The following is a 52,450-nucleotide window of genomic DNA, read 5'->3' on the forward strand; positions in this document are numbered from 1 at the left end:
TTGTTACTCCTGTTTATATGTTTTTTGTGTTTTCGTACAAAACATGATCAAGTCACAAATATTTGTTTTGGGGAGGATCTTGCAATATTTACTAACAACGCACTGTAAAGCCGATGGTTTCTGGCTTCAACGTGGTTATCCACTTTTTCTGTGGATAACTCTGTGGGGACTTTTATTAAAACTGCCTGTAAGCCTGATTATCACTTAGTTTGTTTCATATTGTTGTAAAAATAAGCAAAACACAAACACCATTAAAAACAGTGTGTTAGCAATGTCAAGAGTGTTTGTTTAGGTTTTATTTGATTATTTTTTTTGAATATTTATTTATTTGGAAGTCAACTATTTTCTGTGAATTATTTAAATTTAAATTTCAATAAATTAATTGACAATTGAAAAATAAGTGAGGTTTTTATTGTTCGTTTTATAAACGTCAGATAAACGCTGTTTTTAATAAAAGATTCTTATGAGCATTATAAAACCTTGTTTGATCTTATTACATCCGAGAATGAAAGTAGAAAAAAGGGCCTGTTATTCACTTGTTAAGTTGTTAAAAGGCGCTACTGATGTAAATATTCATATTAAACCTCTATTTCCAGCTGATTTCTTTTTGTGGAAAGAAACAGGGCAAAGTAAATGGTCGTGGCTATAAGATCTTTAGTGTTAAACTGCCAGCTATAAACAAAATTATTGTCGATTTTACCCGTTAGATATTCAACTTCATGCCTAGAATCTGCTCACCTCCCGACTTGCTGATTTTTGCGTAATGATTGCTAATGGGTGTAAGTATTGAGGTTATTATGAAAAAACAGTTTCAATTATCATCGCCATTTTTACCTGCGGGCGATCAACCGCAAGCTATTGAAAAATTAGTTGATGGTATTGAATCCGGGCTGGCTTTTCAAACTTTGTTGGGGGTCACCGGCTCTGGTAAAACCTTCACCCTGGCAAATACTATTGCTCAGTTAAACCGTCCTACACTCATTCTTGCGCCCAATAAAACATTAGCCGCACAACTGTATGGTGAAATGAAAGAATTTTTTCCTAATAATGCCGTTGAATACTTTGTTTCCTATTATGATTATTATCAGCCGGAAGCGTATGTGCCAAGTTCCGATTCGTTTATAGAAAAAGATGCCGCAGTGAATGCGCATATTGAACAGATGCGTCTGTCAGCTACCAAAGCACTACTGGAGCGTGAAGATGTAGTATTAGTGGCATCTGTGTCTGCTATATACGGCTTAGGTGATCCTGATGCCTATTTAAAGATGATGTTACACCTAACGGTCGGGGAGATAATTTCCAGTCGGGAAATTCTGCAACGTTTGGTGGATCTGCAATATAGCCGTAATGAAACCGAGCTGAGCCGGGGCACTTTTAGGGTGCGCGGTGAAGTGATTGATATATTTCCCGCCGATTCTGAAAAAGAAGCACTGCGCATTGAGCTGTTTGACGATGAAGTGGAAAAGATCTCTGTTTTTGATCCCTTAACGGGTCAGCAGCTTGATAAACTTACCCGAGTCACTGTCTACCCAAAAACCCACTATGTCACGCCACGAGAGCAAATTTTAAAAGCGGTCGATGCTATTAAAGAAGAGCTTAATGAGCGAAAAAAAGAGTTTCTAGCCGAAAATAAATTAATTGAAGAGCAACGTATTTCGCAGCGCACCCTATACGATATAGAGATGATGAATGAGTTGGGCTATTGCTCGGGTATTGAAAACTACTCGCGTTATCTTTCTGGGCGTGGGCAAGGTGATGCACCACCTACCCTGTTTGATTATCTGCCTAAAAATGGTCTGCTGATAATTGATGAAAGCCACGTGACCGTGCCGCAAATTGGCGCGATGTATAAGGGGGATCGGTCACGTAAAGAAAATCTGGTGAATTATGGTTTTCGTTTGCCATCAGCTTTAGATAATCGTCCTTTAAAATTTGCAGAGTTTGAGGCACTTGCGCCACAAACGATTTATACATCAGCAACACCAAGTGATTATGAAATTGAAAAATCACAAGGTGAAATTGTCCGCCAGGTGATTCGTCCAACGGGGTTGCTGGATCCTGAAATAGAAGTACGACCTGTTAATACGCAGGTTGACGATCTGCTTTCTGAAATTAATTTACGCATTCCGCTTAAAGAACGTGTTTTGGTAACAACTTTAACCAAAAGAATGGCGGAAGATCTCACTGATTACCTTAATGATCATGGCATTAAAGTGCGTTATTTACACTCCGATGTGGATACGGTTGAACGTGTCGAAATTATACGCGATCTGCGTTTGGGTATCTTTGATGTGTTAATTGGCATCAACTTACTACGTGAGGGCTTGGATATTCCAGAAGTCTCACTAGTGGCAATATTAGATGCCGATAAAGAGGGCTTTTTACGCTCGGAGCGTTCACTTATTCAAACCATGGGCCGCGCTGCGCGTAATTTAAAAGGTAAAGCGATTTTATATGCGGGCAGGATCACAGCTTCGATGCAAAAGGCGATCAAAGTGACAGAAGATCGGCGTATTTTGCAGGATCAATTCAATAAAGAAAATGGCATTATCCCGCAAGGGCTAAGCAAGCAAGTTAGTGATGTGATGCAACTCGGTCAACGTAACCTTAAAAAAGGCAATTTAAAACAAGATAAGGTCGCCGAATATAAAGCCAATTATCATGCTTCCAGCGAACAAGAGATACTTAAACAGATAGCTAAATTGGAAAAGCAGATGTTTGCTTTTGCTAAAGATTTAGAGTTTGAAAAAGCCGCACAGCTCAGAGATGAAGTATCAAACTTACATGAGCAGCTGGTGACTATGGGGTAGTTGAATAAAAATGCGAGCAGACTATTTGCTCGCATAATGCTCCCTCGCCATTTAAAGAGAACGATTTCGCTATCAAATAACCTGAAAACTCTCTGCTTCCAGCATTTTAATCAAAGAGATTAACGGTAACCCAATCAAACTATTAGGATCTTTTCCCTCTAATTGCTCAAATAAACTGATACCGTAACCTTCACTTTTAAAGCTTCCGGCGCAATTGTAAGGTTGCTCTTTGTGTAAATAATGAGTGATCATTTGCTCAGAAAGTTCACGGAAGTGAACAACATAGGGTTCAACTAAGGAGTGTATAGCGCCTGTTTTGCTGTTAACTAAGGCTAACCCTGTATAAAAGGTAATCCTTTTACCACTGGCGGCCTTTAGCTGTTTAAATGCATTTTCAAAATCCCCTGGTTTACCAAGGATTTCACCGTTATTGACACACACCTGATCAGAGCCAATAATCAACGCATTATCGTATGACGGACAAATTGCCTGCGCTTTCGTGATTGCTAAACGTTCGACCAATTCAATAGCGGTTTCATCTTTAAATGGCGTTTCATCTACGTTTGGTTTCTCGGTAAAAAACTGTAGATGCAGCTTCTCTAATAGCTGTTTTCGAAAAGGAGATGTGGATGCTAAAACAAGCTGTTGTGACATAATTGGCTCTGTGATTATTGAATAATTACCTTATTTTATGGTCTGAAAAATAATAAAGCGATAACTTAATAAAAAAAGTCGGTTTTTTATTTAACGTTTTTTTGAATATAGCAGCTAACGGCTCCCTGTTTTCTGCTTGGAAAAATAAGAAAACGTTTATTTAATAAAAAAGTCGTTATTTCTTTGACTATGTTGACAGCTATCTATATTATTCGCGCCCATGCAAAAGGTTAAATTACCGATTAGCGTTGATCCTGTTCGCGCTGCGCAAAAGCGATTGGAGCTAGAAGCCCTAATTCCAAAAGAGCTTTTGAGTAGGTTAGCAGAGTCAACAATCAGCATTCAGTCTGATATCAACACTGTTTTTTCATTCGATATAGATCGGCAAAAGCTGAGAATATTTCATGGTAAAGCAAATGTTGCAGTAGAGCTTATTTGTCAACGGTGCAATGAGCCTATGCTTTATCAGTGTGAAGCTGAATTTACGTATTGTCCTGTTCATAACCAAGAGCAGGAAAATAAATTACCAGACGCCTATGAACCCATTTACTATGATGAAAATGGAGAGGTAAATCTTCATCAGGTTGTTGAAGACGAACTGATATTGACACTTCCGCAGATTGCAAAACATGCAATTGAAGATTGTCAACAAAGTGAGTACGAAGTTACCTTTGGTGAAATTGATGAAGAAGAACAGCGTCCCAACCCATTTGATGCTCTAGCCAAACTAAAGCACAAGTAACTAGCAGGAATTTTTAACATGGCTGTACAAAAAAGTCGTAAAACTCGTTCAAAACGCGGCATGCGTCGTTCACATGATGCACTAACTGCTCCAGCTCAGCTTACTGTTGATGCTACTTCTGGTGAAACTCATCGTCGTCATCATATGACTGCTGATGGTTTTTACAAGGGCAAAAAAGTAATCGAACTATAAGATTACCTTGCGTAAACTTACGATTGCGCTTGATGCCATGGGGGGCGATCTCGGCCCCCATATTTCCCTTTTAGCCGCTGCCAAATCACTACAGTTATACCCGGAATTATCACTTATTATTGTTGGTGATCGGACTCAACTACTCCCTTTATTGAAAAAACATCAGCTTTTGGATCATGCTCGTTTGAGTTTTATTCATGCGGATAATTTCATTTCCATGGAAGATAATCCTATTCATGCCTTACGTCATGTTTCCGGTTCATCCATGCATATCGCTTTAGATCTTGTTGCTCAAGGACAAGCAGATGCTTGTGTTAGCGCCGGTAATACGGGTGCTTTGATGTTACTTGCAAAACAGGCACTTAAAATGCTCCCTGGGATTTCACGTCCCGCACTGGTATCTGGTCTGCCAAATAATTGTTCTGGTCATACTTACCTTCTTGATTTAGGTGCAAATTTACAGTGTGACAGTGATACTTTGTTTAACTTTGCCATTATGGGCAGTGTACTTTGTGAAAAAGTAGAGCAATTAAAAAGCCCTATAGTTGCGTTACTTAACGTCGGTAAAGAAAATAATAAAGGCAACGATATTATTAAACGTTGTGCGGATCTGCTAAAACAGACAAAACATATAAATTATATTGGTTTTATCGAAGCTAATGAGCTTTTTTCATGCAAGGCCGATGTGATTGTGACCGATGGTTTTAGCGGCAATGTTGCATTAAAAAGTTATGAAGGAATGGGGCGAGTATTTTTAGAGCAATTAGATAAAGCGCTTAACTCAACCCTATATAGCAAATTACTCGGCAAATTATTAAAACCAATTTTACAAAAGCAGCTAAAACATTTGCATCCGGATATGTATAATGGCGCCAGTTTAATTGGTTTACGCGGTATTGTTGTTAAAAGCCATGGGAGTGCAAATGAAGTTGCATTTACCTATGCTATCGAACAAGCAATAAAAGAGATTCAGTGGCAGATTCCGGCAAGCATAGCAAAAAAGTTAGAAACTGTTTTATCAGAGCGAGATTGTTTATCACATGAATAGCAAAATTACAGGTACTGGTAGTTATCTACCTGAAACAGTACGTACAAACGACGATTTAGAAAAAATGGTTGATACCAGTGACGAATGGATCACTACGCGTACAGGTATTAAAGAGCGTCGTATTGCTAATAAGCAAGATACTATTGCCTTTATGGGTAAGGAAGCTGCTTTAAAAGCATTGCAGGCAGCTAATTTAACAGCTGAAGATTTAGATCTAATTATTGTGGCAACAACAAGTAACCACAATGCATTCCCTTCGGCCGCTTGTGAAGTACAAAATTTATTGGGCATTTACAATATTCCAGCATTTGATGTTTCGGCCGCTTGTGCAGGTTTCACCTATGCGTTAAGTGTTGCTGACAATTTTATCAAAGCGGGTAGTGCAAAAAATATCCTGGTTATTGGTGCTGATAGTTTAGCAAATACCTGTGATCCTGCGGATCGTTCAACTATTATCATATTTGGTGATGGTGCAGGCGCTGTTATTGTTAGTGCAACTGAAGAGGAAGGTATTTTATCGACGCATATTAATGCCGATGGCCGCTTTGGTGAGTTACTTAAACTGCCATATGCTGAACGTGGTAATGAGCAGTCTGTCAATAATTCATATTTATCAATGGCAGGTAACGACGTTTTTAAAGTAGCAGTTAAAAAATTAAGCCAGGTTGTAGTTGATACACTGGCAGCAAACAATATAGATAAAGAGCAACTTGATTGGTTAGTACCGCATCAGGCAAATAAACGAATTATTAGCGCAACTGCTAAAAAGCTTGGTATGTCGATGGATCAAGTGATTCTGACACTGGAAAAACATGGTAATACATCAGCAGCTTCTGTACCACTTGCTTTTGATGAAGGTGTTCGCAGCGGCAAAATTAAAGCTGGACAACTGGTCTTATTAGAAGCATTTGGTGGTGGATTTACTTGGGGCAGTGCCCTGGTTCGTATGTAAGTAATTAAAAGATTTATAAATATTAGGAATTAAAAATATGACAAACTTTACTTTTGCCTTTCCAGGGCAAGGCTCGCAAAGTGTAGCTATGTTAGCTGAACTTGCTGAAGCATTTCCGGTTGTTGTAGACACTTATAAAGAAGCAAGTGAAGCATTAGGTTATGATTTATGGGAACTTGTTCAACAAGGTCCAAGCGACGCTTTAAACCAAACAGATAAAACGCAACCTGCTTTATTAACAGCATCTGTTGCTATCTGGCGCGTTTGGGCACAGCAGGGCGGTGAAAAACCGTCTGTGATCGCAGGTCATAGTTTAGGTGAGTACTCTGCATTAGTTTGTGCGGGTGTAATTGATTTTAAAGATGCGCTAAAACTCGTTGAGTTGCGCGGTCAGTTAATGCAGCAAGCCGTTCCTGCGGGTACTGGTGCAATGTCTGCAATTATCGGTTTAGATAACGATAAAATTGCGCAGTGTTGTTTACAAGCTGAACAAGGACAAGTTGTTTCTCCTGTTAACTTTAACTCTCCTGGTCAAGTTGTTATAGCAGGTAATAAAGAAGCTGTAGAGCGTGCTGGTGTTTTACTGAAAGAAGCGGGTGCTAAACGTGTATTACCGTTACCAGTAAGCGTTCCTTCTCATTGTGCATTAATGAAACCTGCAGCTGAAAAATTAGCGATTGCATTACAAGATATCGAATTTAAAACACCTGAAATTGCAGTGATTAATAATGTTGATGTAATTGCTGAAACAGACGTAGATAAAATTAAAGATGCGCTTGTACGTCAACTATTTTGTCCTGTTCGCTGGACGGAGATTGTTGAAAAGATGGCAGCAGACGGTATCACATTACAAGTTGAAGCTGGCCCAGGTAAAGTATTAAGTGGTTTAGTTCGTCGTATCGATAAAAGCTTCACTGCACATTTTATTAATGACAGTGCCAGCTTAGAAAATTCATTAATTGCAGTTAAAGGGGAATAATCATGAGCATGCAAGATAAAGTAGTATTAATAACTGGTGCAAGCCGTGGTATTGGTCGTGCAATTGCAGAAAACTTTGTTGCATTAGGCGCAACCGTTTTAGGAACAGCGACAAGTGAAAACGGCGCAAATGCGATCAGTGAGTACCTTGGTGATGCCGGTAAAGGTTTTGTTTTAAACGTAACTGAAACAGATTCAATCACAAAACTTTTTGCCGATATTAAAGCACAATACGGTGTGGTAGATGTATTAGTAAATAACGCCGGTATTACACGCGATAACTTATTAATGCGTATGAAGGATGATGAGTGGAATGACATCATTGATACTAACCTGACGCCAATTTTCAAAATGAGTAAAGCAGCGCTTCGTCCTATGATGAAAAAACGTGCAGGTCGTATTATAAACGTTGGTTCAGTTGTAGGGACTATGGGTAATGCGGGTCAAACTAACTACGCAGCAGCAAAAGCGGGCGTAATTGGTTTTACTAAATCATTAGCACGTGAAGTTGCAAGCCGTGGTATTACGGTTAATACTGTAGCACCTGGTTTTATTGAAACTGATATGACTAAAGCATTAACTGATGAGCAGCGTGCATCTACATTGTCTGCAGTTCCAGCCGGTCGTTTAGGGGATCCTAAAGAGATTGCTGCAACAGTTGCATTTTTAGCCTCAGAAGGCGCAGCTTACATTAATGGTGAGACTATTCACGTTAATGGTGGCATGTACATGGTCTAAGTTAGGCTGTTGTAAAAAAGAAAAAATAGTTGGAATTTAATGTTTTATTGATTAAAATCCCAATGTAACTGGTCTAACCAGTGATAGAATACTTGAATATTAAGCGCGATAGAATAAACTACCGCCATTAATTAACGCAAAAGCGTATCCACAAAGGAAAACAAAAATGAGCAATATCGAAGAACGCGTAAAAAACATCATCGTTGAGCAACTTGGTGTTCAACTAGACGAAGTTGTAAACAAAGCTTCTTTCGTTGACGATCTAGGTGCTGATTCTTTAGATACAGTTGAACTTGTAATGGCTCTTGAAGAAGAGTTCGATACAGAAATCCCTGATGAAGAAGCAGAGAAAATTACTACTGTTCAATCAGCGATCGATTACGTTGTAAACAACGGTTAATCATTCATTTTTGAATGATAAATAAATTTTAAAGGCGGTCTTCTGACCGCCTTTTGTGTTTTATGAAATAAGATAATGAGTAGATTAACTTAATCCCCACTGAGTTATAAAAGATCTATTAATAGCCAAGCAGTTTGGCTGTGCTGGTGAGTATTTATTTAATCTAATTAGGTAGTTAGGAGAAGTTATAGTGTCAAAGCGTAGAGTTGTAATCACTGGTTTAGGTATGTTATCACCAGTAGGTAATTCAGTTGAAGAATCGTGGAAAGCGGTTCAAGCCGGTCAAAGTGGTATCTCCAATATTGAACATTTTGATACTGAAAAATTTGCTTGTAAATTTGCTGGTTTAGTAAAAGATTTTAATGTTGAAGATTACATGCCTAAAAAAGAGGCGCGTAAAATGGACGTATTTATTCAATATGGAGTTGCAGCTGCAGAACAAGCTTTCCAAGATTCAGGTTTAGTGGTGACAGATGAAAATGCAGAGCGTATCGGTGTTGCAATTGGATCTGGTATTGGTGGTATTACCACGATTGAAACGAATGTACGTAACTTTGAAAAAAGTGGACCGCGTAAAATTAGTCCCTTCTTTGTACCTGCAACTATTATCAATATGATCTCTGGTCATGTATCAATTAATAAAGGCCTAAAAGGTCCAAATATTGCGATCACTACAGCATGTACAACAGGTACGCACAGCATAGGTATGGCTGCTCGTATGATTCAATACGGTGATGCAGATGTCATGTTTGCCGGTGGTGCTGAAAAAGCATCAAGTGAACTGAGCATGGGCGGATTTGCTTCAGCACGTGCACTGTCTACACGTAATGACTCTCCACAAACAGCAAGCCGTCCTTGGGATGAATCTCGTGACGGTTTTGTGCTTGGTGACGGCTCTGGTGTGGTCGTGCTTGAAGAGTATGAACATGCTAAAGCACGTGGCGCAAAAATCTATGCTGAATTTGTCGGTTTTGGTATGAGCGGTGATGCCTACCATATGACGTCACCACCAGAAAGCGGTGCTGGCGCAGCATTATCAATGAAAAATGCCATTAAAGATGCAAAAATTGATGCGGCTGATATTCAATATATTAACGCCCATGGTACATCAACACCTGCTGGTGATATTGCTGAAACACAAGCTGTAAAAGGAATTTGGGCGGATGCGGCAAAAGATGTGATGATGAGCTCTACTAAGTCAATGACAGGTCACCTGTTAGGTGCGGCCGGCGCAATTGAAGCTATTTTCAGTGTATTAGCACTGCGCGATCAAGTGGCTCCACCGACAATTAATTTAGAAAACCCAAGTGAAGGTTGTGATTTAGATTACGTTACAGATGGCAAAGCCCGTCCTGCTAATATCGAATACGCACTGTCTAACTCATTTGGTTTTGGCGGTACAAACGGTACATTAATCTTTAAACGTATCTAGTTTTTTAAAATCAAGTTAGAATAAAAACCCGATTATCAGATCGGGTTTTTTTATGGCTTAAAGAAAATTAAATATGCTAATTAATGGAATAAAATCAACAACAATTGCAGCGACCGATCGTGGTTTAGCTTATGGAGATGGCCTGTTTTCAACCGTAAAAATTGAACATGGTATGGTGCAGTTATGGGACTATCACCTGCAACGACTACAACTCGGTGCACAAAGCTTGTTTTTTCCCGATATTGATTGGCTATTATTAACAAATGAAGTTGAATCATTAGCACAGAGTTTAGTAAAAGAGCCAGAAGCTGTGATCAAAATTATTTTAACGCGTGGCACTGGCGGTCGCGGATACAGCATAAAAGAGTGTGATTCCCCGTTACGAATTTTATCAACTTATGCTTTCCCGAGTTTTTATAAACAGTGGCAAAACGAGGGAATTAAAGTGGTTTTGTGCCAGCAGAGGCTGGCTATTAATCCGCAATTAGCGGGGTTAAAAACATTAAACCGTTTGGAACAAGTTTTAATAAAGCATGAGTTAGAAAACAAGCAAGCAGTTGAAGGTATTGTTTGTGATAATAACGGTTATGTTATTGAAGCGTGCAGTGCAAATATTTTTATCTACTTAGATAATCACTGGCTGACACCTAAACTTGATGGTTGTGGTGTGGCGGGGGTAAAACGCAGGCAAGTGATGGAATTAGCAGAAAAAGCTGGAATAGCAATCACTGAAGTTAGGATAAAAGCTGATGATCTGTTCAATGCACAAGCTGTTTGCTTAACTAATGCATTGATGGGCTTAGTACCAGTAAAACAATTTCAGTCGCATATTTATCCAATATCCAGTTTTTCTTTTATTCACACATTACAATCACTATTACAAGAAGGGGAGCTGTAAAATGGCGATTAAAAAAATCACGATGGCGATACTGTTTGTATTAACTTTGCTATTTACTGGCATTTTTATCGCACAGCAAAAAATAGAAAATTATTTAACTATCCCGCGCATTGATAAAACCATGTTATTTACACTAAATGCCGGCAGTAATTTTTCTCGCTTAGGTAATCAACTTGTTGAGCTGTCAATTGTCAATGATCTCACTTGGTGGAAAGCGGTTGCAAAACTGCATCCTGAATTAACTAAAATAAAATCAGGCACTTACCAGTTTCAAGAAGGTTCTAATCTGCAGGATATTTTAACGATTTTAAATAAAGGTATTGAACATCAGTTTAAGGTGACCTTTATTGAAGGCAGCACATTTAAAGAGTGGTTAACTATATTAAGTGATGCGCAAGCACTTGCACCTTTACAGAAAAGCGAAAAAGAGATCTTGCAGCAGCTTGGCAGTCAGCATAATAAACTAGAAGGTTTGTTATTTCCTGAAACTTATTATTACCATGCGCAGATGAGTGCATTTAAGCTTATTGAGAAAGCTTATTTACATCAGTTACAAGTGTTGGATAAATTATGGGCGGAACGTGATAAAAATCTGCCATTAAAAACGCCATATGAAGCGTTAATTTTGGCTTCAATTATCGAAAAAGAGAGTGGCTTATCTGCCGATCGTGACAAAATATCTTCTGTATTTGTTAATCGTTTACGAAGAGGAATGCGTTTGCAAACCGACCCAACTGTTATTTATGGAATGGGTGAACGTTATAACGGGCGTATTCGCAGTAAGGACCTTCGCGAGAAAACAGCTTACAATACTTACCAAATTAATGGCCTGCCGCCAACGCCTATTGCCATGCCAAGTGAGGCCGCGTTGTATGCAAGCCTGCATCCAGCAAAAAGTAAATATTTATATTTTGTCAGTAAAGGTGATGGTACCTCTTATTTCTCTAAGAGCTTAAAGGAGCACAATCGCGCGGTTCAAAAATATATTTTAGGAAAGTAACAAGTGTACTATTCAGTAACGTTACATTAAAAAGTCAGTGCGACTGACTTTTTAATGAACGGTGACGTTATCGAATTAAATGGGTAAATTGTGGCATTAACTCAATGTTTTCTTGTACCATCTCTTGTAATGCCTGATCGAGAATTGAACCTGTAATGACCAGTGGATTTAAAATAAGCGCACGCTTCGCTTTATTAAGATCCCCGCTAACCGCCGCCTCCACGGTCAGTGTTTCAAACTCTTTCATCAGCTGCAGCAGACGCAGTGTATCAGAGGGGAATGGTGCCACATTCAGCGGCAGCGGGCCGCTCTTAGTGATTATTGAACTCACTTCAACTACACAGTCATCAGGCAGGCCGTTAATGGTGCCGTTGTTGCGTGTATTAACATGCATAATGGTACGTTTGTCATTATAAATTGAACTCATTAATTCACAGGCCGCTTCCGAGTAATACTGGCCGCCGCGTTTTTCTAACTCTTTAGGTTTAGTATTGAGCTGCGGATCACTATAAATATCAAACAGGCGTTTCTCCATTGCTTTTACTACTTCACCGCGTGTGCCTTCGCCGTTTGCCTCAAAGACTTCCTGGTCCATAATATCCTGGCTCATGTAGTAGTAACGTAAATAAGCACAGGGGATCATACCCATGTTTTTTAATAACTCAGCAGGCCAGGCAAAAGCAGGGATGTTTTTCGGCACCAGCGTATCATTACCGGCAAGAATCTGTTCAACAATTTCATCAAGCTGGTTTTTGCCGTTATGCAGAATTTGACGGGCCCAGATAAAGTGATTGATACCGGCAACCTGCATAATAATATCTTTCTCCCTGCAGTTAAGCATCTCAGCAATCCCTTTCTGCATAATAACCGGAACATTACATAACCCAACCGCTTTAACCTTAGTATGCTTTAACACCGCTTCGGTCACCATTCCTGATGGATTGGTGAAATTAAGCAGCCATGCATCCGGGCATAATTCTTCGATCTCTTTACAGATTTCAAGTGTGATCGGAATTGTGCGGCATGCATTGGCAAAACCACCCAGGCCGTTTGTCTCCTGCCCGATCATGCCGTATTTAAGCGAGATACGTTCATCGCTGATACGTGCATCAAGGCAGCCGGCACGGAACTGCGAACAGACAAAGTCGGCACCTTTTAATGCCGGGCGACGATCTAAAGTGACCTCTACCTGTATATCCAGACCTTCCTTTTTAATCATGCGTCGGGCTAATGCTGCAATGATATTAACTTTTTCTTTACCCTCTTCGATATCAACCAGCCATAACTGCTCAATAGGCAGCTGTTCCTTTCTTTTTAACAGTCCTTCAATCAGCTCCGGGGTATAGCTGGAGCCTGCACCAATAACTGTAATTTTTAAGCCGTTTTTCATTATAATCTCCTGATTGTTTAAAATATATTTAGGCCTATTAAATGCTCAATAAAGTTGACAGACAAACGAAATAAAAAATACTATCTATTAAAAATTTTAATGTATAAGAAGTCTATTCTTCTTAGAGGCAGAGATTCCTGCATTTTCAATAATCATGGCTATAACGGAGGCGGTATGGATAATAAACAGGCATTACTCGCTAATATGCATACATTCAGTGTGGTGGCGCGCTTTCTTAGTTTTACTAAAGCGGGGGAAGAGTTGTGCTTAACGCAGGGGGCGGTGAGTCATCGCATTAAAAACTTGGAGAAACAACTTGGATTTTCACTGTTTGTGCGCCTCACTCGTCGTTTAGAGTTGACCTCGGAAGGTGAGCGTTTATTAGCTACATTAAATCACTCGTTCGCAGAAATTTTTTCTGAGCTGGAAGATATACGTTTTAATGAGCTACGTGGTGAATTATATATCGGGGCTTCACCGACTTTTGCATTAGCCTGGTTGATGCCTAGATTGCCAAGTTTTCAAAAACTGTACCCGAACTTGAATGTTAAAATCAGGATAAAAGCGAGCAAGCTCGATTTCAAGCATGAACCTGTCGATTTGGCGATCTATTATGGTAATGAAGAGCACCCTGATTTACATTGTCAGCGCTTGTTTTCTGAAAGATTAGTACCCGTTTGTACGTCTGAATACGCTATGCAGTTTGCATTAGCGGATGATATTAAAAAATTAAAGGATGTGACATTTATCCACTGTATTGAATCACTTGAAACTATCTCTCCGACTCATGAATGGTCTACTTGGCTAAAAGCAAATTCAGTCGATTTAGATAGCGAGCATAGACAATATCAGTTTAATCATTGTGAAATGGCAATAGTAGCTGCCAGGCAGGGAATGGGAGTTGCCATGGGACGTGCTGAGCTTATTCAGACGCATATTGATTCAGGAGAATTAATTACTCCTTTTGCCTCTGTTGATGCGGGTCTTGGTTATGATCTTATCTGTTCTAAAGGACAAGAGATCAGGCCGAAATATCAGGCATTTTTAAATTGGATTTCAGAGCAGAATAAATAGCGGCAGAGCATAAGGCTTGCATTAGTTAATATGATTGTTATTCTCCCCGGTAATTTAAAATAGTATAATCGCGCCGTTCAAAATATTTTAGGAAAGTAACTATATGTCGGTTTCAAAAGAGTCTGCTTCGCAAAAGTTATCTAACAAATTTATTGTTATCGAAGGCCTGGAAGGGGCTGGTAAAAGTACCGCTATCTCTTATATCGGTGAATGGTTGGCACTAATGAATATGCCTGCTGAAAATATTGTTTATACACGTGAACCTGGTGGCACAGAGCTTGCTGAAAAAATGCGCGATATTGTCAAAATGGAAGTGCAGGGCGAAACGCTGGAAGATAAAGCTGAACTGTTATTGTTGTATGCCGCGCGCGTGCAGTTGGTCGAACATAAAATTAAACCTGCTTTAGCAAATGACTGTATTGTTGTTGGTGATCGTCATAACTACTCATCTCTGGCGTATCAAGGCGGCGGCCGTGGCATTGATCTGCAACTGATTGAAGATATTAAACAGCTTGCATTAGGGGACTTTAAGGCCGATTTAACACTGTATTTAGATGTTGAACCTGAGCTTGGTTTAAGCCGTGCAAGAGGCCGGGGAGAACTTGATCGTATTGAGCGCCAAGCTATCGATTTTTTCCAGCGTACACGCAGTGTTTTTCTTTCATTGGTTGAAGACGATAAAAACGCTTTCACCATTGATGCCGGTCAAACACCTGAGTTAGTTAAAAAAGCTATTTTTATACAATTAGATAAATGGTTAGCGAGTCTTACTTGATATGAGTTTAGATGCAACGAATCAATTTGAATCTGTTTCAACACCCTGGCTAACACCTGTATTTGCACAGTTATTAGAAACCTACCAGGCAGGGCGGCTTGCCCATGGGGTATTGTTTACCGGCAGTGCGGGTATTGGAAAATTTAAACTGGCGAAAAATATTGCACAGTATCTGCTTTGTAGCAGCAAGCAAGCAGACGGGGCATGCCGGCAATGCCACTCTTGTAAGCTCTTTTTAGCGCATAACCATTTAGATTTTCATCTGCTAGAAAATGAAACGGATAAATCGATCGGTATTGAACAGGTAAGAAGTTTAATAGCAACACTTAATGAGCGACCACATCTCGGTGATAATAAAGTTGTTATTATAAAAAATGCTCAACTATTAACTATTCCCGCCGCTAATGCGCTGCTGAAAACTTTAGAAGAGCCACAAGGTAACAGTTATCTTATTTTACTGGCGCGCACTCATCATCAGCTGATGCCTACATTACTGAGCCGTGTGCAACAGACACATCTGCATACACCTGAAGATAGCCAGTTATTAGCATGGCTCGCTGAGTTAGGTTTTTTTGTTGAAGATAAAGGGCTTTTGCGCTTATTTCAAAACAGTCCGTTAGCATTATTAAATCACCTGCAAAGTGTACAGCAAGCAAGCGCAATCGATGAACGCAGAAACTGCGTGGAAGGGCTGTTCTCAGTGCTTAATCAGCCTGAAACACTGTTTACTTTTAGCCAGTTTTTAGCCGAATCTGCGGAGCAGCGTTTACAGCTGTTATTTCATCTGCTTCATGATCTGCATAAGTTAAAGCTGTCAGAAAGTGTAATGAATAAGGATGCTGTTTACAGTTTTGCTTTGCCGCAGCTGCAGATCTGGCAGTCACAGATTACGCTGAAGAGTCTGCGTTATTTAAGCTCTGAGTTATTACAAACACGAAAATTATTAGTTGACCATTCTGGGTTGAAAAAAGAATTATTAATCAATGCATTATTGATAAAAATAAAAAATGAATTTAAGGAAATAGCAGTATGTTAGTCGACTCTCATTGTCACCTTGACGGCTTGGATTATAAAAAAAGGCATAAAGATTTAGCCGATGTGGTTAGCAAAGCACAAGAAAAGGGGATTAATTATCTGCTCAGTGTCTGTGTCGAAGTAAAAAAATACCCGGCAATGGCGGAATTGATCGCACCCTTCCCGCAAATATTCTGTTCGGCCGGCATGCATCCTTTACATCAGGATGAGGTGGTTGATGAGGCGCTGTTACTTGAATATGCGAGCCAAGAAAAAGTTGTCGCACTTGGTGAAACAGGATTAGATTTTTTCTACTCTCCTGACAATAAAGCTGAGCAGATAGCCTCTTTCCGCGCACAAATTCGCGTTGCTAAACAGGTTAATAAGCCATTGATTGTGCATACGCGTGATGCCCGACAAGAGACATTAGACATTCTGCGTGAAGAAGGTGCTGAGCAAGTGGGCGGTGTTTTACACTGTTTCACTGAATCATTAGAAATGGCACAAGCGGCGATGGAGATGGGGTTTTATATATCAGCTTCAGGTATTGTCACTTTTAAAAACGCGAAAGAGCTGCAAGCTGTGATTAAAGCAATCCCGCTGGATCGTTTGTTAGTTGAAACAGATTCACCTTATTTAGCCCCTGTGCCACATCGCGGTCAGGAAAATGAGCCGGCTTATACGTGTGATGTAGCCAAGTTTGTCGCTAATTTAAAGGGAGTGTCGTTAGAGGAGTTGGCTCACGTAACCACAGATAACTTCTTTAAATTATTTACCAGCGCTAAGCGTTAATTGACCTCACTTAGTCCATTTTAATTAACTTAGGGTTGAAAAAAGGTTGGCTGCCCATCCTTTTCCCTTTTAAAGGAGTTTCATTGACGTAATTCTTATTTTAAGACAAAGATAAATTAAGTATTTACATGTAGTTTATTTTTATGAAACAAATAACTTGCAGCAATTACATGATTAATAGAGAATAAATTTACACGTGAATTATTACATTGATCATTCACCATTATTTATTTGTTAGTGTGCTCACTTGATAGCCTGTTGTTAGCAAAAAATAAATTTAATAATATATTTGTAGAGGATTTAAGTTGGCCACGATTAAAGATGTTTCCGAACTTGCGCAAATTTCTCAAGCAACAGTTTCACGAGTCATAAATAACCATCCTAGTGTCACAGAAAAAACTAGAGAAAAGGTGTTTAAGGCGATTAAGGAGTTAGGTTACAAGCCGAACTCATCTGCACAATCCCTTGCTTCCAATCGTTCGAATAGTATTGGCATGCTTGTTGATATTCTAGCAGGGCCTTACTTTTCTACATTGATGAGCGGAGCTGAAGAGACTGCTCGGAATGATAATTTTCATTTAATCACGACCAGTGGAAAACTATCAAGGGAAGGTGAGCTTGATGCCATTAGTTTCCTGAAATCGAAGCAGGTTGACGGCCTTCTTATACATACTGGTAAGTTATTAGATGATGATATACTTAAAATAGTCCGTGAAATTCCTGCTACCGTTCTTCTTAACCATTATATTCCTGAAATTGCTGAAAACTGCATCGGTTTGGATGATGAATTAGGTGGTTACCTTGCAACTAAACATTTACTTGAAAATGGCCATACAAAGATAGGCTGTATTACCGGTCAAATGGATAAACAAGTCAGTCGAAATAGGTTTCAAGGCTACCGCAAGGCATTAATTGAATTTGGTATTCCTTATGATGATAACTTTGTTGTGGAGGGGCGTTTTGATATGCATAATCACCACACTGCGCCAAGAAGATTGCTGGATCGCAACACACCAATTACGGCCATTTTCTGTTTAAACGATCCTATTGCCTGGGGGCTTTATGATGTATTAAATGAGAGAAATATTACTATCGGTGATGATATCTCTGTGATCGGTTTTGACAATAATATGCATGGGCCTCATCTTAACCCAAAACTAACCTCAGTTAATTTCCCAACAGAAGAAATGGGCGCAGAGGCTGTCAAAAAAATACTGTCACTACTCAATAAAACTGATTACCCCGTGCAACATAAGCTAGTACCAGAGGTAGTGATCAGAGATTCGGTTAAGAAAATAAATTAGTCGAAACATTTTGGCGAGATGCGAGCCTTGATCATAAATGCGAGTTACCGATTGATTTTCGGCGTCATATTTTGAGAATCGCATTTCCGTCTTCAATATTTTCATGCAGTAGTGGTTTTCGAACTGAGTGCCTCTCGGGTAGTTAAAGTCGCCATTTATCGAACTGCTGATTTTGCACTTTCAGTAGATGTTATAAAAGTAAAAGGCTGGACAGCCACTTTTATTTGCTAAATAAAGCCAAGGTTCAAGGAATTAATTATCTGTTAGTGTCTGTGCGAAATTGAAAAGTTTCCAGCAATGGCGCAATTGATAGCACAATTCCCGTAAATATTTAGCTTATACGCTATGCCCCCTTTACATCAAGAGCAAGCGGTTGATGAAGCTCTGCTGCTTGAATATGCGCAACATAAAAAAGTTGTCGCACTTGGTGAAACAGGATTAGATTTTTTCTCCTCTCCTGACAATAAAGCGCAGCAGATAGCCTCTTTCCGTGTACAAATTCGCGTTGCTAAACAGGTTAATAAGCCATTGATTGTGGATACGCGTGATGTCGCCAAGTTTGTCGCTAATTTAAAAGGAGTGTCGTTAGAGGAGTTGGCGAAAGTCACTACAGATAACTTCTTTAAATTGTTTGCCCACGCCAAAAAGTAATCTAAGTTGCAAAGGTACACAAAGCGAGTTGCAACTATTTTTAAATCATCCCAAAAAGGAAGAGTAGCCGAAGCTACTCTTAATTTATTTTTGTCCGTAATAGTTGCTCAGCTATAATATATCTATTTAACTAATAGATACCGTGCGTCATTATATTTCATCTGAATTAGTAGCTTTATCCAGTGACGGGTTAGTCGTTGAATATAACTCGGATGATCTAATATCAATCATTTCAAACTGTTTTTTAGCTAAAGCTGCAAGCATATCGCGAGTGACAAGCGTAATTCCTTTATCAGAAACACGAAAGCCGTTTGCTATATCCTGCTCTTTATCATAACCAATGGTTAAGCCTGCTGGGATCTTACATTTACTATCGACAATAACACGGCGTAATTTACAGTGCTGACCAACATCGCTACCGTGCATTAAGACCGATTGCTCAATAACACTGTAAGAGTGTGTATGAACATTTGAGAATAACAATGACTTACGAATTGTTGAACCCGAAATGATACAACCGCAGGAAATCGTTGAGTCAACAGCCATTCCACGACGTTGCTCATTGTCAAAAATAAATTTAGCGGGCGGAAGCTGTTCTTGATATGTATAAATCGGCCAGGATTTATCATACAAATCGAGTTGCGGTTCAGGGGCAACTAGCTCCATATTTGCTTCCCAAAATGAATCTATTGTGCCTACATCTCGCCAATAGGGTTGATTTTCACTATCTGGATCTTTAAAAGAAAAGGCAAAAATATTATGCTTTTCGATGATTGATGGAATAATATCATGGCCAAAATCACGGCTGGAGCCTTCTTTCGTATAATCGCTTAACAGCTGTTCGAATAAAAATTCAGTATTAAAAACATAATTACCCATCGAAGCTAAACACTGCACCGGCTTGCCTGGTATTTCATTGGGCTGTGCTGGTTTTTCACCAAATGCGATAACTTTATTGTCACTGTTTACAGTCATCACACCAAAGCTGCCTGCGGCTTCTTCCGTTGGAACTTCAAGACAACATACTGTCATATCTGCATTGTTTTTTACATGCTCTGCTATCAGAACACCATAATCCATGCGATACACATGATCGCCAGATAAAATCAAAATATATTTAGGACGCTCAGCACGAATAATATCCATGTTTTGAAAAACAGCATCAGCAGTACCCACATACCAGTCATCACTATTACGTTGCGATGCCGGCAGTATTTCCACAAATTCTGATAAATTAGCCTTAAAACTTCCCCAACCGCGGTTAATATGGCGGATTAATGAGTGTGATTTGTATTGAGTTGCAATACCCACGCGTTGAACACCTGAGTTGACACAGTTTGATAATGGAAAGTCGATAATACGGAATTTACCGCCAAAATATACAGCGGGTTTAGCACGCCAATTCGTTAACTCGAACAATCGACTACCGCGACCGCCAGCTAAAATTAATGCATAAGTATTCTTAGTAAGGTTACTAATATGCTTATCATTATCGTGCGACATAAATGAATCTCCATCTGTTTTGAAAATGAAATAGTATTTTCTGTACCTATAAAGGAATAGGATTTTATTTGTGAATGGATAAATAGCCATGTATTTAACAACGGATTGTGAAGTGGTAGACGACAATAAAATATTTATTGGCAACAATGACCAATAAAGAAACAGATCTAATTAAGCGCAGTAAGTAAATCTGAAATTTATCCTTAGTAACTACTAACCCAAAACAGTGCCGTTTCGCTACATTGTTCATTCTAATCTGGCTATCGAGGTTTCACTTGCTAACGTTATTGTGCAGCGTAATTGATTTGTTAATCGGTTATAAAAATTGAATTGTAAATTAAGGTGTTGAAAGTCGTATCTGGCATTAGCGTGCAGTGTTCTGCTTCGGAAAGGAGCAAAGCGACTTAAAAATATTGTTATTTAATCTAACCCATTAATTTTAATCTGCACCATGCAAATGATTTGGATATATTCACCTAATTAGTGAGATCGAGCTTGCATAACTTGAGCGTACAAAAAACAAACTTAAAATATCTAACTAAGCTCAAATAAGTAATTGCAGGTTGATTTACAATCACTTTTTGCATTGTTGTATACATTGGAAAATATCACTTTCAGGTTTCGTTTTTTGCGGAAGGAGTAAAAAATAACACCTCGATTTTCCTGTGATGTGCCATCTGGCTTACGTACCCGGTGTGGTGCAACAGTTGATGTTAGCGACCTTGAAGCGTTAATGCCTTGGTTAGATTGGGCTTATCATCAAGTGAAGTAATTACTAGCTGTAACAAACGTTAGATTCAGCTCTTTTTTCAACGTTAAATACTGGAATTAATATGTTTCAAATTAGAACTTACAATCAAATCGCCAGCATCGGCTTGGATAATTTTAGTCATGATAACTATGAAGTGGCAAGTGCGCTTAATGAGCCTGATGCCATTATTTTACGTAGTTTTAAACTGCATAATGAGCCTTTGGCTGATTCAGTCAAAGCAATTGCTCGCGCAGGGGCTGGGGTTAATAATGTCCCGGTGGAAAAATGCTCGGAGAAGGGCATTGTGGTATTTAATACGCCAGGTGCTAATGCTAACGCAGTTAAAGAGTTGGTACTGTCTGCTATGTTGCTTTGTTCGCGAGATGCGATTGCAGGCATTAACCATTGTCGTGGTTTGGTGGATATCTCTGAACAGGAGATGGGGCCGGCGCTTGAAGAAGCTAAAAAACACTTTAAGGGCCATGAAATTGTTGGCAAAACGCTTGGGGTAATTGGTTTGGGCGCAATTGGTGCGAGTGTCGCCAATATGGGAGTTGATTTGGGGATGAATGTGGTCGGTTTTGATCCCGCTATTTCAATTGAGGCGGCTTGGCGTTTATCCAGCAAAATTGAGAAGATGGAAAACTTGCACTCCTTGATGGCGCGTTGTGATTATATTACCTTGCATGTGCCTGCGATTGATGCCACTCAAAATATGATCAACAGTGATGCATTAGCATATCTTAAACAAGATGCCTGCCTGCTTAACTTTGCCCGTGGTGAAATTACTGATTCAGATGCGGTGATAGCCGCGCTTGATGGTGGTAAGTTGCATCGGTTTGCCACTGATTTCCCTACGCCTGCAATGATTTCACGTAACGATGTGATCCCTATGCCTCATCTTGGCGCAAGTACAGAAGAAGCGGAAGATAATTGCGCGATCATGGCCTGTAATCAATTAATCGATTTTTTAGAAAATGGTAATATTATAAATTCAGTTAATTTTCCTTCCATTAGTCTTGAACGAAGCACTCCTTATCGCATCACTTTTGTAAATGAAAATGTTGCTGGTGTCTTAGGGCATGTTCTAACTGTTTTGGCGGATATGGAAATTAATGTCGCTGATATGATGAATAAAAGTCGTAGCAATATTGCTTATAATATTATTGATCTGGAAAGCGGGGCTTGTGAGGAGCTGTTGGCGGCAATAGGTAAAATTGAACATGTAATTGCTGTTCGTGCGTTGTAAAAACCTCAACTCGGGAATAAGCAAATCGATACAGTGCAGCTACTTTCACCTGTTTCTGCATTAAATCAGCTACCAATAGACAGCTATTGCTACGCTGATTTGCCTTGAACTACACAAAATTATCAACACTGTATGCTATAAAAATTTAACTCCATGATATAAAATAATATTGCGCTTTCATTATCCCGAGCTGAGGTTAAAAAGTAAGTGATAAGGCCCTTGGTTTTATAAACTCGGGCCTGATTTTTAGTTTTCGCATAGTCTGACTTCCAATTGGCCTGTTTTATTGCTAAAAGTTTTGCTTGTTCCGCCTTTTTCCCTGCTTAAACTGAGCGCTTAATTATTGGCATTGATCTAAACAGTTGGGATATATTATCAACTATTAACTAAACTATTTTTTATCTCACTAATCGAGCAAATAATGGAAGTCGAACTACTAGAAATTCAAGATTTTATTAGCCAATACGCCCCTTTTGATCAACTTCCAGAAGAAGCATTACTTGAAGTTGTACAAAGTGTAGAGATCTCTTATTACCGGGCTGATAGCACCATTATTGACTTTGGTGATAAAATTCAAGAACTGTATATGATACGCAGTGGTGTGGTGGAGATATATCGCCGTAATGGTGATCTTTATAATCGCCTCGACCAGGGTAAATTATTCGGGCAAATGGGGTTGCTAACCAGCAATAAAGTGCGTTTTCCTGCCAAAGCAGTAAAAGATACGCTTTTATATTGTATTCCCGAGTCTATCTTTAATGATTTATGTGAGCGTTATGAGGATTTCGCTGATTTTGTTGAGGTCGAAGACAGCACCCGTTTAAAACAAGCGGTAGAAAGTAAAAGTGATGATGCCAATGCGCTGACGACTTCCAAAGTTAAAACACTGCTGACCCGGGAGCCGCTGATACTTGCCAACAGCAGCTCCATTCGGTCTGTTGCGCAAATAATGGCGGAAGAGAATGTCTCCGCAGCACTGATTAATGATCCTGATATAGACGATGAGCAGGGTAACAGTTTCGTTGGTATTATTACTGAACACGACCTCTGTGCTAAAGTAATTGCATCCGGATTAAATGTTGATAATCCCGTTTCACAAGTGATGTCGACCGAGTTGATCTCACTGGATCATAATGCTTATATCTTTGAAGCGATGCTGATTATGCTTCGTTATAATGTTCATCATCTGCCTATCCTTAAAAATAAACAGCCCATTGGTCTGATTGAAGTTTCAGATATTATCCGCTACGAATCGCAGAATAGTTTGTTATTTGTAAGCAGTATTTTCCAGCAGCAAAGCACTGAGGATTTAGTCATTCTTTCTGCGCAGTTAAAAAACTGTTTTGTACGCATGGTTAATGAAGATGCCAATTCGCACATGGTCGGACGTGCTATGTCTGAAATTGGCCGCAGTTTTAAACAGCGTTTATTAGAATTGGCTGAAGAGAAGCTAGGCCCACCTCCTGTCCCTTACTGCTTTTTAGCGCTTGGCTCAATGGCACGAGATGAGCAGCTGATAGTTACCGATCAGGATAATGCAATTATTCTCGATAACAGTTATCAGGTCAGTAAACATGGTGATTATTTTGCGAAATTAGCCAGCTTTGTTTGTGACGGACTGGCGGCGTGCGGTTACCGTTACTGCACCGGTGATATTATGGCAACCAATCCCGAGTATCGTAAAACGCAATCACAGTGGGAAGATTGTTTTACAGACTGGATAGATAATCCCAACCCGCAGGCTTTATTAAACAGCTCGATTTTCTTTGATCTTACAGGTGTATATGGCCGTGTTAAATGGGCTGAGCAGTTAAATGCGTTTATCCTGCGCAGAGCCAAGAAAAATAATCGCTTTTTAGCCTGTTTGGCTCGCAATGCGCTTAACCGTAAACCACCATTGGGATTCTTTAAAGATTTCGTGATGGAAAAAGACGGCCGTCATAATAACTCGATTAATTTAAAGCGTCGTGGTACAGCACCGCTTGCGGATCTTATTCGCGTGCATTCACTCGCCATTGGTTCTCAATCACAAAATTCATTTGACCGCTTAGAAGATATCATCGAAGCAGGCATTCTGCCAAAATCCAAAGGAGCAGATCTGCAGCATGCCATGGAACTTATCTCTCTGGTACGCCTGCGCCATCAGGCATTAGATATTGAGTCGGAAATTGAGCCTGATAATAATATAGAGCCTGAAAAGATGTCTGATTTTGAAAGGCGCAATCTTAAAGATGCCTTTTTAGTTTTGAGCAATGCACAAAACTTTTTAAAATATCGTTACAGTGCCAGCAAACTTTAAAGGTTAATAAATGCATAATTTCACCAATAAAGAGATCTTAAACTGGGCTGCTTTCCTGCAGTTAAAGGCGCGGGAAAGTAAGGATCTGCGTTTGCAGAACTTCTATAACACCGGGACTTATAATGATGAAACTAAATTAAGTGATATTGATTTTGTAGCACTTGATTTTGAAACAACAGGCTTAGACTCAGAGCAAAACAGCATCATCAGTATTGGCCTGGTTCCCTTTAATTTACAACGTGTTTTTTGCAGGAAAGCCAAAAGCTGGTATATCAATCCACAAGATAATTTGAAAGAAGACTCGATTATTATTCATGGTATCACCCACTCTGACTTGAAAGACGCACCTGATTTACGGCGTATTCTGGAGGGGCTTTTAGACGAGCTTGCAGGAAAAGTGGTCGTCGTTCACTATCGTCGCATTGAACGGGATTTTTTCGATCGAAATTTACGCGCACTGATTAATGAAGGTATTGTCTTTCCGGTTATCGATACTATGCAGATTGAGGCCGATATACAGCAGACACAGTCGCAGGGGATCATTAACTGGCTTAAGGGAAAGCGGCCTGAATCAATCCGTCTTGCCAATAGTCGTATGCGTTACAACTTACCCACTTATCAACCTCATGATGCTTTAACTGATGCCATTGCAACCGCGGAGTTATTACAGGCGCAGATTAGACATCATTTCAGCCCGGACACTGCGATCAAAAAATTGTGGCTATGATGAAATAAGAAAACAAAAAAGCCGATTGATTATTAATCAATCGGCTTTTAATTCGTATAAACCTATCGTTTATTAAACCTATCGTTTATTAAACCTATCGTTTATTAAACCTATTTTCTATGCTTCTCTGTTCGCATGCCCATTATTAAGCTTACACACATTATTAATAAAATAATGGTAAAGGGCAGCCCAGTTGAAATAGCACCAGCCTGCAGTGCCTGAATCGCCTCGGTTCCACCAACCCACAATAAAACAGCAGCAATTGCTCCTTCGGTTGAGGCCCAAAAAATACGCTGCGGAATAGGCGCATCAACTTTACCGCCTGCGGTAATACTATCGATTACCAGTGAGCCGGAATCTGAAGAGGTGATAAAGAAAACCAGCACCAGTAATACAGCAAGCATTGATAATAGACTACCAAATGGTAATGCATCAAACATCTGGAACATGGCAAGAGGGACTTCCGTCAAACCTTCACTCCCTAATGTACCGACGTTATTAACAACCTGGTCAATCGCTACACCGCCAAATACAGACATCCATAAGATGGTCACTGCCGTTGGTATAATCAAGACTGCGGTAAGAAATTCACGCACAGTACGCCCTCGTGAGATACGAGCAATAAACATACCCACAAATGGTGACCATGAAATCCACCATGCCCAGTAAAAGACTGTCCAGCCCTGCATCCATGCTTCATCTTCACGACCGATTGGATTACTTAAAGGGATAATATTTTCAATATAACCCATAACCGTTGTAGGAATGGTCCCCATAGAAATAGCGAAAGTAACCAATGCAACAAACACGACTAATGCAAGAGCAAGTAACATATTGATATTACTAAGCACTTTAACACCACCTTCAATGCCGCGCACCACAGAAACAACAGCCAGCATAGTGACAACCACAATAATGGTTATTTGCAAGGAGAGATCGGCATCAATACCAAATACATGCTGAAACCCACTTGCCGCTTGTTGTGCGCCTAAGCCGAGTGATGTCGCAAGACCAAACAGGGTTGCCAATACTGCAAAAATATCAACGATATGCCCTGCCCATCCCCAGGTACGATCGCCCAGAATAGGGTAAAAAATAGAACGTATTGAAAGTGGTAAGCCTTTGTTATAGGCAAAAAATGCTAAGGATAAAGCAACCACACCATAAATAGCCCAAGGGTGTAGTCCCCAGTGGAACATCGTTGCTCCGAGCGCAAGTTGAATCGCTTCTGGCGTATTAGCAGTTACATTAAGCGGCGTTTCATACCAGCCGGTATAATACGCAACAGGCTCTGCGACCCCCCAAAACATTAAACCAATTCCCATACCGGCAGCAAACAGCATCGCTATCCAGGAAAGCGTTGAATAATCAGGTTTTGCATCATCGCCGCCTAAGCGAATTTTACCGTAAGGCGATACAACTAATGCCAAACAGAAGATCACAAAAATATTTGCCGACCACATAAACAAGCTGTCAAATGTGCCTATAATCTGCCATTTCAAACCATCTAAAAATGCTTTAGATGCTGCTGGTTCAGCCAACAAAATTGCAATTAAAAAAATGCCGATTAAACCAGCGCTGATTCCAAACACAGGGTTATGTACATCAAAGCCCCATTTTTGAACGTTATCCTGCCCGACAGTATAATCTGTATTATCTATACTGTATTTATCCTTATTTACACTCATGAACCCTCATTTAGAGCAATCTAGCTCTGTTTTTGTGTATTTATAGCCAAATTACTTAAAGATGCAGGAGTCAGCATCTCCAAGTAGTATAGCTATCAGTCACAAAAGATCTTAACAAATACAGCTGTAAGTTTCAGATAAATTAATTAAACAGTTATTTTATTAGATTAAATTTGCGCGGATATGATTATATTTTTGTAAGTGAAAGTCCTTGTTAGTTTGTTGTATTACCGCTCAATAAGTAGGGAGGAGAATGCGGAAAACACAGGACCAAGAAAGAGTATTAATTACAAGATATCCTTTGAGATCTATAATGAAATAGGTGCTGCACTTCCAAGTTGAACGCGGCAATTCAACCGGCAAAGATCAACAGACCCTAAGGAGTATTGCGCTTTCATTATCCCGAGCTGAGGTTATATAAAAAATGAGACTACCCAAAACATATTTCACTAATGATGTTCTTGAAATTGCTCCTGATTTGTTGGGAAAAAAGCTGGTGCGGATTTTTGAGGATGGGAGCAGAAAAGAATACTTCATAACAGAAACTGAAGCATATCGCGGAGAAGAAGATTTAGCGTGTCATGCTAGTAAAGGTCGAACAGCAAGAACAGAGGTGATGTTTCATGAAGGCGGGGTTGCATATGTATACCTGATTTATGGTATGTACTGGATTCTTAATATTGTAACCGGACAAAATGATCATCCCCAAGCTGTATTGATTCGAGGGTTGAAGGAGGTAAACGGCCCCGGCAGAGTGGGTAAACAATTACAATTGGATAAATCCTTTTACGGAGAAGATATTACTCAATCCAATCGAATATGGATTGAAAATGGAGTTGAGGTTGTCAACTATAGTAGAAGTAAACGCGTGGGGATTGATTATGCAGGAGAAGTGTGGATAAATAAATTATGGCGCTTTGTATTAGACGATTGCACTAACAGCCTACTGTAATTTTGAGTAATAGTTGTTTTTTACCTTTCCAATTGAAAACTTGTCTGGCGATAATAATGGTAGATATCTAAGATAGTTTTCTTGCAGGCAAGTAATAGCAGATGAGTTACTGGTGATAATTATCTGGAATCTTTATGCCTGCGGGAAGATCATCATACAATGTCGGATCAACAGGGGTGTCAGCTTCTTTAAGTTCATCAGCTGTTAACTCAATAGGGCGTATTTGTGAATCATCTTTATCTATCCAGTCACAGTCACCAAAAAGATCTAGCAACTCCTTTTCATCTTCAGCGGTCAATGATTCAAAGTCATCCATAATGCAGGCTCTCCTATTCAGGTTTTAAAGAGTGATTGATTTTTCTGTTTAAAATCAAGATCACTGGCATATTTGTTTGCGTGATTTTGAATCTATACCCATGTTACTTCAAGATGAGTCCTGAGAAAGCACCTTGAGGCATCATGGCTATAATAACTTTAAGTTCGATCAGAAAAGCTAATCAATTGCAGCCAATGTTGCCACCAGTAACTGCCAATACTTATCAACACTTGGGATATGTACTTTTTCATCAGGGCTGTGTGGAAATTTAATGGTCGGGCCAAATGAGACCATATCCCAGTGAGGGTATTTATCACTGAACAAACCACACTCTAACCCCGCATGAATCACCATAGTTTCTGGTTTTTTAGCAAACAACCTGCTGTATTGTTCTTCCATTATTTTATAAATAGCTGAATTTGGGTTTGGTTTCCAACCCGGGTAGTTGCCATCCTGGCGAACTACTGCGTTATGATTTTGGAAGTGCAAAGTTATTTTTTCTGCGCTGCTGTGCTTTTCTTCCTCAATTTGTGAACGCACTAAAACTTGAATATCAAAGCTTGTTTGTTCGCCTTTGTTCTGGGTGATTACACCTAAGTTACTTGAGGTCTGTACCACATTGGAAAAGTTTTCATCCATGGTAAATACGCCATTATCACAATTGTTCAGGCTATTTAATAAACTAGTTTGGCTTTGATTGGTTAAAATAGAACTAGGTAAATCACATGATTTAACAGAGAGCTGTATATTTTCTTCAATATTATTGAATTTATTAGCAAGATCTAAATGCAGGTTGTTGATGATTATGTTCAAACTATTTTGATACTGCTGATCACAAACAATCACAGCACGTGCTTCACGTGGAATTGCATTACGTAAACTGCCACCTTCAAAACAGGCGAGATGAAAAGGGATCGCATCCAAGTTATGTAATACGCCCGCTAATACTTTTATTGCATTGGCACGTTCTAAATTGATATCACAGCCGGAATGTCCCCCTTTTAAACCACTAAGCGATATTTCATAAGCACTATCAGCGGGCTCGCTTTCCATTTTTTCATAAGCCAGGTTGATATTGACATTGATGCCGCCGGCGCAGCCAACGTAAAGCTCTCCTTCCTGTTCTGAATCGGTATTAATTAGGATTTTGCCCTGCAGTGAATCTGCCTGCAGGCCAAAAGCCCCGGTCATGCCCGTTTCTTCATCAGTGGTTAACAGTACTTCAAGTGGACCATGTACAATTGTGTTGTCAGCTAGTACAGCTAAGCAAGAGGCCATACCAATACCATTATCTGCACCAAGTGTTGTATTATCTGCATGCAGCCACTCACCATCGATAACAGTTGTGATCGGGTCAGTTAAAAAGTCATGTGTAGTTTGGCTGTTTTTTTGCGGTACCATATCCAGGTGAGCTTGTAGGATTACTGGCGTTTTATGCTCATATCCTGTACTGGCTGGTTTACGCAAGATTAAATTACCTGTTTTATCCTGAATGCAGGAAATGTTTTTTTCTTTAGCCCAGTTAAGAATCCAAACAACTAATTGCTGTTCATGTTTAGAGGGATGGGGAATGGCGCAGATATTTAGAAAATACGACCACAGTGAAGCTGCTTTAGTTGATTGCAATTGTTGCATAGTTAGACCTCTGTTAGCCGGAAAAATCAATAACCCCAAATTTAGTTGGTGTTTAGATAAGAGATTTCAGGGTATGATTAATTTGATTTAGATCAATGATTGAGCATTGTTAACTTATAAGGAATTTACAGTGTCAGAAGAAAATTTTAAAGACCCATATTCAATTCACCATTTTTTAGGCCTTGTGGTTGTGATGCTTCTCCCAACTTTACCTGCGACACTGACTTTAATTAAAGTACTTTCATAATTAGTAATCTGCAATATAAATGGCTAATTTATTAGCCATTTATCTTCTTTTTAAAGTTTCTTTTATATATAACCTCAACTCGGGATAAGCAAATCGATACAGCGCAGCTATTTTCGTGTATTTCTGCGTTAAATCAGCTACCAATAACCAGATTAAAGAGTATTGCGCTTTCATTATCCCTAGCAGAGGTTAAATATTTTCGTTATCTAACCTTTTTTACAAATAATAAAAATTTGATTGGTTAATTGTGCGGAAGATCTATAAACTGTCGCGAATTTGCCAAAATTTATGAATACCTGGTGAAAAAATGCTTTGCATGCCTTCATCAGATTCGTAAAATTTATTTTTTGTTTTCACGGAGGTTATCTTGAGTCATTCCGCCATACTGGTATTGGAAGATGGAACAGTGTTTAAAGGTGTTTCAATCGGCGCTGATGGAAGTTCTGTTGGTGAGGTCGTTTTTAACACGTCAATGACGGGTTACCAAGAAATTCTAACAGATCCATCCTATGCTCGCCAAATCGTCACATTAACTTACCCCCACATCGGAAACACAGGTACAAATGATGAAGATGAAGAGTCTCCATCAATTCATGCTTGTGGTTTAGTTATTCGTGACCTTCCGCTACTTGCTAGCAATTTCCGCAACCAAGCATCATTAAGTGATTATCTAAAAGCCCGCAATATAGTGGGCATTGCTGATATTGATACCCGTAAACTGACACGTATTTTACGTGAAAAGGGTGCACAAGCAGGTTGTATTATTGCTGGTGAAAACATCGAACCAGCAGAAGCGTTAAAACAAGCTAAAGCATTCCCTGGCCTTAAAGGCATGGATTTAGCTAAAGAAGTAACAACAGCTGAAACATTTTCATGGGCCCAAGGCAGCTGGACGTTAACCGGCGGTTTACCGGACGCGATAACGGATGCTAAATACCATGTTGTTGCTTATGACTACGGTGTTAAACGCAATATTTTACGCATGCTGGTGGATCGTGACTGCCGCGTGACGGTTGTTCCTGCACAAACGCCGGCAAGCGCCGTATTAGCAATGAATCCCGATGGCATTTTCTTGTCCAATGGCCCCGGTGATCCAGAGCCGTGTACTTACGCTATCGAAGCAATTCAAGAAATTTTAAAAACAGAAATCCCAGTATTTGGTATCTGTCTAGGCCATCAGTTACTTGCGTTAGCAAGTGGCGCGAAAACGTTGAAAATGAAATTCGGTCACCATGGTGCTAACCATCCGGTGAAAGATTTAGATAGAGACGTTGTGATGATAACCAGTCAAAACCACGGTTTTGCTGCCGATGAAGCAACTTTACCTGAAAACCTACGTGCAACTCACGTTTCACTGTTTGATGGTTCTCTACAAGGTATTCACCGTACTGATAAAGCAGCATTTAGTTTCCAAGGTCACCCTGAAGCAAGTCCGGGGCCACATGATGCCGCACCGTTATTTGATCACTTTATTGAATTGATTGAACAGTACAAAAACGCCTAGTTAACGACCATAATAGAAAGGTAAATTTCAGATGCCAAAACGTAATGACTTAAAAACCATCCTAATTATTGGTGCCGGTCCGATTATTATCGGTCAAGCCTGTGAGTTTGACTACTCAGGTGCGCAAGCTTGTAAAGCACTTAAAGAAGAAGGTTACCGTGTTGTATTAGTTAACTCTAACCCGGCAACCATTATGACTGACCCTGATATGGCCGATGCAACCTACATCGAACCGATTCACTGGCAAGTTGTTGAGAAAATTATCGCTAAAGAGCGTCCATGTGCGGTTCTGCCGACAATGGGCGGGCAGACTGCACTTAACTGTGCACTTGAGCTTGAAGAAAAAGGTATATTGGCAAAATACAATGTTGAAATGATCGGTGCAACGGCTGACGCAATTGATAAAGCGGAAGACCGCAGCCGTTTCGATACTGCAATGAAAAAAATTGGACTTGAGTGTCCGCGTGCAGGTATCGCACATACAATGGAAGAAGCTTACGGTGTTTTAGACATGGTTGGTTTCCCTTGTATTATCCGTCCGTCTTTCACTATGGGCGGAACCGGCGGCGGTATCGCGTACAATAAAGAAGAGTTTGATGACATCTGTTCAAACGGTCTGGATCTTTCACCAACCACTGAATTGTTAATTGATGAATCATTAATCGGCTGGAAAGAGTATGAAATGGAAGTGGTTCGCGACAAAAATGATAACTGTATCATTGTTTGTGCGATTGAAAACTTCGACCCTATGGGTATTCATACCGGTGACTCAATCACTGTTGCACCTGCGCAGACATTAACGGATAAAGAATATCAGTTAATGCGTAATGCATCTTTAGCGGTACTGCGTGAAATTGGTGTTGAAACGGGTGGTTCAAACGTACAGTTTGGTATTAACCCGGAAGACGGTCGGATGGTACTTATCGAGATGAACCCTCGTGTATCTCGCTCTTCAGCGCTTGCATCTAAAGCAACAGGTTTCCCGATTGCTAAAATCGCTGCAAAACTAGCGATTGGTTACACATTAGATGAATTACAAAACGATATCACTGGCGGTAAAACTCCGGCATCGTTCGAGCCGACAATTGATTATGTTGTAACTAAAATTCCTCGTTTTAACTTTGAGAAATTTGCAAATTCAAATAGCCGCTTAACAACGCAAATGAAATCTGTTGGTGAAGTAATGGCAATTGGCCGTAACCAACAAGAATCATTACAAAAAGCACTTCGTGGTTTAGAAGTTGGCGCTGATGGTTTTAGCCCAATGGTTGACCTAAACGATGCAGGTGCAAAAGAAAAAGTATTATACGAACTGCGTGAAGCGGGTGCAGAGCGTATTTGGTACATCGGTGATGCATTCCGTTTAGGTATGAGTATGGATGAGATCCATAACATCACAATGATTGATAAGTGGTTCTTAGTTCAGATTGAAGATCTAATTCTTGAAGAGGCTAAAATCGCTGAAGGCGGCCTGCGCGGATTAGATAAAGCTGAACTTAAGCGTCTTAAGCGTAAAGGTTTTGCTGATAGCCGTATTGCAAGCGTTGTTGGTGTAACTGAAACTGAAGTTCGTAAACTACGTGAAAAATTTGAGTTATTCCCTGTGTACAAGCGTGTTGATACCTGTGCTGCTGAGTTTTCATCAGATACTGCTTACATGTATTCAACTTACGATGAAGAGTGTGAAGCAAACCCAACTGATAATGAGAAAATCATGATTATCGGTGGTGGTCCAAACCGTATCGGTCAAGGTATTGAATTCGATTATTGTTGTGTTCATGCCGCACAGGCGATGCGTGCAGACGGTTATGAAACAATCATGGTTAACTGTAACCCTGAAACTGTTTCAACTGATTATGATACATCTGATCGTTTATACTTTGAATCAATCACACTCGAAGATGTACTTGAAATTGTACGTGTTGAAAAACCAAAAGGCGTGATTGTGCAGTACGGTGGTCAGACACCACTCAAACTAGCACGTGCTTTAGAAGCTGCCGGTGTGCCGATTATTGGTACTTCGCCAGAAGCGATTGACCGTGCAGAAGACCGCGAGCGTTTCCAACAAGTTGTTGAGCGTTTAGGCCTTAAGCAACCAGAAAACGATACAGTAACAACAACTGAGCAAGCGGTTGAATCTGCTAAGCGCATCGGTTACCCGTTAGTTGTTCGTCCGTCATATGTACTAGGTGGTCGTGCGATGGAGATCGTTTACGACGAAACTGATTTACGTCGTTACTTTAAAGAAGCGGTAAGTGTTTCTAACGAATCACCTGTTCTTCTTGACCGTTTCTTAGATGATGCAATTGAAGTTGATATCGATGCAATCTGTGACGGCACTGATGTTGTTATCGGCGGCATTATGGAGCATATCGAGCAGGCTGGTGTTCACTCTGGTGATTCTGCATGTTCACTGCCGGCGTATACATTAAGTGCTGAAATCCAAGATGAAATGCGTGGTTACATCCGTGCGCTTGCATTAGAGCTAGGTGTTGTTGGTTTAATGAATACGCAACTTGCAGTTAAAGATAACGAAGTCTACATGATTGAAGTTAATCCACGTGCTGCGCGTACTGTACCGTTTGTCTCTAAAGCGACAAGTGTGCCAATTGCTAAAATTGGTGCAAGTGTCATGGCAGGTAAGACACTGAAAGAGTTAGGCGTAACGAAAGAAGTGATCCCACCATACTATTCAGTGAAAGAAGTGGTATTACCGTTTAACAAATTCCCGGGTTCTGATCCAATCTTAGGTCCGGAAATGCGCAGTACGGGTGAAGTAATGGGCGCAGGTGATACTTTTGCTGAAGCCTATGCGAAAGCTGAACTGGGCTCGATTAAAGATGTACCGAATGTCGGCCGCGTATTACTTTCTGTTCGTCAGAGCGATAAAGCACGTGTTGCTAAGCTTGCTTCGAAATTAATCGATTTAGGTTATGCGATTGATGCAACTACGGGCACGGCTGAAGTACTTAAAGAAGCCGGTATTTATGTACGTACGGTGAATAAAGTACATGAAGGGCGTCCGCACATTCTTGACCGCACTAAAAATGGTGAATACACCTACATGGTGAATACCACGGAAGGGCGTGTGGCCATTGAAGATTCACGTCAACTGCGTCGTGCAGCACTACGTTACAAAGTGAACTACACGACAACGTTAAATGGTGCATTTGCAACGTGCCAGGCGCATCTTGCTGACCCAACTGCTGATGAAGCAACAGTAAACTCAGTACAAGAGTTGCATAAACGTATTAAAGGTTAATTTATTAACTGACGTTTAAAAAACTAGTCTGTTAAAAAGCTATCCAAGCAGTTGGATAGCTTTTTTTTGCTGCAGATAAAACATTACCAGGCTGGGGCGGCTGAATAGCCAGCTATTACTACGCTGATTTGCCTTGAACCACACAAAACTATCAACACTGTATGATATGAAAATTTAACTCCTTGATATTAAATAGTATTGCGCTTTCATTATCCCGAGCTGAGGTTAAATAGCTATTACATCGATTTAATCTGGCATAATCCTCAAAAACACAGCTTAATTCCTAGATGAAAGGTTTAATTGAAACTATTTTTGTGATCTTTATCCTTCCCATGTATCCTTAGCCCGTTCTGGCATAGTAGTAGTGAGTGTGGTGTCTTTTGACTGTCACAAGTATTTTGCTGATGTTATAAAATGTGATTTTCGGGAATTCGAATTGTTTCCGACTCTAACCCTTTGTTTTAGTAAGAAATAGGATATACAACAAATGAGCAACAAGCTAATCCTTGTACTTAACTGTGGCAGTTCTTCACTGAAGTTCGCCATTATCGACACCGCTAGTGGTGATGAAAAACTTTCAGGCCTTGCCGAATGTCTGCATCTAGATGATGCTCGTATCAAATGGAAACTGGAAGGTGTTAAAGGTAGTGCCGATTTAGGTGCCGGCGCAGCTCATGAAGAAGCGCTTAACTATATTGTCAGCGAGATCCTTTCTCAAAAACCAGAATTAAAAGAGAGCCTATTCGCAATCGGTCATCGCGTAGTACATGGTGGTGAAAAATTCACTTCATCTGTTGTTATCACAGATGAAGTTATGCAGGGTATCGAAGATTGTGTGGCACTAGCGCCACTGCATAACCCAGCTCACCTTGTTGGTATTCGTGCGGCTCAACACGCTTTCGCATCACTGCCGAACGTCGCTGTATTTGATACTGCATTCCACCAGACAATGCCGGAAGAAGCTTTCTTATACGCTCTGCCGTACAAACTTTACCGCGAAAACGGTATACGTCGTTACGGTATGCACGGTACAAGCCATTACTACATCAGCCTGCAGGCAGCTGAAGTATTAAACAAACCAGTTAATGAACTGAACATTATTAACTGTCACCTGGGTAACGGCGGCTCTGTTTGTGCGATTAAAAATGGTATTTCTGTTGATACTTCAATGGGTATGACTCCGTTAGAAGGTTTAGTAATGGGTACTCGTTGTGGTGATATGGACCCTGCTGTTATCTTCCATCTGCATGATGAACTGGGTTATAGCACTAAAGAAATCAATACCATGCTGACTAAAGAGTCTGGCCTGTTAGGTTTAACTGAAAAAACGTCTGATTGTCGCTTTGTGGAAGATAACTACGAGACAGATGCCGCTGCTAAACGTGCTATGGACCTTTACTGTTACCGTCTGGCTAAATATATCGCCAGTTACACAGCTGCTTTAGATGGTCGTTTAGACGCAGTGGTATTCACTGGTGGTATCGGTGAAAACTCAGCACCTATCCGTAAGCTAACTCTAGAGCGCTTAAGCTTATTAGGCTTTAAAGTAAATGAAGAAGCTAACCTGGCAAACCGCTTTGGTAAAGAGTTTAATCAGGGCATCATTACTGAAGAGAACAGCACTGTTGCTATGGTAATTCAGACTAATGAAGAGTGGGTTATTGCCCATGATACTCTGGACTTAGTAACGGCTTAACGCAATTTTTAACATTAAAGCAATCCAGAGTAATTGAAACGTATTGCGGTTAATTAGTTAACTAAGATTTAAAAACAAAAAAAGCTATCCAAGCAGTTGGATAGCTTTTTTTTTGTTAGCTGTTTGTGCGTAAACTACCTCATTTTTCATTTAGATTCTTGTTTACAAGTCTTAGCCACTGTAAATATTTACTCTGTAGTGATTGCATTCTCGTGATGCTCTTTTAATTGAGCTCTTTTAAGTTTGAGTTGATGTATGCATCGCCAGGGCTTGCTGCTATTTCAAGCTTATGAATCATCAAATTCATTATAAGGGCAGCATCTCTATCTCCCATTTATACTAAAACAGATGAGTCAATTCATTCGCTAGCCAGGTTAACGCAGGTCCCATCGCTTTGTTTTTTGACATAATACGCTCTACGGGTACACGCCAATCTTTGTGACCAAAACTCAGTTTTAATTGGCACAAGTCACCACTGTTAATACCTTTTTCAACCAGATGACTGGGAATATAACTCCAGCCGAAATTCAAACCTACTAAGTCGGCCAGTAGACTAAAGTTATTACCTCTCCAAGTTTGTGCCGAAATGATCGGTACTTGCACCGAAGCACCGTGCTCGCCTTTGATTATCAACTGACGGTGTGGAATCAAATCTGACGCACTGACTTCAGCATAATTAGCCAGGGGATGCTTAGGACTAACCACTGCATAAAAAGGTAAATTGCCCAGATAACAGATATCAACATCTTTAGGAAACAGCATCTCTGAAAACATTAGTCCGAGGTCGGCACCACCGGAACGTACCAACTCCACTACATCGGAACTGGTCACAGAGTGAATCGATAAGGTCGTGGTGCTAAATTGCAGCGTAAAGCGTGATAAGACCTTCTCTAATACCGAGGTAATCAGAGCATCATCAATAGCCAGTATTAATTTTGTCTCATGATGATGGTGTAATGCTTTTAGAGCGCTATCAAATTCATAGGTTTGCTGTAATACCGCATCGGCATAAGCGAGTAAATGTTCCCCTTTGAGAGTTAAACTGGGTTTACGAGTGCGACGGTCAAATAATGTGACATCAAGATCAATTTCCAAGTTCGCAATACCCTGGCTTACTGAAGATTGCACTTTACCGAGTTTGCGAGCACAGGCTGAAAATGACCCTGTGCGGGCAACCTCTACAAACATACGTAATTGTTCTAAATTATACATATCACCAAATCCGATAGTTATTAACTTTCAACAATCATATTACATGATAAATTTTGTGTCATACTTTTTAACTCGGGATCGGGATGGAGATGCTTTTTAATGAATGCACTTTACCCATTTAGGCGCAGATCCTATTTAGACTTTATTTAACAATAGAAAATATTTCGAAAGGCCTAGATCAATGCAGATGCTTGCTTTTTGTGAAATTAAAGTCAACATTTCAACCTATTGTATGGTATAAATAATTGTTTAAGATGATTAATTTCATTATAAAAGAGTCTTTGTCGGATAAGGTGTGTGCATGTTTTAGTAAGTTTGTAGTCTAATATTTTGTTAAATTTTAAGGAGGTTTTGGTGTATAACGACATAAATGAAGCGATGGTTGGGCTCTCTGTATGGAAGAAACAGAGAAGAAAAACAGTTAAACGTCTATCTGGAAATATAGCTTACAAACCTACTTTTGAAGCTGATTCTTATAGAGAAGCTGCAATGTATCGTTTTATCGAAATGGCTGAGTCTGCATTTAATCTTTACAAAGATAATCTACTTGTCGGCTCTATTGTAGCCGCTCGCGCTGCGCAAGAGGCACTTGCTGTAATGTGGTATGTTAATTCAAAACTTGTGCATTTTTCCGCGACTAAGGATTTGGATCACTTCAGTGAAAGAATGGGTAGTCTAATTACTGGTTGGTCAAAAGATGAAGAGCTTCCTGAAAATACTAATCTGATGACATGCATCAAGTCGGTAGATGAGGAGATGGAAGGTAAATTCATGTGGCATTACAATATGCTATCTGAGTATGCGCATGCCAATTACTCAGGGACATTCGGTACTTATGCAGTAGCGAACCCCGAGACAATGGAAGTTACCTTTGGGGAATCCCCGAGATCGGAAGAAACTTTAAAAAGTCATATTGAGTACACTTTAATTCTTTGCGTTGGACTACTTGACTCTATTCAGGAATCATATGAAAAAGTTATTGATGATGCTTTAGGCGTTTGCCATCGAATACATAAGTACGGCAAAGTAACAGTGTAGTTACAATCAAACTTAACAACCGCCGAAGAGAAAACGGGCGAGCCTTGTTTTAGCAAGCAGAAGACAATATCTGACCTCGCTCCCTTTAGTGGACACTCTTTTCGATTTCTGGTGCTATCTCGATAAACTGTTGCCAGATATCTTTTTCAACAGATATTTTAGTTAATAGGCTCTCTATTAACTCATCACTTATTAATTTCTTTTTAAATAATAAATAAACTTCACTCAATAAATTTCCTTTGTATAAAATTTCAGCCAAACTTGAGTCTCCTATCGATCGTTGTGCTTGCAAAGCATCGGAATAAATCTGCGGAAGTTTCCACTCTTCAGCAATAAAAAAAGAGATATCCGCAGACATTTCAGACATCAATTCCTTATAGACCAAACTACCGGGAGAGTCATCGGGCAGCTCAGTGCTTAGCGCTTCGCATAAGCAGTTAAAAATAATGATTTTACCAATATCATGAATCAAACCTAAAAAGTAAGCATCAAATTCATCTTGTTTATTCGCTATCGCTAATGTTTTGCACAAAAAAGCACACTGCACAGAGTGGATCCAAATTTGTCGACCAAACATTTTATAATAAATCGGTTTTGCGGGTTTGATTTTCTCCACTAAAATGGTCGTTGCGATATTAGAAACGCCAGCAATACCTAATAAAGCGACCGCTTTACGCAAAGAGGATATTTCACCATCACCGTGGAAATAAAGTGAAGAATTCGACACTCTTAAAACTTCAACAGCCAGTGAAGGATCTTTTTCGATGATTTCAGCTATGTCCATAAAATCTGCATTCGCATCTTTTAATACGTCAATCAACTCTAATAAGACAACAGGTAATGGCGGGATTTGATGGCTTAATTTTTCCGGATTATTTAATATTTGCCGTACATTATTTAATGCTTTCTGCTCGATATGATTAATCTCAGTACCGTGATTTCCAACACCAAACATTGCATCATAAAAAGCCGTTGTAATTTTTGTTTGCAAGTGCAACAACCTTAGTTATTAATGAATAATAACAAATAAAGTAAAGTGAACAATTTGTGCTTGTAATGCTTTGAAACTAAATGACTAAAGGCTAATTTTGGATTTAAGTATAATGCAAGATATTGAATTTTAGAGATATTATATATCATAAATATTGATAAACCATTAGCTGCAAGCGAAAGCCCATGATTCTTTAATTCGACAATCACCCTGATATTCCGACTTAAAAAACTACCGAAATGACGGGAATCAGTAAGTCATGGCTATTTCATAGTTTATCACTTTATTCGCAATAGAAACACTTAGCTGATCACCGACTTCTCTATTGAGCATTGCTTTACCTAGTGGTGAACTTGGCGTGACAACAACAATTTCTTTTTCTGCAAATGTTACTTTTAAACCGCCAGCAGATGGGCCGAAAAAAAGATATTTTTTATTATCTTCAATATCAAGCAGTACCACTAATGCCCCTAAACAAACTGTTGATTTAGAAGGTGCATCGCTTATATTTAACTTTTTAAAGGCTGTAATATCCGCTGCACATTCTTCCACGCGTTGCGACTGCCCCTGCGCTAAATATGATGCCTCTAGTGCTAAGGTATCGTATTTGTTTTCTGCGATGTTTTCATCTGCGGTTGCTGTATCGTAAGCGCGTTTCGCTGCATTAACCGCACTTTGATGGGTTGCTTCTAATACGGCAATCAGTTGTTTATGTAACAATATTTTATTCATGCTTCGCATCTTTTATCTACAGGGATATTTACAAAAATTAGAGCTTAAATAGTTAGGCCGTTAAAGTAAAGTAAGCAGAAAAATGGTTTACCTTGTTTTGGCGGGCAAAAGATAATACCTGAGTGTCGAATTCAATTTAAATTCTGCTAGCTAAATCAATATCACGGGGGGCCTTTTTTTGTTATAAAGGCAAAGCAAATCTCTAATGTCATTTTTACTTATTGGCAACAGAGACTTACCTTTTAATCTTAATAATATTTAATGTGTGGTATGTGATGTCTAATAATTTTTACAAGCAAATTAATCAACAAATTGAACAAGTTAAAAGTGAAGGTCTGTACAAATCAGAACGCATCATTACTTCCGCTCAACAGGCCTGTGTTTCTATTGCCAGTGGCGAAGAGGTTCTTAACTTCTGTGCTAATAATTATTTAGGTTTAGCCAATCATCCCGATCTGATTAAAGCTGCAAAAAAAGGGCTGGATGAGCAAGGTTTTGGTATGGCATCGGTGCGTTTTATTTGCGGCACACAAGATAAACATAAAGAATTAGAAGCCAAGTTGTCAACTTTTCTGGGGATGGAAGATACTATCCTTTATACCTCATGTTTTGATGCTAATACCGGTTTGTTTGAAACCATATTAGATGCACAAGATGCCATTATTTCAGATTCGCTCAATCATGCTTCGATTATTGATGGTGTCCGCTTGTGTAAAGCGAAACGTTTCCGTTATGCGAATAACGATATGAATGAATTAGAGCAGCAGTTAATTGCCGCCGATCAGGCTGGAGTGCGTCATAAGCTGATTGTTACGGATGGCGTTTTCTCTATGGATGGGGTGGTTGCTAATTTGCCGGCTATCTGCGATTTAGCAGATAAATACCAGGCATTGGTGATGGTTGATGACTCGCATGCAGTTGGTTTTATGGGAGATAATGGTCGTGGCACGCATGAATATCATGATGTGATTGATCGTATCGACATTATTACTGGCACACTCGGCAAAGCAATGGGAGGGGCATCGGGTGGTTATACTGCTGGTAAAAAAGAGGTGATTGATTGGTTACGTCAACGTTCTCGTCCTTATCTGTTTTCTAATTCATTAGCACCTGCGATTGTTTCTGCCTCTATTGAAGTATTAGATCTGTTAGCTGATGGTGCGGCACTGCGCGAGCAATTATGGGAAAATTCACGTCATTTTCGCAGTCGTATGTCAGAAGCGGGTTTTACCTTGTCCGGGGCTGAGCATGCGATTATTCCTATTATGCTTGGCGATGCAAAAGTTGCGGCTGAATTTGCTGAAAGGGCACTGGAAAAAGGTGTTTATGTGGTCGCTTTCTCTTTTCCGGTTGTACCAAAAAATCAAGCCCGTATTCGTACTCAGATGTCTGCAGCGCACTCAAAAGAGCAACTCGATGCAGCTATTTCTGTCTTTATTGAAGTAGGCAAAGAGATGGGGCTAATTTAGGAGGCGATATTGATGAAAATAAAAGCACTATCAAAATTAAAAGCGGAAATTGGCATTTGGATGACGGAAGTCGATATGCCCGAGCCTGGTCATAATGATTTACTTATTAAGATCCATAAAACGGCTATCTGCGGTACAGATGTACATATTTATAATTGGGATGACTGGTCACAAAAAACCATTCCAGTTCCTATGGTTGTCGGTCACGAATATGTTGGTGAAGTGGTTGGCATGGGACAAGAAGTTAGAGGCTTTACGATTGGTGATCGAGTTTCCGGTGAAGGACATATAACCTGCAGTCATTGCCGAAACTGCCGTGCGGGTCGTACTCATCTTTGCCGTAATACGATTGGCGTTGGCGTTAACCGGATGGGTGCTTTTGCAGAGTATTTGGTGATCCCTGCTTTTAATGCTTTTAAAATTCCTAATGGCATCTCAGATGACTTGGCTGCCATTTTTGATCCGTTTGGTAATGCAGTCCATTCCGCTTTGTCTTTTGATCTTGTCGGTGAAGATGTACTGATCACCGGGGCTGGGCCGATTGGTATTATGGCCGCTGCAGTTGCTAAACATGTCGGCGCGCGTCATGTAGTGATAACCGATATTAATGAATATCGCTTATCGTTAGCAAGAAAGATGGGGGTGACTCGGGCGGTAAACGTTGCACAGCAAAAATTGGAAGGCGTAATGGCCGAACTGGGCATGACTGAGGGCTTCGATGTGGGTCTTGAAATGTCGGGTGCTCCCGTTGCTTTCAATAGTATGCTCTCGAATATGAACCATGGCGGTAAGATTTCATTGCTTGGTATTCCTCCTTCAGATATGGCTGTTGACTGGAATATGGTTATATTTAAAGGCCTGATGATTAAGGGAATCTATGGTCGAGAGATGTTTGAAACCTGGTATAAAATGGCAAGTTTGATTCAATCAGGTTTAGATTTAAGCCCGATGATAACCCATACTTATCCAGTTGCTCAGTTCCAGGAAGGCTTCGATATGATGCGCTCAGGACAATCAGGTAAAGTCATTTTAGATTGGACATAGAGTGTATCTGTAGTGGTTTAGTGAGCTCCGCAATGATTTTTTGATTATCTATACCCATGATACCTCAAGGTGCTTTATCAGGGCTCAGCTCGGAGACCAGAATAAGGCACAGCATGAGGGTAATGGTTGTTCCCTTATCGAATGCTGTAACGCAATACTGGTTTTCGAGCTGAGCCCCCGCAGGGCAAGCCAAATTGCACTCATCTGCGTCGTTATAAAATCTCAATGTAGAACAACTATACTTCAATTTTATGCCTAGCATCTAAGTACAATTTGGCTTGCTGATTTTGCATCTTGAAGTAACATGGGTATAAGATGAGGAGCTCTTGTTTATCTTTTTTACGGAAAGGAAAAAACAGGACGGACAAAGTTCGTTTGAGTTTGTTGCTTTTTAACCCGCAAGGGAATTAGCGAGATAGGAACTGTGATTAAAATCTATGTTGCTGGCCAATATTACTTATCTCTACAATATGCAGCGGCTCAGTGAATCTGGCCGCAAGTTTACCGCCTAGATTTTATTAATTACATTCTCAATGGTCATGATGCCAAACATGACTTTTTTAATAAACGATTCTGAGCTGCCAACCAGATTAAAATTGGGATGTTGAGACCAGATTTGTTGTAGTCGTTCATCCAATATAATCGCTCTTTTTTCTGATTCATTTCTGATCGGGTTATTACTTTTTATTTCCTGACCGGATTTCGCGGCAGTTTCAAAAAAAATAACCGCATCATAACGGCTCAATTCATCCTCCAATGAAGTGTTCATTGTTTTAAAAAAGTCTTCCTCAGAGCCTGGCCAGTAGGCAAGTCCATCTAAACAACCTCGGTCGCACAGGATAAGGCAATCAGGGTACATTTTTCGCTGAACATCTTCTAAATTTCTCTGCAAATTGAATATTGCGATCTGCTGAGCACAGGTAACTTCATCATCGAGCGAACGCTCAATGCCGCCACTAAATATCATAGTAGCTGCTTCTGGCACAGAGGCTATTTTCTCCTTTAATTCTCGGCGAAACAGATCCAGAGCGGTTGTTTTTCCGCCCCCCGGACCTCCCGTTACCACAATACGTCTCTTTATATTTAAGTTATTCATTGCACTCTTTATTGTTTATATCAGCAGTAAAAAAATCTAATAGCAATGCCGATAAATAAGTGAGACTAACAGTTATCAGTGCCTGTATTGCCTGAGGATTTTTTCAGGGATATTTTTTTTCTCAATAATCAGCATCACCTTTGTAAGTCGCTCGACTAGGTTTTTGTCCCAGGTCAATCTGGAAACTGTGATATAAGAGAGCTTGCCCTTTACTTTGAAATCGGATTTCAGCAACTTCAGTTCCAGCTGCCTGTTCAGCAGATCCCCCTGTCTCTCGGGAATAATGACCACATCGCTACGCCCGATAGCAACTTTTTGCATTGCTAATTTATAATCCCTTGTTTTCCAACGAATTATATCGGAATCCTGATCGAAACGATCAAAATAGACTGCCCCTTCCAATACTTCAACCGTCTTGCCATAGAGATCGGTATAGCTGTAAATATTGTCTTCCGGTTTAGCAACAAAGAAAGCTTTGTTTTCCCGTGGGAAAGGAACTGCATCTATATAGTCCATAAAACCTTCACGCTCAAGCGTCCTGTTAGGACCCAGCATGATGTCAGCCTTGCCTGTTTGCATATAAATCAATGCCCGCTTGAAGGGCACATTAATAAACTCCAGTTCCATCTCCGCCTCGCTGGCGGCCGCTTTCAGGATATCAATATAGATACCGGAAAAATTACCGTTCTCAATGATTCGGTAGGGCGGCGCATGGTTTACCACCACCCGATAGGGGGCGGCAGCGCAACAAACTGCAACTAAGCAAAGCAGGCCTATCCAAAATCTCGACATAGGGTTCCTTTGTTTTATTGGATTGCATCCGGTTGATGGGCAGACAGTTCACTACTCCTTGTCCTTAAAGTGTAGTGCATCACTGCTGAAGTTGTTGTGGTTATCAAAAACTTGTAGTTTTTTAAGCGCAATGGCGGCGTTCGCAAGTCAGGAGTTATTGGGGCGCCAAGTGAGTACAAAAGTCTTTTTATTGACTAGGCTGCATCTGTATTAGTAAGTCTGCAGCTTAATTCACTGTTAGTCACAAATACGGAATCGATAGCTGTAATGCCACAATCAAGATAGTAATTTTCTGGTATGCCATGATATAGCTCCCGGATTAAAGGGAGCCATAGTCACTTATAGCAGGCGGGCTGGTGAGCCGTAATGGTCGATTTTGAAACCGTGCTCGGTATTAAGTTTAAGATGACGGAACTCCAGAAAGCCCTTTAACTCATGTAATTCATTTTCAGTTAGATCAGTCGTCACAGCTTTATGATGATTGATGTAAATATTGAAATCAACAGTGTCGTAATCGATCTCAAGCACACTGTCATCACGTAGTAATTTGCAAATGTGTCGTAGTAGCATAGAGGCCTCTTTTATCTGTTTCTATTTACTATTCAATATAGTTCTGAAAATTTAACTTTCAAGTCAACTAGTTGAAAAACAAATTATTTTGCAGCGCTGATTTTTACAATTTACAGCTTGAGATATTGGTGAGTACAGTTAAGAATAAAAAGGCGAACTCTTATAAATTCACTTTTTTATTTCTGCAGTGAGGATGCCATTTCGAACTAAGCCTCTTCTTACATTTTTACAGAGCTTAGCAAAACGAGAAATTTCAGTAAGGTTAGGGAGTTCATCCTGTTCAATTACATATTCCCAATGCATTATTTCGCTTTCAACCAACTCTAATAATTTTTTAGGACAGCCAACACAGGTGTCGCCACAAATCTGCACACTCGGATCCTCGAATGGAAAGTCATCTTTTACCAAATTAATGATATTTAACATGGCGGTTTTTCGATCAGGTTTTTTGTTCATCTTCAATTTCACTTAAAACGGCGATATATGATAAAAGAGCTTATAAGAGGAGACTGTTAATAATCGCAATATTGCTTTTTTATTTCAAGACTGTTTTGGCTGCGGCACTTTTCGAACAAAGTGCTGCTAATAAGTAAAATGCCAGAGCTGCAAGTATGATGGACTGGATGCCGGGATACAGGGCTAGTCTGGCTGCTACAATGGAGGTGAGAACCGAAGCGCATCCGTTCATCGCCCAGGCATAGGCCCGCTGTAAAGGGCTGCTAAGAAGGCTGCGCATTCCCAGGGAGAACGGCAGTCCCATCAATATGCCCGGCGGAAGGAGTATAAGCAGAGCAAATAGATAGCGAAGGACTGCGGGTAATCCCAGAAGGTAATCGAGAAGCGGATCGATAAAGAGAAAAATCCCAAGCAGAGTCAGGCTGAGGGCGATAAGAGAATAGATAACTGCATTTTTCCCCATTTTTTGAGACCACCATCCGCCGATCCCGGAAAAGATCAGAATGCCGGCCACGACAAGGGTAAAGCTGATCACCGGATTGCTAAAGAGCAGGATATAGGCCTTGATAAAATAGAGCTCCACGAACATGAATCCGGCCCCGATGGAAAAGAAATAGGTCTTCTGCCCCAAAGGAATCCCCGTTTTCCTTTTGGCAAGGAGTCGGGGAAAAAGCAGCAGCAGGGTGGCAACGCCCAGCGCCTCGAAAAAGACCACTGCAATTACGACCTCGCCGGAAAGAAGCAGAGAATAGGGTCTGCTCCCCATGCTCTGATACAGATCCCCTAACCGAGACCACTTGAGAAACCTGCCTGGAAATGGGCGCTGGTCATCCTGCGGAGCCACATCGAGAAGATAATCCTCGAAAAACATCTTCTCCCTTTTTTCACTGTAATGCTGGACCAGCTGCCCGACGGTAAGGTAATGGTGAGGACGGTCAAAAATATTGAAGCGATTGGCAAGAGAGGCCTGCATATCCCGGATAAAGACAATGTCGAAATTCAGTTTTTCAGCAAAAGCTATTGCGCTCTCTCTGTTTTCAATAGGATTTTTCGTGACGAGCAGTGTGAAAACTCCCCAGTTTCTTAGCATAATAAGATGATGCTCCGGTTTTTTTTTACCGCGATTCTGCAGAACCTGCAATGCCGTGGAAAAAAGGCGGATCGAGTCTGAAGGGGGAAGCAGCAGCTTGCGCGAAATGATGATGCTCCCTTTTTCGGAAAGGTGGTCCAGGTACTCGCCGAAAGCCTCCTTGGTGAAAAGATACTCCTGACTGAGGGCCGCCGATCCGGGCAGGGATGTTCCCCAGTTTTCCAGATGGATAAGGTCATATTTCCTTTGCGACTGCTTGAGAAATACGCGGGGATTTTCGGCTGTTGCGGACAGGTCGTAATGCTCCCCTATGGCTCGGGCGATACTGGGATTTTCATGAACAACGAATAATTCCGGGACGCCAGCTTCAAGGGCGGCAGGTATGCTGCTTCCCCCGCCTTTTAGGATAAGTAGTACGCTCTGAGGATTTTTTACAAGACGGTAGCCCACTGCAGGCAAGGTGAATCCCGCAAACCCAAACTCCTGCCGGTTATCACCCGCCCCATAGAGAACCAACTGCTCGTCTCCGTCCCGGAAAATGGATTTCTGCACGGGGAGAGTGCCCTTATACTTGAGACTGAGCCCCGGTGCGTAACGGATATAGGGGCTGGTTACTGTTTCGATTCTGCCGGTGAGGCTGCTCACCGTCTCCGTAACTCTTGAATGGGGAAACTGCAGAAGCTGGCTCAGTGATTTATACGGGGAAGGTATAACAGCTACTTGTGCACCGCCCCATGTAGTGAGGAGCAGAAACACAGTCAGCAGCATAGTACAAACGCTTAACAGGGGAAAAAATAATTTCCGCGCCGGGGAACGGGATTCTACATCTCTTTCACCCCTTGTAAAAGCAGTTGCCAGCAGATAACCAAGGGGGATAACTGCAGCAACCACGATCAGTTTTCCCTCTCCGAAAAAAGGCAGTAACAGAGAGGGCAGTAAAGCCCCCAGCGCAGAGCCCGCCATACCTGCAAAGTAGATAACACCCGTTTTTTCAGGCTGGTAGGCGTAGGCGACAAGCACGATAAAACCTGCAAAGAAAAATGGAATCGAAAGCAGCGTATAGCTGATAAAGAGATAAAATGCCTGAACTGGCTCCAGAGAAAGCCTAAAGTAGTCAAGGGGGATCTTTTGTAGAACAAGAAAGGAGATAAGAGCGGAACAGCTATAGAGAAGCAGCATCACCGATATAGCTTTGTTTGTGGCAAAGCGCTTTTCCCAGCCCTTTTTCCTTGAATCGAGAATGCTCAGCGCAGTGCCGCTTGCGGCAAACCCGAAAAGCGCGATGCTGATCACCATAAAGGAGAGGTGGTTCCACTGGCTGATCGAGAAGATCCTTGCCAGAAGTACCTCAAAGGCAAGAGAAGAGAGAGATACGAGGAAAACGGCAGGGAGAATCATCACTTTTCCCCGGAGGCTTGCAGCGCATGGCCTGTCATAGGGACAAAGAGAACACCGGCGATCTGCCAGACAGTGTAGTCATCCCCTTTCTTGGTGACCAGCACAAGGTTCTGGTAGCTGAAAGGGTTCCCCAAAGGAAGAACCAGCCGCCCCCCATCTTTAAGCTGTGCCAAAAGGGGCGGGGGGATATGGTCCACGGCAGCGGTGATCATAATGGCGTCGTAGGGCGCGCCCTTTCTCCAGCCGAAGTAGCCGTCACCGCAGCGGGCCTCAACATTGCTATAGCCCTGAGAATCCAGAAGCCTGTCGGCCGCAGCGCAGAGCTTCTCTTTGATCTCTATGCTGATCACCTCCCCTGCCACCTTAGAAAGCACCGCTGCCTGGTATCCTGAGCCAGTTCCTATCTCGAGCACCTTTTCATCACCATTGAGCTCGAGCAACTCCGTCATCAAGGCTACGATATAGGGCTGCGATATGGTCTGTCCTTCGCCGATCGGCAGGGGCGAATCCGTGTATGCCCTGAAAACCAGACTGGCCGGGACAAAGAGGTGCCTTGGGACCTCCTGCATGGCCGCCAGCACCCTTTTATCCACAACCCCGCGCATGCTGATCTGCTTTTGCACCATCAGCTCTCTGGATTGGGTATATTTATCGGGATTAGTTGCAGCTAATGCAACAAGGTTCGCTAACCCGAATATAATAAGGGTAATAAATAGAGACAATAATTTACCCATGGCGACACTCCCAGCAGGATTTAATCACTATACCCAAACTACTTGAATATGCAGATTCAGAGCCTAGCTCGGATGCCAGAACAAGGCACAATATGCAGACCTTTCGATCGATTAACTGCGTTAATCCTCTATCGGTAGATGTAAATGCAAGCATTTAACATCTTGAATGGTTAAATACTGTAACGCAGTGCTGGCTTTCGAGCTACGCTCCCGTTGGGCAAGGCGAGAGGCAACCTCTTCAGCGTTATAAAACCTTGATGTAGAATGCTAGATCTTCGGCTTTATGCCTTGAATCTAGTCACCTCTCTACTTGCTGATTCCTGCATCTTCAAGTAGCTTGGGTATATAGAGTATAGGAAGAATAAACAGCTTTTTTGAGTCAAGTAAGCAATAAACTGTGCGACTTAGCGTTTTGGCTTTAATAAGTGCTGTTATTGATTACTTAATTTGTATTGAATGAAGCGGCAATAAACAGAGAGAGCAACTGCAAATGGAATACTTGTATCCCTTGTGCTCACAAGCGAGAAAAAGTCACCTGCAGGAAAACGAGTAAAGGTTCACAGCCATTAGTAGACTTAAATCGCTCTTAATATGGAACGAGTCGAGATTAACGTTGGAAATTGCCGCTCTGCTTTCTCTATAATTGGAAATCATAAAGCAGTGCTTACTGCTTGAAAGCTTCTTTTAAACTATTTGAATATTATTGCTAAATAATAGGTAATTACTCTGGTCGTTGCCATTTAAGCTTATTTCCGCGTTGAAAAATGCTCATTTAAACGACTAAACTGCGCTTTTTCGCCTTGAACTCAGCATAAATGGCTTAGCCCTGAGCATTTACAGTCTTATTTGAGAAAAACACCTTAAATTATTGAGGTGCTGAGTAGTTACAATAATAGATTAAACATGGTTTTTAATTGTGCTGTTTTGGAGGTGTATTTTGTTATTAAACAAATATAAGAAAATAGTTGTTTTAACAGGGGCGGGCATTTCGGCCGAATCCGGTATTAAAACATTTCGTGATACTGATGGCCTATGGGAAAGTTACCCTGTGGAAGATGTTGCAACGCCTGAGGGGTACAGGCGCAATCCGGAATTAGTCTTAGATTTTTATAATCAACGTCGTCGCGAATTATCTAAGGAGCAGATAAAAGAAAATGCTGCCCATTCTGCATTAGCGGAACTAGAAGCGAACTTTAATGGAGAGTTTCTCTTAGTTACACAAAACATTGATAATTTGCACGAAAAAGCAGGCTCTAAGAATATTATTCATATGCATGGTGAGTTACTAAAAGCACGTTGCCCTGAATCGAATCAAGTTATTCCGTGGCAAGGTGATCTTATTCGCGGTGATATGTGCAGCTGTTGTCAGCCTGCAGCACAGTTGCGCCCGCATATTGTCTGGTTTGGTGAGCTGCCGCAACGTTTAGATGAGATTTATTATCACCTTGCAGATGCGGATCTGTTTATTGCCATTGGCACCTCAGGCACAGTTTACCCTGCGGCTGGTTTTGTTGAACAAGCAAGTCGCGCGGGTGCGGACTCTATTGAAATTAATTTAGATGCCAGTGAAGTACAGAGCCACTTTGATCTGGTGCAACATGGTAAGGCAACAGAATTAGTACCACAGCTGGTCAAATCTTTACTTGTTTAATAATAAAATACCGTGCTTGTCGAATTCGAGCAGTGCTTAGTGATACGCAAAAATATCTGCTGCTGTGCTAACTATCTATTGGTGAACAGTCTCACTCAGTAAGTGATGCAGTCAGCCTTTTCAGTATTGATTGAGTTAAATACAGGACTGAATTCTCGAAAAAATGATAAGGGCATGAATCGCAGCCAATAAGGTCTACCATTGTTTTAACAAAGCTGTGATTTTCTGCATATAGGATGCTAACCATGCGCTATCTGATTTCCTGTTTTATTTTAATATCACTTTGGGGTTGTAATAACGACCCTGAAAATATAGCGCTTGGCACTTTGGAGCGGGATCGTATTGCCCATACGGCAACCAGCAATGAAGTGATAGTAGCTCTGCCCGTTGAGCAGGGCAGCATGGTAACAAAAGGCACAGTTTTGGTAAGGTTAGATGACACCATTCAAAAAGCGCAAGTTGCCAAATCAGAGGCAGAAGTGGCTCAAGCTAAAGCCAATTTAGAAAAACTGCAGAAAGGAGCCAGAGAAGAGGAGATAGCCGCTGCAAAAGCAAATGTTGCCGGCGCAAAAGCGACGCTGCTTGAAAGTGAAGCGAATTATAAGCGATTGAAAAAATTAACCAAAAAAAAGCTGGCAAGTCAGGCTGAACTTGACAGATCGCTCGCATCTCGAGATTCCGGACTTGCCAGCCTGCACAGTATGCAAGAGCAGTTACGGGCATTAATTAAAGGCACACGAGAAGAGGACTTACGCATTGCGCAGGCCAATCTGCAAGCCGCCATTGCAGCCCTTGCCGGTGAACAAAAAAAATTGGAGGATCTCACCATAAAAGCAAGCCGCGACGGCATCTTGGACAATCTGCCCTGGAACTTAGGAGAGCGTGTTACAGCCGGCAGCCCACTGGCAATCGTACTTGCCGGCAAAGCGCCTTACGCCCGCGTTTATATTGCCGAGATTTATCGCGTTAAGATTAGAGTCAAGGATAAACTCATCGTACATATAGACGGGATAGAGCAAGCTATTGAGGGCTCTGTTCGCTGGATTTCCAATGAGCCGGCCTTTTCTCCCTATTACGCACTCAACCAGCAGGAACGTTCTCGTCTGATGTACTTAGCAGAAGTACAGCTGCCGGACAGCGCTGCGGACTTACCTTCCGGCATACCTGCACAAGTGGAAATGCCATGAGCCAATACGTAATAAAAGTCACTCAGCTGCGTCGGGATTTTGCTGATTTAACCGCAATACAGAACCTGGATCTTGCTGTCGAAAAAGGCCAAATCTACGGTTTCCTGGGGCCAAACGGTTCCGGGAAAACCACCGCAATCCGCATGTTAACCGGATTGCTGAAACCAACAGCGGGCGACATTCAAATAATGGGGCTTAAATTACCTCAAGATGCTGAAAAATTGCGCATGCATATTGGTTATATGACGCAAAAATTTTCACTCTACGATGATCTGAGCGTGATCGAAAATTTAAAGTTTATCGCAAAAATTTATGGC

The 52,450-nt window shown here is 40.8% G+C and carries 45 protein-coding genes; 30 read left to right on the top strand and 15 right to left on the bottom strand.

Annotation, left to right across the window (positions count from 1 at the left end):
• The first annotated feature begins 797 nt into the window (after positions 1 to 797).
• Entirely contained in the window at positions 798 to 2,810 is a 2,013-nt protein-coding gene (gene uvrB, locus AC4GME_RS00820; protein ID WP_490378602.1) for an excinuclease ABC subunit UvrB, read from the top strand.
• A gap of 72 nt (positions 2,811 to 2,882) precedes the next feature.
• On the opposite strand, the gene AC4GME_RS00825 is transcribed toward uvrB, so the two are convergent.
• The gene (locus tag AC4GME_RS00825; protein ID WP_490378603.1) at positions 2,883 to 3,464 is read right to left on the bottom strand and encodes a Maf family protein; all 582 of its coding nucleotides are present in this window, start codon (positions 3,462 to 3,464) and stop codon (positions 2,883 to 2,885) included.
• A gap of 220 nt (positions 3,465 to 3,684) precedes the next feature.
• On the opposite strand from AC4GME_RS00825, the gene yceD reads away from it, so the two are divergent.
• The 10 genes from yceD (at position 3,685) to mltG (ending at position 11,844) form a co-directional block, all read left to right on the top strand.
• The gene (gene yceD / locus AC4GME_RS00830) at positions 3,685 to 4,206 is read left to right on the top strand and encodes a 23S rRNA accumulation protein YceD (RefSeq protein ID WP_490378894.1); all 522 of its coding nucleotides are present in this window, start codon (positions 3,685 to 3,687) and stop codon (positions 4,204 to 4,206) included.
• A gap of 18 nt (positions 4,207 to 4,224) precedes the next feature.
• Entirely contained in the window at positions 4,225 to 4,398 is a 174-nt protein-coding gene (gene rpmF / locus AC4GME_RS00835; RefSeq protein ID WP_019613351.1) for a 50S ribosomal protein L32, read from the top strand.
• 7 nt (positions 4,399 to 4,405) lie between these two features.
• The gene (gene plsX / locus AC4GME_RS00840; protein WP_490377049.1) at positions 4,406 to 5,446 is read left to right on the top strand and encodes a phosphate acyltransferase PlsX; all 1,041 of its coding nucleotides are present in this window, start codon (positions 4,406 to 4,408) and stop codon (positions 5,444 to 5,446) included.
• Positions 5,439 to 6,398 (top strand): beta-ketoacyl-ACP synthase III, encoded by a 960-nt coding sequence (locus AC4GME_RS00845; protein WP_490378895.1) that lies wholly within the window; start codon positions 5,439 to 5,441, stop codon positions 6,396 to 6,398. Before plsX ends, AC4GME_RS00845 begins: the two co-directional genes overlap by 8 nt.
• A 37-nt stretch (positions 6,399 to 6,435) precedes the next feature.
• On the top strand, positions 6,436 to 7,377 hold the full coding sequence (fabD, locus tag AC4GME_RS00850) for an ACP S-malonyltransferase (protein WP_490377051.1): 942 nt from the start codon (positions 6,436 to 6,438) through the stop codon (positions 7,375 to 7,377).
• A gap of 2 nt (positions 7,378 to 7,379) precedes the next feature.
• Positions 7,380 to 8,114: a 3-oxoacyl-ACP reductase FabG gene (fabG, locus tag AC4GME_RS00855; RefSeq protein ID WP_490377052.1), complete on the top strand. Its 735-nt coding sequence runs from the start codon at positions 7,380 to 7,382 to the stop codon at positions 8,112 to 8,114.
• A 166-nt stretch (positions 8,115 to 8,280) separates the two neighbouring features.
• A complete protein-coding gene (gene acpP / locus AC4GME_RS00860; RefSeq protein ID WP_019613356.1) occupies positions 8,281 to 8,514 on the top strand; it encodes an acyl carrier protein in 234 nt (77 codons plus the stop codon).
• A 190-nt stretch (positions 8,515 to 8,704) separates the two neighbouring features.
• Positions 8,705 to 9,946: a beta-ketoacyl-ACP synthase II gene (fabF, locus tag AC4GME_RS00865; RefSeq protein ID WP_490377053.1), complete on the top strand. Its 1,242-nt coding sequence runs from the start codon at positions 8,705 to 8,707 to the stop codon at positions 9,944 to 9,946.
• A 73-nt stretch (positions 9,947 to 10,019) separates the two neighbouring features.
• A complete protein-coding gene (gene pabC, locus AC4GME_RS00870) occupies positions 10,020 to 10,844 on the top strand; it encodes an aminodeoxychorismate lyase (protein ID WP_490377054.1) in 825 nt (274 codons plus the stop codon).
• A gap of 1 nt (position 10,845) precedes the next feature.
• Positions 10,846 to 11,844 carry an endolytic transglycosylase MltG gene (mltG, locus tag AC4GME_RS00875; protein ID WP_490377055.1) on the top strand — a complete coding sequence of 333 codons (999 nt, stop codon included), beginning with the start codon at positions 10,846 to 10,848 and terminating at the stop codon, positions 11,842 to 11,844.
• Positions 11,845 to 11,911: 67 nt separating this feature from the next.
• On the opposite strand, the gene AC4GME_RS00880 is transcribed toward mltG, so the two are convergent.
• Positions 11,912 to 13,234: a 6-phospho-beta-glucosidase gene (locus AC4GME_RS00880; RefSeq protein ID WP_490377056.1), complete on the bottom strand. Its 1,323-nt coding sequence runs from the start codon at positions 13,232 to 13,234 to the stop codon at positions 11,912 to 11,914.
• A 174-nt stretch (positions 13,235 to 13,408) separates the two neighbouring features.
• Here AC4GME_RS00880 and AC4GME_RS00885 point away from each other — a divergent pair, with 174 nt between their 5' ends.
• From AC4GME_RS00885 to AC4GME_RS00910, 6 genes are all read left to right on the top strand, one after another.
• On the top strand, positions 13,409 to 14,308 hold the full coding sequence (locus AC4GME_RS00885) for a LysR substrate-binding domain-containing protein (RefSeq protein WP_490377057.1): 900 nt from the start codon (positions 13,409 to 13,411) through the stop codon (positions 14,306 to 14,308).
• A 103-nt stretch (positions 14,309 to 14,411) separates the two neighbouring features.
• Entirely contained in the window at positions 14,412 to 15,083 is a 672-nt protein-coding gene (gene tmk, locus AC4GME_RS00890; protein WP_490377058.1) for a dTMP kinase, read from the top strand.
• Between the two features lies 1 nt (position 15,084).
• Positions 15,085 to 16,119 (top strand): DNA polymerase III subunit delta', encoded by a 1,035-nt coding sequence (holB, locus tag AC4GME_RS00895; protein ID WP_490377059.1) that lies wholly within the window; start codon positions 15,085 to 15,087, stop codon positions 16,117 to 16,119.
• Positions 16,113 to 16,889, top strand: coding sequence for a TatD family hydrolase (locus AC4GME_RS00900; RefSeq protein ID WP_490378896.1), 777 nt, complete (start codon positions 16,113 to 16,115; stop codon positions 16,887 to 16,889). The genes holB and AC4GME_RS00900 overlap by 7 nt, the downstream gene beginning before the upstream one ends.
• Positions 16,890 to 17,194: 305 nt before the next feature.
• Positions 17,195 to 18,193 carry a LacI family DNA-binding transcriptional regulator gene (locus AC4GME_RS00905; RefSeq protein ID WP_490378242.1) on the top strand — a complete coding sequence of 333 codons (999 nt, stop codon included), beginning with the start codon at positions 17,195 to 17,197 and terminating at the stop codon, positions 18,191 to 18,193.
• Positions 18,194 to 18,538: 345 nt separating this feature from the next.
• Positions 18,539 to 18,844, top strand: coding sequence for a TatD family hydrolase (locus AC4GME_RS00910; protein WP_490378243.1), 306 nt, complete (start codon positions 18,539 to 18,541; stop codon positions 18,842 to 18,844).
• Positions 18,845 to 18,994: 150 nt separating this feature from the next.
• Here the strand turns inward: AC4GME_RS00910 and glgC are convergent, their stop codons facing one another.
• Entirely contained in the window at positions 18,995 to 20,347 is a 1,353-nt protein-coding gene (glgC, locus tag AC4GME_RS00915) for a glucose-1-phosphate adenylyltransferase (RefSeq protein ID WP_490378897.1), read from the bottom strand.
• Positions 20,348 to 21,180: 833 nt separating this feature from the next.
• Here glgC and AC4GME_RS00920 point away from each other — a divergent pair.
• The 3 genes from AC4GME_RS00920 (at position 21,181) to AC4GME_RS00930 (ending at position 25,373) form a co-directional block, all read left to right on the top strand.
• Positions 21,181 to 22,347 (top strand): phosphoglycerate dehydrogenase, encoded by a 1,167-nt coding sequence (locus AC4GME_RS00920; RefSeq protein ID WP_490378245.1) that lies wholly within the window; start codon positions 21,181 to 21,183, stop codon positions 22,345 to 22,347.
• A gap of 421 nt (positions 22,348 to 22,768) precedes the next feature.
• Positions 22,769 to 24,646: a DUF294 nucleotidyltransferase-like domain-containing protein gene (locus AC4GME_RS00925; protein ID WP_490378659.1), complete on the top strand. Its 1,878-nt coding sequence runs from the start codon at positions 22,769 to 22,771 to the stop codon at positions 24,644 to 24,646.
• Between the two features lie 10 nt (positions 24,647 to 24,656).
• Entirely contained in the window at positions 24,657 to 25,373 is a 717-nt protein-coding gene (locus AC4GME_RS00930; protein WP_490378660.1) for a 3'-5' exonuclease, read from the top strand.
• Between the two features lie 110 nt (positions 25,374 to 25,483).
• Here AC4GME_RS00930 and AC4GME_RS00935 read toward each other — a convergent pair whose 3' ends face one another.
• Positions 25,484 to 27,061, bottom strand: coding sequence for a BCCT family transporter (locus AC4GME_RS00935; protein WP_490378898.1), 1,578 nt, complete (start codon positions 27,059 to 27,061; stop codon positions 25,484 to 25,486).
• Between the two features lie 424 nt (positions 27,062 to 27,485).
• On the opposite strand from AC4GME_RS00935, the gene AC4GME_RS00940 reads away from it, so the two are divergent.
• The gene (locus AC4GME_RS00940) at positions 27,486 to 28,013 is read left to right on the top strand and encodes a DNA-3-methyladenine glycosylase (protein ID WP_490377935.1); all 528 of its coding nucleotides are present in this window, start codon (positions 27,486 to 27,488) and stop codon (positions 28,011 to 28,013) included.
• A 106-nt stretch (positions 28,014 to 28,119) separates the two neighbouring features.
• Here the strand turns inward: AC4GME_RS00940 and AC4GME_RS00945 are convergent, their stop codons facing one another.
• Entirely contained in the window at positions 28,120 to 28,329 is a 210-nt protein-coding gene (locus AC4GME_RS00945) for a hypothetical protein (protein ID WP_490377934.1), read from the bottom strand.
• 177 nt (positions 28,330 to 28,506) lie between these two features.
• A complete protein-coding gene (locus tag AC4GME_RS00950) occupies positions 28,507 to 29,964 on the bottom strand; it encodes an aminoacyl-histidine dipeptidase (RefSeq protein ID WP_490378899.1) in 1,458 nt (485 codons plus the stop codon).
• Positions 29,965 to 30,578: 614 nt separating this feature from the next.
• Between AC4GME_RS00950 and carA the strand changes: the two genes are divergently transcribed.
• The 3 genes from carA to AC4GME_RS00965 all read left to right on the top strand — a co-directional run bounded on the left by carA (position 30,579) and on the right by AC4GME_RS00965 (position 36,673).
• Positions 30,579 to 31,715, top strand: coding sequence for a glutamine-hydrolyzing carbamoyl-phosphate synthase small subunit (gene carA, locus AC4GME_RS00955; RefSeq protein WP_490378900.1), 1,137 nt, complete (start codon positions 30,579 to 30,581; stop codon positions 31,713 to 31,715).
• 31 nt (positions 31,716 to 31,746) lie between these two features.
• Positions 31,747 to 34,977 (top strand): carbamoyl-phosphate synthase large subunit, encoded by a 3,231-nt coding sequence (gene carB, locus AC4GME_RS00960; protein WP_490378901.1) that lies wholly within the window; start codon positions 31,747 to 31,749, stop codon positions 34,975 to 34,977.
• Positions 34,978 to 35,464: 487 nt separating this feature from the next.
• Positions 35,465 to 36,673, top strand: a complete 1,209-nt coding sequence (locus tag AC4GME_RS00965) for an acetate kinase (protein ID WP_490378370.1) — start codon at positions 35,465 to 35,467, stop codon at positions 36,671 to 36,673.
• Positions 36,674 to 37,012: 339 nt separating this feature from the next.
• Here the strand turns inward: AC4GME_RS00965 and AC4GME_RS00970 are convergent, their stop codons facing one another.
• The gene (locus AC4GME_RS00970) at positions 37,013 to 37,885 is read right to left on the bottom strand and encodes a LysR family transcriptional regulator (RefSeq protein ID WP_490378371.1); all 873 of its coding nucleotides are present in this window, start codon (positions 37,883 to 37,885) and stop codon (positions 37,013 to 37,015) included.
• A 354-nt stretch (positions 37,886 to 38,239) separates the two neighbouring features.
• On the opposite strand from AC4GME_RS00970, the gene AC4GME_RS00975 reads away from it, so the two are divergent.
• On the top strand, positions 38,240 to 38,923 hold the full coding sequence (locus AC4GME_RS00975; protein WP_490378902.1) for a hypothetical protein: 684 nt from the start codon (positions 38,240 to 38,242) through the stop codon (positions 38,921 to 38,923).
• Positions 38,924 to 39,008: 85 nt separating this feature from the next.
• Here AC4GME_RS00975 and AC4GME_RS00980 read toward each other — a convergent pair whose 3' ends face one another.
• Positions 39,009 to 39,914, bottom strand: coding sequence for an HDOD domain-containing protein (locus AC4GME_RS00980; protein WP_490378903.1), 906 nt, complete (start codon positions 39,912 to 39,914; stop codon positions 39,009 to 39,011).
• Positions 39,915 to 40,163: 249 nt separating this feature from the next.
• Entirely contained in the window at positions 40,164 to 40,646 is a 483-nt protein-coding gene (locus AC4GME_RS00985) for a GreA/GreB family elongation factor (protein ID WP_490378624.1), read from the bottom strand.
• A 272-nt stretch (positions 40,647 to 40,918) separates the two neighbouring features.
• On the opposite strand from AC4GME_RS00985, the gene AC4GME_RS00990 reads away from it, so the two are divergent.
• Entirely contained in the window at positions 40,919 to 42,115 is a 1,197-nt protein-coding gene (locus AC4GME_RS00990; RefSeq protein ID WP_490378625.1) for a glycine C-acetyltransferase, read from the top strand.
• A gap of 18 nt (positions 42,116 to 42,133) precedes the next feature.
• Entirely contained in the window at positions 42,134 to 43,159 is a 1,026-nt protein-coding gene (gene tdh, locus AC4GME_RS00995; RefSeq protein WP_490378626.1) for an L-threonine 3-dehydrogenase, read from the top strand.
• 508 nt (positions 43,160 to 43,667) lie between these two features.
• On the opposite strand, the gene AC4GME_RS01000 is transcribed toward tdh, so the two are convergent.
• The 6 genes from AC4GME_RS01000 to AC4GME_RS01025 form a co-directional block, all read right to left on the bottom strand.
• Positions 43,668 to 44,255, bottom strand: a complete 588-nt coding sequence (locus AC4GME_RS01000) for an AAA family ATPase (RefSeq protein ID WP_490378904.1) — start codon at positions 44,253 to 44,255, stop codon at positions 43,668 to 43,670.
• 75 nt (positions 44,256 to 44,330) lie between these two features.
• A complete protein-coding gene (locus tag AC4GME_RS01005; protein WP_490378905.1) occupies positions 44,331 to 45,047 on the bottom strand; it encodes a substrate-binding periplasmic protein in 717 nt (238 codons plus the stop codon).
• A gap of 339 nt (positions 45,048 to 45,386) precedes the next feature.
• A complete protein-coding gene (locus AC4GME_RS01010; protein ID WP_490378906.1) occupies positions 45,387 to 45,617 on the bottom strand; it encodes a hypothetical protein in 231 nt (76 codons plus the stop codon).
• Between the two features lie 168 nt (positions 45,618 to 45,785).
• Positions 45,786 to 46,073 (bottom strand): hypothetical protein, encoded by a 288-nt coding sequence (locus AC4GME_RS01015; protein WP_490378907.1) that lies wholly within the window; start codon positions 46,071 to 46,073, stop codon positions 45,786 to 45,788.
• A gap of 79 nt (positions 46,074 to 46,152) precedes the next feature.
• Positions 46,153 to 48,561 carry a spermidine synthase family protein gene (locus tag AC4GME_RS01020; RefSeq protein WP_490378908.1) on the bottom strand — a complete coding sequence of 803 codons (2,409 nt, stop codon included), beginning with the start codon at positions 48,559 to 48,561 and terminating at the stop codon, positions 46,153 to 46,155.
• On the bottom strand, positions 48,561 to 49,295 hold the full coding sequence (locus AC4GME_RS01025; RefSeq protein WP_490378909.1) for a protein-L-isoaspartate(D-aspartate) O-methyltransferase: 735 nt from the start codon (positions 49,293 to 49,295) through the stop codon (positions 48,561 to 48,563). The genes AC4GME_RS01020 and AC4GME_RS01025 overlap by 1 nt, the downstream gene beginning before the upstream one ends.
• 937 nt (positions 49,296 to 50,232) lie before the next feature.
• On the opposite strand from AC4GME_RS01025, the gene cobB reads away from it, so the two are divergent.
• From cobB to AC4GME_RS01040, 3 genes are all read left to right on the top strand, one after another.
• Positions 50,233 to 50,946: a Sir2 family NAD+-dependent deacetylase gene (gene cobB, locus AC4GME_RS01030; RefSeq protein ID WP_490377469.1), complete on the top strand. Its 714-nt coding sequence runs from the start codon at positions 50,233 to 50,235 to the stop codon at positions 50,944 to 50,946.
• A gap of 236 nt (positions 50,947 to 51,182) precedes the next feature.
• Positions 51,183 to 52,133, top strand: coding sequence for an HlyD family secretion protein (locus AC4GME_RS01035; RefSeq protein ID WP_490377468.1), 951 nt, complete (start codon positions 51,183 to 51,185; stop codon positions 52,131 to 52,133).
• A partial coding sequence (locus AC4GME_RS01040; protein ID WP_490378910.1) for an ATP-binding cassette domain-containing protein occupies positions 52,130 to 52,450 on the top strand: 321 nt, incomplete at its 3' end. The genes AC4GME_RS01035 and AC4GME_RS01040, both read left to right, overlap by 4 nt.

It is taken from the genome of Psychromonas sp., from assembly GCF_983033635.1.

Excerpts from the sequence above, each read along its gene's own strand:
- uvrB (WP_490378602.1), top strand. The coding sequence starts at position 798 with ATGAAAAAACAGTTTCAATTATCATCGCCATTTTTACCTGCGGGCGAT.
- AC4GME_RS00825 (WP_490378603.1), bottom strand. The coding sequence starts at position 3,464 with ATGTCACAACAGCTTGTTTTAGCATCCACATCTCCTTTTCGAAAACAG.
- yceD (WP_490378894.1), top strand. The coding sequence starts at position 3,685 with ATGCAAAAGGTTAAATTACCGATTAGCGTTGATCCTGTTCGCGCTGCG.
- rpmF (WP_019613351.1), top strand. The coding sequence starts at position 4,225 with ATGGCTGTACAAAAAAGTCGTAAAACTCGTTCAAAACGCGGCATGCGT.
- AC4GME_RS00845 (WP_490378895.1), top strand. The coding sequence starts at position 5,439 with ATGAATAGCAAAATTACAGGTACTGGTAGTTATCTACCTGAAACAGTA.
- fabD (WP_490377051.1), top strand. The coding sequence starts at position 6,436 with ATGACAAACTTTACTTTTGCCTTTCCAGGGCAAGGCTCGCAAAGTGTA.
- fabG (WP_490377052.1), top strand. The coding sequence starts at position 7,380 with ATGAGCATGCAAGATAAAGTAGTATTAATAACTGGTGCAAGCCGTGGT.
- acpP (WP_019613356.1), top strand. The coding sequence starts at position 8,281 with ATGAGCAATATCGAAGAACGCGTAAAAAACATCATCGTTGAGCAACTT.
- pabC (WP_490377054.1), top strand. The coding sequence starts at position 10,020 with ATGCTAATTAATGGAATAAAATCAACAACAATTGCAGCGACCGATCGT.
- mltG (WP_490377055.1), top strand. The coding sequence starts at position 10,846 with ATGGCGATTAAAAAAATCACGATGGCGATACTGTTTGTATTAACTTTG.
- AC4GME_RS00880 (WP_490377056.1), bottom strand. The coding sequence starts at position 13,234 with ATGAAAAACGGCTTAAAAATTACAGTTATTGGTGCAGGCTCCAGCTAT.
- AC4GME_RS00885 (WP_490377057.1), top strand. The coding sequence starts at position 13,409 with ATGGATAATAAACAGGCATTACTCGCTAATATGCATACATTCAGTGTG.
- tmk (WP_490377058.1), top strand. The coding sequence starts at position 14,412 with ATGTCGGTTTCAAAAGAGTCTGCTTCGCAAAAGTTATCTAACAAATTT.
- holB (WP_490377059.1), top strand. The coding sequence starts at position 15,085 with ATGAGTTTAGATGCAACGAATCAATTTGAATCTGTTTCAACACCCTGG.
- AC4GME_RS00900 (WP_490378896.1), top strand. The coding sequence starts at position 16,113 with ATGTTAGTCGACTCTCATTGTCACCTTGACGGCTTGGATTATAAAAAA.
- AC4GME_RS00910 (WP_490378243.1), top strand. The coding sequence starts at position 18,539 with ATGCCCCCTTTACATCAAGAGCAAGCGGTTGATGAAGCTCTGCTGCTT.
- glgC (WP_490378897.1), bottom strand. The coding sequence starts at position 20,347 with ATGTCGCACGATAATGATAAGCATATTAGTAACCTTACTAAGAATACT.
- AC4GME_RS00920 (WP_490378245.1), top strand. The coding sequence starts at position 21,181 with ATGTTTCAAATTAGAACTTACAATCAAATCGCCAGCATCGGCTTGGAT.
- AC4GME_RS00925 (WP_490378659.1), top strand. The coding sequence starts at position 22,769 with ATGGAAGTCGAACTACTAGAAATTCAAGATTTTATTAGCCAATACGCC.
- AC4GME_RS00930 (WP_490378660.1), top strand. The coding sequence starts at position 24,657 with ATGCATAATTTCACCAATAAAGAGATCTTAAACTGGGCTGCTTTCCTG.
- AC4GME_RS00935 (WP_490378898.1), bottom strand. The coding sequence starts at position 27,061 with ATGAGTGTAAATAAGGATAAATACAGTATAGATAATACAGATTATACT.
- AC4GME_RS00940 (WP_490377935.1), top strand. The coding sequence starts at position 27,486 with ATGAGACTACCCAAAACATATTTCACTAATGATGTTCTTGAAATTGCT.
- AC4GME_RS00945 (WP_490377934.1), bottom strand. The coding sequence starts at position 28,329 with ATGGATGACTTTGAATCATTGACCGCTGAAGATGAAAAGGAGTTGCTA.
- AC4GME_RS00950 (WP_490378899.1), bottom strand. The coding sequence starts at position 29,964 with ATGCAACAATTGCAATCAACTAAAGCAGCTTCACTGTGGTCGTATTTT.
- carB (WP_490378901.1), top strand. The coding sequence starts at position 31,747 with ATGCCAAAACGTAATGACTTAAAAACCATCCTAATTATTGGTGCCGGT.
- AC4GME_RS00965 (WP_490378370.1), top strand. The coding sequence starts at position 35,465 with ATGAGCAACAAGCTAATCCTTGTACTTAACTGTGGCAGTTCTTCACTG.
- AC4GME_RS00970 (WP_490378371.1), bottom strand. The coding sequence starts at position 37,885 with ATGTATAATTTAGAACAATTACGTATGTTTGTAGAGGTTGCCCGCACA.
- AC4GME_RS00985 (WP_490378624.1), bottom strand. The coding sequence starts at position 40,646 with ATGAATAAAATATTGTTACATAAACAACTGATTGCCGTATTAGAAGCA.
- AC4GME_RS01000 (WP_490378904.1), bottom strand. The coding sequence starts at position 44,255 with ATGAATAACTTAAATATAAAGAGACGTATTGTGGTAACGGGAGGTCCG.
- AC4GME_RS01005 (WP_490378905.1), bottom strand. The coding sequence starts at position 45,047 with ATGTCGAGATTTTGGATAGGCCTGCTTTGCTTAGTTGCAGTTTGTTGC.
- AC4GME_RS01010 (WP_490378906.1), bottom strand. The coding sequence starts at position 45,617 with ATGCTACTACGACACATTTGCAAATTACTACGTGATGACAGTGTGCTT.
- AC4GME_RS01015 (WP_490378907.1), bottom strand. The coding sequence starts at position 46,073 with ATGAACAAAAAACCTGATCGAAAAACCGCCATGTTAAATATCATTAAT.
- AC4GME_RS01020 (WP_490378908.1), bottom strand. The coding sequence starts at position 48,561 with ATGATTCTCCCTGCCGTTTTCCTCGTATCTCTCTCTTCTCTTGCCTTT.
- AC4GME_RS01025 (WP_490378909.1), bottom strand. The coding sequence starts at position 49,295 with ATGGGTAAATTATTGTCTCTATTTATTACCCTTATTATATTCGGGTTA.
- AC4GME_RS01035 (WP_490377468.1), top strand. The coding sequence starts at position 51,183 with ATGCTAACCATGCGCTATCTGATTTCCTGTTTTATTTTAATATCACTT.